This window comes from Prosthecobacter sp. (assembly GCF_029946185.1).
GTDB lineage: Bacteria > Verrucomicrobiota > Verrucomicrobiia > Verrucomicrobiales > Verrucomicrobiaceae > Prosthecobacter.
The window spans coordinates 1-57,671 of record NZ_JAQSEA010000042.1; the positions used below are offsets into that span (position 1 = coordinate 1).

General features: G+C 58.3%; 50 protein-coding genes, 1 tRNA gene and 1 pseudogene. 22 read left to right on the forward strand and 30 right to left on the reverse strand.

All coding sequences use genetic code 11. The features are described from left to right. Together PSV43_RS02160 and PSV43_RS02165 are read right to left on the reverse strand one after the other, a co-directional pair. Positions 1–1,077, reverse strand: a pseudogene (locus PSV43_RS02160) (hypothetical protein); the annotation flags it as partial. Positions 1,078–1,450: 373 nt separating this feature from the next. Next, positions 1,451–1,522, reverse strand: a tRNA-Arg gene (locus PSV43_RS02165). A 282-nt stretch (positions 1,523–1,804) separates the two neighbouring features. Between PSV43_RS02165 and PSV43_RS02170 the strand changes: the two genes are divergently transcribed. Further along, the gene (locus PSV43_RS02170; protein ID WP_300193226.1) at positions 1,805–2,080 is read left to right on the forward strand and encodes a hypothetical protein; all 276 of its coding nucleotides are present in this window, start codon (positions 1,805–1,807) and stop codon (positions 2,078–2,080) included. A 1,209-nt stretch (positions 2,081–3,289) separates the two neighbouring features. Here PSV43_RS02170 and PSV43_RS02175 read toward each other — a convergent pair. Further along, on the reverse strand, positions 3,290–3,745 hold the full coding sequence (locus tag PSV43_RS02175; RefSeq protein WP_300193228.1) for a hypothetical protein: 456 nt from the start codon (positions 3,743–3,745) through the stop codon (positions 3,290–3,292). A gap of 194 nt (positions 3,746–3,939) precedes the next feature. Between PSV43_RS02175 and PSV43_RS02180 the strand changes: the two genes are divergently transcribed. Further along, on the forward strand, positions 3,940–4,914 hold the full coding sequence (locus PSV43_RS02180) for an OmpA family protein (protein ID WP_300193231.1): 975 nt from the start codon (positions 3,940–3,942) through the stop codon (positions 4,912–4,914). Positions 4,915–5,047: 133 nt separating this feature from the next. On the opposite strand, the gene PSV43_RS02185 is transcribed toward PSV43_RS02180, so the two are convergent. The 6 genes from PSV43_RS02185 to hflX form a co-directional block, all read right to left on the reverse strand. After that, positions 5,048–5,344, reverse strand: a complete 297-nt coding sequence (locus PSV43_RS02185; protein ID WP_300193234.1) for a hypothetical protein — start codon at positions 5,342–5,344, stop codon at positions 5,048–5,050. Positions 5,345–5,763: 419 nt separating this feature from the next. Further along, positions 5,764–6,378, reverse strand: a complete 615-nt coding sequence (locus PSV43_RS02190) for a hypothetical protein (protein ID WP_300193237.1) — start codon at positions 6,376–6,378, stop codon at positions 5,764–5,766. A 279-nt stretch (positions 6,379–6,657) separates the two neighbouring features. Then, positions 6,658–6,879, reverse strand: coding sequence for a hypothetical protein (locus PSV43_RS02195; RefSeq protein WP_300193240.1), 222 nt, complete (start codon positions 6,877–6,879; stop codon positions 6,658–6,660). A gap of 2 nt (positions 6,880–6,881) precedes the next feature. Beyond that, a complete protein-coding gene (locus PSV43_RS02200; RefSeq protein WP_300193242.1) occupies positions 6,882–7,472 on the reverse strand; it encodes a hypothetical protein in 591 nt (196 codons plus the stop codon). 53 nt (positions 7,473–7,525) lie between these two features. Continuing rightward, the gene (locus PSV43_RS02205) at positions 7,526–8,299 is read right to left on the reverse strand and encodes a glucose 1-dehydrogenase (RefSeq protein WP_300193244.1); all 774 of its coding nucleotides are present in this window, start codon (positions 8,297–8,299) and stop codon (positions 7,526–7,528) included. 404 nt (positions 8,300–8,703) lie between these two features. Further along, positions 8,704–10,032 (reverse strand): GTPase HflX, encoded by a 1,329-nt coding sequence (gene hflX, locus PSV43_RS02210; protein ID WP_300193247.1) that lies wholly within the window; start codon positions 10,030–10,032, stop codon positions 8,704–8,706. A gap of 67 nt (positions 10,033–10,099) precedes the next feature. Here hflX and PSV43_RS02215 point away from each other — a divergent pair, with 67 nt between their 5' ends. After that, complete coding sequence (locus PSV43_RS02215) at positions 10,100–10,609, forward strand: hypothetical protein (RefSeq protein WP_300193249.1); 510 nt, start codon at positions 10,100–10,102, stop codon at positions 10,607–10,609. Here the strand turns inward: PSV43_RS02215 and PSV43_RS02220 are convergent. The 4 genes from PSV43_RS02220 to PSV43_RS02235 all read right to left on the reverse strand — a co-directional run bounded on the left by PSV43_RS02220 (position 10,602) and on the right by PSV43_RS02235 (position 14,223). Then, entirely contained in the window at positions 10,602–11,150 is a 549-nt protein-coding gene (locus tag PSV43_RS02220; RefSeq protein WP_300193252.1) for a PH domain-containing protein, read from the reverse strand. The two genes, PSV43_RS02215 and PSV43_RS02220, sit on opposite strands and share 8 nt — an antisense overlap. 41 nt (positions 11,151–11,191) lie before the next feature. After that, positions 11,192–12,157: a sugar phosphate isomerase/epimerase family protein gene (locus PSV43_RS02225; protein ID WP_300193254.1), complete on the reverse strand. Its 966-nt coding sequence runs from the start codon at positions 12,155–12,157 to the stop codon at positions 11,192–11,194. A 78-nt stretch (positions 12,158–12,235) separates the two neighbouring features. Then, on the reverse strand, positions 12,236–13,528 hold the full coding sequence (gene clpX, locus PSV43_RS02230; RefSeq protein WP_300193257.1) for an ATP-dependent Clp protease ATP-binding subunit ClpX: 1,293 nt from the start codon (positions 13,526–13,528) through the stop codon (positions 12,236–12,238). Positions 13,529–13,572: 44 nt separating this feature from the next. Beyond that, positions 13,573–14,223, reverse strand: a complete 651-nt coding sequence (locus tag PSV43_RS02235; protein ID WP_300193260.1) for a hypothetical protein — start codon at positions 14,221–14,223, stop codon at positions 13,573–13,575. Positions 14,224–14,308: 85 nt separating this feature from the next. Here PSV43_RS02235 and PSV43_RS02240 point away from each other — a divergent pair, with 85 nt between their 5' ends. Next, positions 14,309–14,737 carry a prepilin-type N-terminal cleavage/methylation domain-containing protein gene (locus PSV43_RS02240; RefSeq protein WP_300193262.1) on the forward strand — a complete coding sequence of 143 codons (429 nt, stop codon included), beginning with the start codon at positions 14,309–14,311 and terminating at the stop codon, positions 14,735–14,737. A gap of 7 nt (positions 14,738–14,744) precedes the next feature. Here PSV43_RS02240 and PSV43_RS02245 read toward each other — a convergent pair whose 3' ends face one another. Further along, positions 14,745–15,518: a hypothetical protein gene (locus PSV43_RS02245; protein ID WP_300193265.1), complete on the reverse strand. Its 774-nt coding sequence runs from the start codon at positions 15,516–15,518 to the stop codon at positions 14,745–14,747. 121 nt (positions 15,519–15,639) lie between these two features. Here PSV43_RS02245 and PSV43_RS02250 point away from each other — a divergent pair, with 121 nt between their 5' ends. Further along, positions 15,640–16,572 carry a DUF2167 domain-containing protein gene (locus PSV43_RS02250; protein WP_300193268.1) on the forward strand — a complete coding sequence of 311 codons (933 nt, stop codon included), beginning with the start codon at positions 15,640–15,642 and terminating at the stop codon, positions 16,570–16,572. A 3-nt stretch (positions 16,573–16,575) separates the two neighbouring features. Then, the gene (locus PSV43_RS02255; RefSeq protein ID WP_300193271.1) at positions 16,576–17,652 is read left to right on the forward strand and encodes a hypothetical protein; all 1,077 of its coding nucleotides are present in this window, start codon (positions 16,576–16,578) and stop codon (positions 17,650–17,652) included. A 7-nt stretch (positions 17,653–17,659) separates the two neighbouring features. Here the strand turns inward: PSV43_RS02255 and PSV43_RS02260 are convergent, their stop codons facing one another. Further along, positions 17,660–18,634 carry an alpha/beta fold hydrolase gene (locus tag PSV43_RS02260; protein WP_300193274.1) on the reverse strand — a complete coding sequence of 325 codons (975 nt, stop codon included), beginning with the start codon at positions 18,632–18,634 and terminating at the stop codon, positions 17,660–17,662. Positions 18,635–18,695: 61 nt separating this feature from the next. On the opposite strand from PSV43_RS02260, the gene PSV43_RS02265 reads away from it, so the two are divergent. The 4 genes from PSV43_RS02265 to PSV43_RS02280 all read left to right on the forward strand — a co-directional run bounded on the left by PSV43_RS02265 (position 18,696) and on the right by PSV43_RS02280 (position 24,099). Next, the gene (locus PSV43_RS02265) at positions 18,696–19,289 is read left to right on the forward strand and encodes a septal ring lytic transglycosylase RlpA family protein (RefSeq protein ID WP_300193276.1); all 594 of its coding nucleotides are present in this window, start codon (positions 18,696–18,698) and stop codon (positions 19,287–19,289) included. A 69-nt stretch (positions 19,290–19,358) separates the two neighbouring features. Beyond that, entirely contained in the window at positions 19,359–19,934 is a 576-nt protein-coding gene (locus PSV43_RS02270) for a sigma-70 family RNA polymerase sigma factor (RefSeq protein ID WP_300193279.1), read from the forward strand. After that, positions 19,931–22,792: a DUF1549 domain-containing protein gene (locus PSV43_RS02275; protein ID WP_300193282.1), complete on the forward strand. Its 2,862-nt coding sequence runs from the start codon at positions 19,931–19,933 to the stop codon at positions 22,790–22,792. The genes PSV43_RS02270 and PSV43_RS02275 overlap by 4 nt, the downstream gene beginning before the upstream one ends. A gap of 23 nt (positions 22,793–22,815) precedes the next feature. After that, positions 22,816–24,099: a DUF1501 domain-containing protein gene (locus tag PSV43_RS02280; RefSeq protein WP_300193285.1), complete on the forward strand. Its 1,284-nt coding sequence runs from the start codon at positions 22,816–22,818 to the stop codon at positions 24,097–24,099. On the opposite strand, the gene PSV43_RS02285 is transcribed toward PSV43_RS02280, so the two are convergent. The 4 genes from PSV43_RS02285 to mntR form a co-directional block, all read right to left on the reverse strand. Further along, entirely contained in the window at positions 24,100–27,231 is a 3,132-nt protein-coding gene (locus PSV43_RS02285) for a CusA/CzcA family heavy metal efflux RND transporter (RefSeq protein WP_300193288.1), read from the reverse strand. Positions 27,232–27,267: 36 nt separating this feature from the next. After that, positions 27,268–28,518: a TolC family protein gene (locus tag PSV43_RS02290; RefSeq protein ID WP_300193291.1), complete on the reverse strand. Its 1,251-nt coding sequence runs from the start codon at positions 28,516–28,518 to the stop codon at positions 27,268–27,270. 101 nt (positions 28,519–28,619) lie between these two features. Continuing rightward, positions 28,620–29,117, reverse strand: a complete 498-nt coding sequence (locus tag PSV43_RS02295) for a hypothetical protein (protein WP_300193294.1) — start codon at positions 29,115–29,117, stop codon at positions 28,620–28,622. Positions 29,118–29,305: 188 nt separating this feature from the next. Beyond that, a complete protein-coding gene (mntR, locus tag PSV43_RS02300; RefSeq protein ID WP_300193297.1) occupies positions 29,306–29,755 on the reverse strand; it encodes a transcriptional regulator MntR in 450 nt (149 codons plus the stop codon). 127 nt (positions 29,756–29,882) lie between these two features. Here mntR and PSV43_RS02305 point away from each other — a divergent pair, with 127 nt between their 5' ends. The 8 genes from PSV43_RS02305 to trpS all read left to right on the forward strand — a co-directional run bounded on the left by PSV43_RS02305 (position 29,883) and on the right by trpS (position 40,065). Continuing rightward, positions 29,883–30,671, forward strand: a complete 789-nt coding sequence (locus PSV43_RS02305; protein ID WP_300193300.1) for a transporter — start codon at positions 29,883–29,885, stop codon at positions 30,669–30,671. 6 nt (positions 30,672–30,677) lie between these two features. After that, a complete protein-coding gene (locus PSV43_RS02310; protein ID WP_300193302.1) occupies positions 30,678–31,577 on the forward strand; it encodes a metal ABC transporter substrate-binding protein in 900 nt (299 codons plus the stop codon). A 2-nt stretch (positions 31,578–31,579) separates the two neighbouring features. Further along, positions 31,580–32,488 carry a manganese/iron ABC transporter ATP-binding protein gene (locus PSV43_RS02315; RefSeq protein ID WP_300193305.1) on the forward strand — a complete coding sequence of 303 codons (909 nt, stop codon included), beginning with the start codon at positions 31,580–31,582 and terminating at the stop codon, positions 32,486–32,488. Beyond that, complete coding sequence (locus PSV43_RS02320; protein WP_300193307.1) at positions 32,485–33,336, forward strand: metal ABC transporter permease; 852 nt, start codon at positions 32,485–32,487, stop codon at positions 33,334–33,336. The genes PSV43_RS02315 and PSV43_RS02320 overlap by 4 nt, the downstream gene beginning before the upstream one ends. Continuing rightward, a complete protein-coding gene (locus PSV43_RS02325; RefSeq protein WP_300193309.1) occupies positions 33,333–34,199 on the forward strand; it encodes a metal ABC transporter permease in 867 nt (288 codons plus the stop codon). The genes PSV43_RS02320 and PSV43_RS02325 overlap by 4 nt, the downstream gene beginning before the upstream one ends. A gap of 531 nt (positions 34,200–34,730) precedes the next feature. Beyond that, the gene (locus PSV43_RS02330; protein WP_300193312.1) at positions 34,731–35,354 is read left to right on the forward strand and encodes a hypothetical protein; all 624 of its coding nucleotides are present in this window, start codon (positions 34,731–34,733) and stop codon (positions 35,352–35,354) included. A gap of 55 nt (positions 35,355–35,409) precedes the next feature. After that, on the forward strand, positions 35,410–38,961 hold the full coding sequence (locus PSV43_RS02335) for a DUF3857 domain-containing protein (protein ID WP_300193314.1): 3,552 nt from the start codon (positions 35,410–35,412) through the stop codon (positions 38,959–38,961). A gap of 138 nt (positions 38,962–39,099) precedes the next feature. Continuing rightward, on the forward strand, positions 39,100–40,065 hold the full coding sequence (gene trpS / locus PSV43_RS02340; protein WP_300193316.1) for a tryptophan--tRNA ligase: 966 nt from the start codon (positions 39,100–39,102) through the stop codon (positions 40,063–40,065). A 6-nt stretch (positions 40,066–40,071) separates the two neighbouring features. On the opposite strand, the gene rnr is transcribed toward trpS, so the two are convergent. The 7 genes from rnr to prfB all read right to left on the reverse strand — a co-directional run bounded on the left by rnr (position 40,072) and on the right by prfB (position 47,505). After that, a complete protein-coding gene (rnr, locus tag PSV43_RS02345) occupies positions 40,072–42,300 on the reverse strand; it encodes a ribonuclease R (RefSeq protein ID WP_300193318.1) in 2,229 nt (742 codons plus the stop codon). Between the two features lie 47 nt (positions 42,301–42,347). Next, a complete protein-coding gene (locus PSV43_RS02350; RefSeq protein WP_300193321.1) occupies positions 42,348–42,884 on the reverse strand; it encodes a YkgJ family cysteine cluster protein in 537 nt (178 codons plus the stop codon). A gap of 170 nt (positions 42,885–43,054) precedes the next feature. Beyond that, positions 43,055–44,140, reverse strand: a complete 1,086-nt coding sequence (locus PSV43_RS02355; RefSeq protein ID WP_300193323.1) for a glycosyltransferase family 4 protein — start codon at positions 44,138–44,140, stop codon at positions 43,055–43,057. A gap of 27 nt (positions 44,141–44,167) precedes the next feature. Beyond that, positions 44,168–44,965: an Hsp33 family molecular chaperone HslO gene (locus PSV43_RS02360; RefSeq protein WP_300193326.1), complete on the reverse strand. Its 798-nt coding sequence runs from the start codon at positions 44,963–44,965 to the stop codon at positions 44,168–44,170. Between the two features lie 47 nt (positions 44,966–45,012). After that, entirely contained in the window at positions 45,013–45,879 is an 867-nt protein-coding gene (locus PSV43_RS02365) for an AraC family transcriptional regulator (RefSeq protein ID WP_300193329.1), read from the reverse strand. A 48-nt stretch (positions 45,880–45,927) separates the two neighbouring features. Next, complete coding sequence (locus PSV43_RS02370; protein WP_345784644.1) at positions 45,928–46,341, reverse strand: four helix bundle protein; 414 nt, start codon at positions 46,339–46,341, stop codon at positions 45,928–45,930. 14 nt (positions 46,342–46,355) lie between these two features. Further along, positions 46,356–47,505 (reverse strand): peptide chain release factor 2 gene (gene prfB / locus PSV43_RS02375; RefSeq protein ID WP_300193396.1). Its coding sequence is split into 2 segments (ribosomal slippage): positions 46,356–47,417 and positions 47,419–47,505, totalling 1,149 coding nucleotides; the frame shifts between segments, so codons are not numbered across the junction. A gap of 49 nt (positions 47,506–47,554) precedes the next feature. Here prfB and recO point away from each other — a divergent pair. Then, a complete protein-coding gene (gene recO, locus PSV43_RS02380) occupies positions 47,555–48,100 on the forward strand; it encodes a DNA repair protein RecO (RefSeq protein ID WP_300193335.1) in 546 nt (181 codons plus the stop codon). Positions 48,101–48,103: 3 nt separating this feature from the next. Here the strand turns inward: recO and PSV43_RS02385 are convergent, their stop codons facing one another. The 3 genes from PSV43_RS02385 to PSV43_RS02395 are packed head-to-tail and all read right to left on the reverse strand — an operon-like array spanning position 48,104 to position 50,207. Continuing rightward, the gene (locus PSV43_RS02385) at positions 48,104–48,628 is read right to left on the reverse strand and encodes a glutathione peroxidase (protein ID WP_300193339.1); all 525 of its coding nucleotides are present in this window, start codon (positions 48,626–48,628) and stop codon (positions 48,104–48,106) included. Between the two features lie 40 nt (positions 48,629–48,668). Then, positions 48,669–49,388: an ABC transporter ATP-binding protein gene (locus tag PSV43_RS02390; protein WP_300193342.1), complete on the reverse strand. Its 720-nt coding sequence runs from the start codon at positions 49,386–49,388 to the stop codon at positions 48,669–48,671. Between the two features lie 18 nt (positions 49,389–49,406). Then, the gene (locus PSV43_RS02395) at positions 49,407–50,207 is read right to left on the reverse strand and encodes a hypothetical protein (protein ID WP_300193345.1); all 801 of its coding nucleotides are present in this window, start codon (positions 50,205–50,207) and stop codon (positions 49,407–49,409) included. Between the two features lie 100 nt (positions 50,208–50,307). Between PSV43_RS02395 and PSV43_RS02400 the strand changes: the two genes are divergently transcribed. Continuing rightward, positions 50,308–51,765 carry a sulfatase gene (locus PSV43_RS02400; protein ID WP_300193348.1) on the forward strand — a complete coding sequence of 486 codons (1,458 nt, stop codon included), beginning with the start codon at positions 50,308–50,310 and terminating at the stop codon, positions 51,763–51,765. A gap of 74 nt (positions 51,766–51,839) precedes the next feature. On the opposite strand, the gene PSV43_RS02405 is transcribed toward PSV43_RS02400, so the two are convergent. Then, positions 51,840–52,703 carry a M48 family metallopeptidase gene (locus tag PSV43_RS02405; protein WP_300193351.1) on the reverse strand — a complete coding sequence of 288 codons (864 nt, stop codon included), beginning with the start codon at positions 52,701–52,703 and terminating at the stop codon, positions 51,840–51,842. A gap of 62 nt (positions 52,704–52,765) precedes the next feature. On the opposite strand from PSV43_RS02405, the gene PSV43_RS02410 reads away from it, so the two are divergent. Together PSV43_RS02410 and clpB are read left to right on the forward strand one after the other, a co-directional pair. After that, on the forward strand, positions 52,766–53,956 hold the full coding sequence (locus tag PSV43_RS02410; RefSeq protein WP_300193355.1) for an AI-2E family transporter: 1,191 nt from the start codon (positions 52,766–52,768) through the stop codon (positions 53,954–53,956). Between the two features lie 781 nt (positions 53,957–54,737). After that, entirely contained in the window at positions 54,738–57,323 is a 2,586-nt protein-coding gene (gene clpB / locus PSV43_RS02415) for an ATP-dependent chaperone ClpB (RefSeq protein ID WP_300193358.1), read from the forward strand. Positions 57,324–57,671 lie beyond the last annotated feature (348 nt).

The following is a 57,671-nucleotide window of genomic DNA, read 5'->3' on the forward strand; positions in this document are numbered from 1 at the left end:
GGCGTTCGTCAAAACGATCGCGCCCGTGCCCGTCTTGGTCCAGTTCTGGTCCCCCGAGACCTGGCCACTCAAGGTCAGCCCTTGAACCACATTCGATCCGGTCAACGTACCGACGCTGATCGTGGTTGAAGCCTGATTGATATTCGTTAGTCCCGTAATCTCCAGCCCATACCCGTTGCTCGGGGCCACCGTCAGGGTCGTGCTGGCCGCCGTCCAAGACAGGGAGTTCATCTGGATCGTCTTGTTCAGTGCAGTCGATCCCGGGAAACCCGCCAAACCAGTGCGGTCAGGGGCGATGGTGCTGCTGCCCGCAATGCTCAGGTCGTCGCCAAAGGCGATGCTCTGCCGATCACCATAGCCGGAGCCGTTGTCGCGGAGGGCCAGGGTCGTACCACTGGCCAGCGTGAGGGTGTTCGCAGCCCCGCTGTTCAGAGATGCAGCACCCACGGCAACAAGGGTGCCGCTGTTAACACTGACGGTGCCAGTGAAACTATTCGTCCCAGCCAATACCGTCACACCGTTGCTGCTGCCAGCCGTGTTCCCTGCGATGACCAAGTTCTTGGGGACGAGTCCGCTCTCCGAGATGTTGCCAGCAAGGGTGAGCAGACTGCTCGTGTTGGCCACCGCATTCGTGATGTTAAAATCAGCATTGCCCGTGCTCCCAAGAAGGATGTTCGTTGAGATCAAATCATTCGCCGTGGCCGCCGCCGCCTTGGTCAGCACCGCAGCCAAGGCCCCGTTGTCAAAAGTCAGCGTGCTGCCGTTGAGCGACTGCAATGTGTAGCCAAAGAACGCAGTGGTTGGATCTCCAATATTCAGCGTGCCCAGCGTGGCGTTAATGTCGAGATTGATGGTTTGCGCCACACTAAGATTGGCAGTCAGATTGATCACGTCCTCTGCAGCATTCGCAGGCACACCTTCCGTCCAGTTGCCCGCAGTGTTCCATGTGAAGGGACCCGCACCAGTCGGAGTCCATGTGAATGTCGCCCCCTGTGCAGCCGGACCCGGGAGCCAAGTTGCCGTCAGGCAAATCATGAACCATCCAAGCAGTTGGCGGTAATGGCGTAATGTCTTCATAATGGATAAGGAAAAAGGAAAGCAAACCCCTGTCTCTGCGATCACAAATGCAGCGAAGCAGCAGCCCGCATTCTCTTGGAAAGAGTTGCGTCTGCTGCATTCTTTATATCAGTGCAGTCTGTGGTTAGTGACATCTAAAGGAATTCTTTGTATCAAAACACAAACAACCCTTAGCTTCTATCATTTTTTACTCTTTCGCAAAAAAAATGCAATTCACTGATATTCAGTAGAATAAATTCTAAATAAAGCATCCTAAATAAATAAGTCATCCACCTAAGAATTTAGCGAAGCCCAAATTCTCCCGCCAAATCTTGGTATTCAGGAGTGAGTCAACCGCCCAGCTTTGAGCCCCACCTCCACATTCTTTACCGCGTATCCCCGACAGGAATCGAACCTGTATTTAGAGTTTAGGAAACCCTCGTTCTATCCATTGAACTACGGAGACAACTGATTTTCAATGTGTTACCGATGGAAGCAAAGCTCAAAACGTCATTTTGAGAATGAGTTTGAGAATACGTCTGTCGATGTTACCCGAAATTCCACGATGTCTGGTAGCATGTGTTGGTCTCAACTTCCAAGAGAATTGAGGAATGAATTCGCGGTTTGACTCAGAGACGACTCACGGAATATTTTGATGCTCAGGGTGTCCGCAATACTATTCACTTGAACAGTCTTTAAGACATGCCAGAATCCGCCCATGAAAAGGAGCATCGAAGACCTAACAGCCATGGCTCGCGCTTTTGGAAGCAATCAGACAGCCGCAAAACAGTGGCTGGATGAGGGATTCTCACCAGGTGATGCGAAGGCTTATGTGTACGCCGGCTGCTTTGATATTCCCCGCACCTCTGAATTGCGTCATGCCGGTATTTCTCCCCTCGATATTGCGCGAACCGGTTTGGCTTGGGACTTTTGCAGCGGAACGATCTCAATGGCTGAAATGCAAAGGAGCATCATTCCAAAGGTAGCGGAACGAGAACCAGAACTGCTTTTGGTGGAAAGTTGAGTCGTTCAGTTCTTCAGGAGTTTCCTTACGGTGGCAGTTGTGGGGGGCAACTCACTTCTTCACGCTCGCTGTTCCTGTCATCCGGCCTGACGAATCCCTGAAGGTGATCGTGTTGCCGGAAACAGAGCTGGTGCCCGTGATCCTGCCTGTTGAATCTCGGTAGGTAGTGGTTCCAGACGATGTGGTGGTGGATGTGCCGGTAGATCTTCCACTGGCATCTCGACTGGTCACGGTAGATCTTGAGGTGCTTAATGTGGAGGTGAGTCTGCCTGCTGAATCCCTGAATGTGGTTGTGCCGGCGCTGGTTTGAGAGGTTCCAGTGAGACGGCCAGACGAATCCCGAAAAGTGGTCGTTGTGCGTGATGTGCTTGTGCTGGTCGTGGTTTTGCCTGTCCCATCTCTCAATGTCGCGTTTTTTCCTGCCAGTGAGGATGCAGGATCAGCGAAGGCGAGAACTGGGATGAGGAGGAACAGAATCAGCTTCATGGACGACTTTGAGGTGCCTTTTTGGAAAAGTCTTGGTGCGTACAAGCCATTGCAAAGAACAGAGGGCATGCTTTAATCACAATTCGGCTTGTCATAGATGTTTTCCCCGTTTATTCCATCGCCTTGTGAACAATCGAATAAGGATATTGATCGTTGGGGTTTCATTGTTTTTTACTCGCGCAGAAGCCCAGGACATCCAAATTTACGATGTGGAGCGTGGAACAAGCTGCAGTTCACCATCGAGTATTTCTCTTCGATATAAAAATGCTTCCAGCCAAACTCTGGACATGCGAGTATGGCTAGAGCGTCAGGATCTGACTTGGACCGCTTTTACAGAGCTTGGCGCGAAACCTGGTGAAAGCACAAGCTGTTACACGTGCAAAGGAACGGGGAGGTACAAAGCCTATTCTAGAATTGCTGGGAATAAGACCCCTTTCCCAAACCCGAATAAGGGAGAATAGAACAGGTTTAGCATATGAAGGAGGCCTGCACCTAAAACCTGGCTATGGGTATCGAGTCACCCTCTCAAGGGTTCGATTCGGTGTGGCTATTATCAAGGGGTTACCTTTCTGCTTTTCACTGAATGCGCTGAAGAGTGATCAAGTTTTACGCGGCTGAAATTTCTTTCGCCGTAAGAGACTCCTTTCCTTGGATACCCGAGATTTGCACCGAGTAACAGCAAAAACGCGCACGTCTTCACGGTCGCAGTTCCTGTAATCTGTCCTAGTGGCTCGTGTGAATGTCGGCATATATCTGGCCCTGACCGAAGTGACCAATCCAACCATAGACATTCGGTTCGTGGAGTTGCGCCAGAACCATAGGCATATTCTTACAGTGCATCCAGAGCCTAATGGTTCCACCGGCTTTGTTAAAATCTGGGCGGCGCACTTTGGCATTATCCTCGATGAAGGTAATGTAAATCCTCTTCAAGTTGGGATCGGAACTTGGCGAAGGATTTCCCCACAGCAGAATCACAGCCTGGGAATCTGTCTTCCCTGAGGAGGTGTTCAGCAAGAAATTCGAAGTGATCATTGAGTGGCCGGCCACGAGAAGGATCTGACGAGTGCCCTCAGGTAGATCCTCCTCTGCGGTATCATGGATCGAACTCACAAAAAGATTGCGGATCTCTTCCATGCATTCATCAGGAAAACCCATTTCAGAGGTTGGTGTGGTGCTCATACTAATCGTTGTTTAAGAGATCCATAACGTGGTATCAACGAATTTTTGCCTGCCAGTGAGGAAGCAGGATCAGCGAAGGCGAGATGGGCGGTGATCTTGAGTTCGAGATTTGAAGTTTGGAGCTTTTCACCATCTGAGCTTGTGCTAGTTTCCTCATTCGCATTTCTTAGCAACTTCCACCCCGCTCCTTTATTGTGAAACTACTGTCCATTCTCCCCATCGTCCTGGCACTAGCCTCGTCCTCGCTCCTCCGTGCGCAGGACATTCCGGATTCAAAGGATCCACTGGGTCTGAAGCGCTACGAGGGCACGCGCATTACATTCTTTGAAGAGAAGACCTTTGATTCTTACAATCTGCCGCTGGGTAAATTTTCCGCACGCAACATCCCAACCGCTAAAGGAACCTTCACGAAGAGCGAGAAGCTAGAGGGCAAGGTGACGCGTGTCACGTATGCGGGAAGTGATGGCAAACGCACAAGTCTGGAAGTGTTTAGGAACTACCAATCCACTCTGGCAGAGCAAGGCTGGGAAGTGCTCTGGACGGGGAGCGATGCAGAAATGGGTGATATGCGACGGCTGTTTGCTGATCGCCCAGGTCAGACGTTTTCCCTCGGTTCTGGTGGTCATTTCATGGCGGCGAAAAAGGGATCGAATCACTTGGCTCTGTTTATTGCCAACTTCAAAAATGGAGTCGTGGTGCCCATCTCCTCCAAGCCGACTGCTGGCGCACCTGTCATTGCCTTGGATGTCATCGAGTCTGCGGCCATGGATGAAAAAATGGTTGTGATCAAAGCTGACGCGATGGCTTCCGCGCTGCTCGATCAAGGCGGTGTCAATCTGTATGGCTTCTACTTTGATACGGGCTCCGCGAAACTAAAAAGTGAATCCAGTCCCACACTGGATGAGGTTGAGAAACTGCTCAAAGCAGATGGCAGCCTGCGGCTACTGGTCGTCGGTCACACCGACGGAGTCGGTGGTTTTGAGGACAACATGGACCTGTCAAAGCGGCGCGCATCTGCCGTCACCGCAGCCCTCAGCGAACGTGTGCCCAACGCAGCATCGAGGCTCACTCCATGTGGCGTCGGACTCCAATGTCCCATCGCTACCAACAGCAACGAAGAAGGCCGTGCGAAGAATCGTCGCGTCGCCCTTGTGAAGGTGGAGAAGTAGGGAGGCGAGTTATCCGCCATTCCACTTGTTCGCCCCAGGAGAAGGAGAACGGCATTCATCATTAACGACAGTCGCTGCGGCCTTCCGCTTTAAAAAGAAGGTCAGGAGTGAAAGACATCCGTTGCTCATGGTTTCATCGTCCCCAAGGTTGTCCCCTTGTGGACAGGGCGCTTTGATCCGGGTTCACATAAAGTTCATCAAAGACGTCGCCAGACATCCATGTTTCATATTGCCGGGACGTGCCAAGTTTACGGACGACCAGATAGCCCATCATGATATGGATGGCGCTACCGGGAGGAGGTTTCATGGACTGCTTCTCAGCCAGTTTGTCGAAACGCTGCCGGTATTCTCGATTCGTGATCTCCAGAGCCTTCACCGTCTTTCCATACCTCTGCGCCGTTTCCTGGTCGCGTGCCCGGTAGGATACCATGAAAAGATGCCTGAAAAGATGCCAGTCATTATGTAAGTCATCTCGGCGTAACTATTTGATGATCAATGGTTCATCGACGCAATGGCACCAGCCCACGAGGCGCGCGCATCGTCCGTAAATCCCACCCCTGAAAACAGCCCGGCTGACTGCCAGCCCTCGCTGGTCACGCCAGGCACAACAATCCGCCCTTGGCATGTCTCCCCCAAGAAAACCCCATCCTCCCACTTCAATCTCTGCCCCTCCCGAATAACTGCGGGACAAATCTCCGGCCATTCCCCTTCCGTGTATTCTGTGTATTCCGTGGTTCAAATCTCCGGCCATTCCTTTGCCAAAAAACAAACGCCCCCTTTCGCCCACCCTTCCCTCAAAACCCCACCCCACTTCTGATCCACATCCGTGTACTCCGTGCAATCCGTGGTTCAACTCCGGTCCTCCCCGCGAATCCGCTCCCTCACCATCGCCGCAATCTCCTCCGGCGTCGCACACACCGCCGTACCAACCTCTGCCACCCGTCCGGCACGCTTGCCCCGCCTCACACGGCCAACACCATAAAGCTCTCCCATCTGTTCCAGCGCCTTAAGCCGCACCGAGACCCTGGGCATCGACGGCGGCTCAGGCGCAGCCCCATCACCACCCTCGCGCTCCCCCGCCACCTCAGCAAACGTCGCCCCCACCGTCTCCCACAGCATCAAGCCCACACGTTCCCGCAGCGCCGCCACATCCTCCTCCAACTGCGGAGCCAGCGGCGGTAAAATCCTGGGCGGCTTGGCAGCCTTCCCCACGCCCGCAAGCTCCGCACAGTGCTTCCGCCAGTGCCTTCGCACCACCTCCGGCCTCACTCTAAGCACCCGCGCCACCTTCGCCAGCGACATCCCCCGGCGCACATGCAGTTCAAACACCAGCCCCGGCCCCCTCATTCCCTTCGCCCGCGCCCGTCTCAACCACCGCCGCACACTCGCCGCCTTCACCACCCGCCGCCGAACCTTCGCCCGGCTCTTGCGGCCCTTTTTCGTTGCAGAAGAGGTGGAAGTCATGATCTCAAAGAAAAGAAGATGGTATAAACGGGTATCCGTGGCCGCAGCCATACCACCACGTCATACCACAAACCTTGGGTCCGCTTTTTCAAATTCAACCCCTTTGTTCAAAGATCCTAATTCTACATTGTTAGACTTGATCGTCAGGCAGGCTGCTTTCGGCTGACGTCTCAGCGCAGCAAAGTAGCCTTGTTCCTGTGGAACAAGGAACGCTCCGCCTCGCCCCAGACGCTTAACAATGTAGAACTAAGCCCAAACCAAACATGGGCGGCCCTGTGGCTATTTCTCTTTTGAGTTCCAAACTCCCGCCTTCGTGTCTTTCGTCGAATGCGAAACAAAAAGATGCTTGTAGGGCTTCCGTGGCTTGCCTCCGGCGGTGATGATGCCAGCATCAACCAAAGTTTCTGCACGCTTTTTATCGCTCATGGCTTCCAAGCGGCTGACGGCTCGCTTCCAGGCAGAGCGCAGATCGCTTTTGGAAAGTTGTTGGGTGTCAGGCATGGCTATCTTTGCGAAGGCGATTGGAAGTATCCCAAAATACAGGCAGGATCACGAACAGCAATCTGAATATGGGAGCGGCGGCGGATGCCAGATTCTGGAAAAACAGAGTCTCCCTCCTGAAACACACCCCGCACGGAATGAAAGTGTGCCTTCCCGTCTTTTTCAAGCTGCTCGATGGTCCAGTTCACCACGGCGCAATCCAACTTTCGCAGCAGTTGATCTTTGTCAGTCTTGTTCAGTGGCTTGTTGCTCGGGCGCGGCGTTTTGTTGGCCTTGATGGATTCCTCAAACAGCGGATATGCCTCGGTGAGCACGTCGGTATATTCGGCGTCCAGCAGATCAAAACAACTGCCCAGATGAAGGACCGCCCCAAGCACCGCCGGAGTCTTTAGCTTGCCTCTTTTTTTCTGCGCTCTGGCCCACTCTAGGGCACGCGCCGGACCATGCTCCCAGAAGTAAATGCCATGTCCCAGCCAGTCGTAACTCTTCGGAAAGGCTTGTAGCTGGCCGCCCTTCTGAATCACTTTATCACGAACGGAGGCATCACAACCGTGATAGCCGATGACCAGTCGTTGATAATCGAATTCTCTCATGCTCCGGCCCAGTTTTTGACACAGTCCCCCAACAATTTAAATTTTCTACTTCCCTATCTCAGATTCACCGCGCCCCCATCAATCGGGTAAGAACTCCCCGTGACAAACCCGGCCTCATCACTGCAGAGGTAGAGGGCGAGGGCGGCGATTTCTTCGGGCTTGGCCATGCGGCCGATGGGCTGGGCTTCGCTGAGCTTCTGGAACATTTCGGCTTCCTGGCCGGGATAGGTCTTGGCGAGGTAGCCGTCCACAAACGGAGTGTGAACGCGGGCGGGGGCGATGCAGTTGCAGCGGATGCCTTGCTTGATGAAGTCCTTGGCGATGGAGTAGGTCATCATGAGGACGGCACCTTTGGTCATGGAGTAGGCGAAGCGGTCGGCGAGGCCCATCTGGGCGGCGATGGAGCACATGTTCAGGATCACGCCGTTATTCTTGGTGGTCATGTGGGCGAGCGCGGCCTGGGCGCAGGCGTGCACACCTTTGATATTGACGCGGTGGAGGCGGTCCATGTCTTCCTCAGAGGTGGTCAAAGCGGTGCCGATGTGGGCGATGCCAGCGTTGTTCACCAGCACGTCGATCTTGCCGTGGGTCGTGGCGACGTCATCAAACAGTGCCTTCACCTCCGCATAGCTGCCCACATCACAGGCCGAGCCGCGTGCGCTGCCACCGGCAGCCGTGATTTGATCCACCGTGACCTGCGCGGCTTCCTGCTTGAGGTCGAGCACTTCGACATGCGCCCCCTGCTTGGCGAAAAGAACGGCGATGGCCTGGCCGATGCCTGATCCGGCTCCGGTGATGATGACTGTTTTGTTGGCGAGTGAGAACATGAGCGGAAGTAAACTGTGATTGGCAGCCCCTTTTTACCCCATTCCCCACTTTCGCCAAACAATTCTCAGCGGAAAGCAAAACGTAACCGGGGCATTCCTGCCCGTCTCATAGCATGCTCAATTTAAAACAAATCTGTTCGCTGAGAGGGCATGCGCCTTTCTGGAACGTAGGTCGGCCGTGTTTGGCGTCGAGGGCTGCCCATGCTCCATCGCCACTTCCGCCAAACCGCCCGACTGCGAGGACGTTCCTACGCCACAGTGCTTGCAGTACGCTCATGGACGGACGGGCTGTCGCCACGTCCATCCTACCTCCCAGCATGAAGCGCCCTGCCTGATCCTCTGCTTGGAAAACAGGCCTGTTCCTTCAAACTCATTTTCAACTGTCCAAGGTATTAATCCGCTCCCTACTTCTTCCCCTTCTTCTTCCCAGCCTCGGGATCCACTGGCAAAAATTCCGCGAACCGGCTCTCAAACCGCTTGGAAATCACACACTGAATCTCAGCGCGCCCGGTATCGTAGTCCTCACTGAGCATCTTGCCCTCCTGATGGATGAGAGCGACGAGATCCATGCGATCCAGCGGCAGGCTCATCGTCAGCCGCACCACGCGGTCGATCAAGAAGTCATGCAGACGGTGCAGCAGATCGTCCATCCCCTGCCCCGTTTTGACCGAAATGACCACCGCCTCCGGAAACTCACGGCGCAGTTCCATCAGGCGCGGATCATCAACAAGATCCACCTTGTTCAGCACCAGCAGCACCTTCTTGTCCCCCGCACCGAGTTCAGAGAGCACCTTCGACGTCGTCTGGTAAAACTCCACCGCCTGCAGCGAACTGGCATCGATCACATGAATCAAAAAGTCCGCCTGAATGGCTTCTTCCAAGGTCGCGCGGAATGACTGCACCAGATCATGCGGCAGATTGCGAATGAACCCCACCGTATCCGTCACCAGCAGCGGCTGACCGTCCGGCAGCTCCATGCGCCGCGTCGTCGTGTCCAGCGTCGCAAACAGCTTGTCCTCCACATAAGCGTCCGCCGCCGTCAGCTTGTTCAGCAAGGATGACTTCCCGGCATTCGTGTAGCCCACGATGGCCGCATGCGGCACCGGCGTACGCAGACGGTCCTTGCGCATCGTCTCGCGCTGTTTCTTCACTTCTTCCAAGTCGGCGCGCAGTTTGTCCAGCCGCTTGCTGGCGAGGCGGCGGTCCACTTCGAGCTGGGTTTCACCTTCACCACGTGCCGCACCTGCTCCGCCCACGCCACCACCCGCACCACCGCCTTGGCGGTCAAGATGCGCCCACATGCGGGTGAGTCGTGGAATGGAATACTCCATTTTCGCCAGCTCCACCTGCAGCCGCGCCTCACGCGTCTTGGCCCGCATGTTGAAAATATCCAAAATCACCTCATGCCGGTCGATCACGCAAATGTCTCCCTCGCTTTCCCAAGCGCGCTGCTGCCCCGGGCTCAGTTCGTTGTCCCACACGATGACATCCGCCCCGACCTCCTTGGCCTGCTTCATGAGCTCCGCCGACTTCCCGCTGCCGATCAGGTAGCGCGCCGTGTGCTCGCGCGCAAAAACCAGCTCCTTGCCGATGATGTTGATCCCCAGCGTCCCCACCAGCTCCGCCAGTTCCTCCAGCAAATCAGTCGCCTCCTGCTTCTGCCGCCGGTCAAAGTAGGCACCGACCAGAAACGCGCTCTCAACTGCATTGGGTTTTTCTCGAATGTCAAACATAGTCAGGAAAGTATGGAGCGCGGCGGCGCATTGCCAAGCTGCGTATTCCATGCCATGAACAGGATACATGACACGCCGCCTCCTCCTGCTCAGCCTCTGCCTCAGTCTCGCCGCCTGCGATTCCTCAGACACCGCCCCCCTGCCGCTGAACCTCTATGAGTGCGATGCCGGCGAAGCCGCCCTCCGCCACCTCATCACCACCCTGCCCGATCTCAACCCCGGCATCCCCAAAAGCTACTCCATCGTGCTCGGCGAAATCAACCGCGACGGCATGACCCCCGCAACCGACGCCTTCACCAGCCGCTTTGCCGATTTAAAACTCAAGTTCATCAACGCTCAGCATCTGAAGGACATCGCTCCCGACCACACCATTGCGGATGCCGACACACGCCTCGCCGCGTTTGTCCTCCAGCTCCGCAAACTCCAGCCCACCAGCGCCACCACCTGGGACGTGGAAGCCGGCTGGAGCTACAAAAAGGAATTCGCGCGCATGAAAATGCAGCTCGAAGTCAAAGACGGCAAAACCACCGTGGTAAACGCCGAAAAGCTCGAAAGCTCCTCATCCGCAATCAACTGAGTCCGCCGTGGTCATCCACACTGTCCACGTCCATCTGACGCACCCGCTTGCGATCACGCTCATTTTGCACCGCGTTGCGCAGTTTTTCACGCACTGACTCAACCCCAGGAATGGCGCGCATGGCCACAGTGGGTGTCGTGGCGTCGGAGGTGACCAATGTTATATTGCCAAGCCCAACCATACGCAGCAGAAATGGCTGCTCCATCGAGTAGTCACGCACCCGGAAAAGCTCCATTTCATCGACCTTTTTGTTGAGAATCCCCGCACGAATTCGCAAGCGCTGGCTGGTCAGTTCATACGTCGTGCATTTCGTGACCCACCAGCGCATGAGCCACATCACCAGCGGGATGATGAGCGCCAGATAGCCAAGCATTCCGATGCCCGCAGTGGCCAGCCCAAACACGGTGGCAGCGAAGGCGATGCCGCCAGCGAGCAGGAGGCAGAAGAAGTAGTACCAGAAGTGCACCCACTGGGAGGTGTGACCGGACCAGAGGGTGGTTTCCGCTACGGCGGAGGGCATGGGGGAGTCTTCGGTGGTCATGAGGGTGCGAGGGTGTGTGAGTTTTGGCTGCGGTTGGAAATTCAGAGCATCGCCTTGATCTCATCGAGCGCCTGCTTGGTACGCTTGATGCCTTCGATTTCAGTGTGCTTGTCGCCTTCGTATTCGATGCCGATGTAGCCATTGTAGCCAGCCTTGACGACGATGTTGATCAGACGCTCAAAGTCGAGAGTGATCTCGCGCCCTTCGCGGCGGTCTTCGGTGTAGAACTTGCCAGCGCCGGTGTCCCAGTCATAGGCCTTGGCGCTCATGCCTTTCTTCACCCATGGCATGAATTCACGCAGGCCCTTGTAGGGATTGTAGAGCTCGCCTTTGATGCGGTCGGTGTAGAAGTTGCCGAAATCGGGCAAAATTCCGACGCGGGCGTGGTCTGCGGCTTTCATCACCCCGGTGAGCCAGAGGCCATTGCTGGAAAGTCCGCCATGGTTTTCCACCACCACGAAGAGTCCGCGCTTGTCGCCTTCCACGCAGAGGCGATGCAGGCCATCCGCCGCGAGTTTCATCTGCTCTTCCGGGCTCAATTTGTGATCGCTGGCAGCGTTCACGCGGATGCTGTGGCAGCCGAGGGTCTTCGCGGCGTCGAGCCACTTGAGATGGTTTTCGACGGTCTTTGCGCGCTTCGCTTCATCGGGGTCGCCGAGATTGCCTTCACGGTCGCACATGATGAGAAGGCCCTCCACGCCTTCGCCTTCCTGGCGCTTCTTCATTTCGCCGAGGTAGGCGGCGTCTGTGGCCTTGTCGAAAAACATCTGGTTCACATACTCGACGCCCCCGATGTCCAGACTGCGGGCGATCTTGCAGAAGTCGAGATGCTCGTGGCGCTCCGCTCCGCCTTTTCCGAAGATGCCTTTGTTCAGCGACCACTCAGCCAGCGAGATTTTGAAGGGTTCCTTCTTGTCGGCGGCCATGGCCGAGCGGGAACCCGCAGCGGCAACAGCGGCGGTGACGAGTTGCAAAAAATGGCGGCGGGAGGAGGTGCTGGAAGTCATGAGCGGATACTCCGCACTATGACGTGCAGTGCCGCTAAAGCTCCAGAAGAATTTTCGCCCCGGCTTTGTAACAAAAGCCTAGGCCGCCTTGCGTTCGACACGCTTGCGCAGCATGGCCGCGCGCTCGCCTTTGACGACACCTTCGTTGATGGTGACGCCGCGGACGTCCATCCGGCTGGGAACATCGTACATGACGTCCAGCATGATGCGCTCGAAGATGCTGCGCAGTCCGCGTGCACCTGTGCCGCGCGTCACCGCTTCCTTCGACATGGCCAGCATGGCGTCCCGCGTGATGGAAAGCTCCACGCCGTCCATGTTCATCAGTTTCGCATACTGTTTGATCAAAGCGTTTTTAGGCTCGGTAAGCACCCGGACGAGTTCTTGCTCGGTCAGTGGCTCCAGCGAACAAACCACAGGGAGACGACCGATGAACTCTGGGATCAGCCCAAAGGACAGCAGATCCTCAGGCTCGACCTCCGCCCTGGATTTGCCAGTCTCCGGCTTCGCGGTCTGTGATTTTCCAAAACCCATGGTCTTGCCGCCACGACGCCGCTCCATCAGTTTGTCGAGGCCCACAAAAGCCCCGCCGCAGATGAACAGAATGTTTTCCGTGTTCACCTGAATGTATTCCTGCTGCGGATGCTTGCGTCCGCCCTGAGGCGGCACATTGCACACGGTGCCTTCGATGATTTTCAGCAGCGCCTGCTGCACGCCTTCGCCTGAGACATCCCGCGTGATGCTCACGTTTTCGGTTTTGCGGCCGATCTTGTCGATCTCGTCAATGTAAACGATGCCCATCTCGGCGCGCGCGACATCGTAGTCCGCCGCCTGCAGCAGTCGCAGGACGATGTTTTCCACATCTTCGCCGACGTAGCCGGCTTCCGTCAGCGTCGTGGCATCCGCGATGCTGAACGGCACGTTGAGAATGCGAGCGAGCGTCTTGGCGAGCAGCGTCTTGCCACAACCGGTGGGGCCCATGAGCAGCACATTGCTCTTTTCGATCTCGACATCATTAGGGTCGGGCAGAGCGGTCGTCACCTTGCGGGGAGCACCGCTGCCAGCGCGCGTGGCCTGCTGCTGCGTGTGAAGGATGCGCTTGTAATGATTGTGCACCGCGACACTGAGCACCTTCTTGGCCTGCGACTGGCCGATCACATGCTGATCCAGCAGTGCGGCAATGTCAGCCGGGCGTGGCACCAACAGAGCCGGACCACCCTCCGAATCTACCGAGGTTTCTTTGTCGAGGATGTTTTTACAGACGTGAATGCAGTTGTCGCAAATGTACACTCCCGGACCGGCAATGAGTTTTTTGACCTCTGCATGGCTTTTGCCGCAGAAGGAGCAGAGAGTAACGTTGGAGCTGCGTGCCATGAATTTTTGGGGATGCTTAATGTCGCACGTAAGCAGGAGGCACGTCAAGGTGCCGCTTCTTCAATCGTACGTAAGACAACCTGTCCTGCGTCATTCCGCGCGTAACCTGCATTGAGTACTACGTTTGAAGGCCGGCGTGAGATCAAAATGCTGTCCCGCGCAGCCAGACCCAGGGGTAAATCCGCACTTACCAGTCCCTTTGAGTCGTGAACTTCCCACTCCATCCCCCTCATTTGCGGCATTCGCTCCCAAGATACCGTGCCCAGCCCCTGAATCACTGCTCCGGGTGGAACCTGAGCCGAGTCCAGCAGCCATGCCTGAGGGACCAGAGTTCGCAAAGCCACAAAGTGCTGCTGGCGCAATTCCTGGCTCCAAAAGGGGCGCAAGGCAGGCAAATGCAGCAGGGCCTGCTCCAGCGGTGATTTGGCAAGCGTTACACTGCCCCCCGCGAGTCTCAGTTCCACTGGGTCCAATGCATAATCGAATGAAAGCCAGAGCTCTGAGTCAGCCTCATTGGCAGGAGCCAGCGACAGCCAGTGTGCCAAAAAATTGCCCAGAGGCTCCGATATACGGCCTTTGGTGACGCGCGACTGCAAGACTTCACGCGCCGCAACCCAGCGCATGATACGATAACCGGCAGACTCGACAGCTTCGCGCTGTGAGCGGGGTAGTTGTTCCATCAAGTCCGGTTTCATGTGTGCTGCTCTGTCTAAATGCAGACAGTCACCCGTCAAAACGAGAGATTGCGGGGAAAAGATGATTATGATAATTATAAATATCGTGTCCCTCATTTCCGCCGCCGCCCTCCTCCCAAAAACCCAGCCGAAAAAGGGGGTAGCTGCTGGCTTTTCATTGTTCGAGCTACTCGCCGCCATTTGCCTGGTCGGCATTTTCAGCAGTATCGCGTTCGGCTGGTATGGCGGAAACAACCGTAACGTGATTGAGCAGGTGATCAACCAGCGCAACGCTCAGGAAATCGTTTCTCTCGGGGTCTATGCCACGATGGGCGGAGCGGATTTTGTCGTGCCTGGCGACAAGCAGGCCACCGTCGTCAAGCTGACCGGCGGAGTCACTGGCCAGCAAGGAATGTGGAAAGACAAACTTTTCAGTCTTGCCAACCTGAGAGCCGAAGATCTGCCCGGTGCGCTGACTTTTGTGAACTTCGAATCCGGCCTGCTGCTCTATGATCCTGCCGGTCAGCAGCTTTGAGTCCGGCTTAATCAGCTCTCACTTCCAGATTTAATGTGGCAGGCAGCTTCGATGCTTCGACGGCATTGGCCGCCGCTGGTTCGTCAGGAAAGATCACCACGATCTCGCGGATGCCAGCCTCTTGCTCTTTTTGTTCCTTGAGAACCCAGTGCTGTACAAACTTGGCCACCGACAGCCGGCTGGCTTCGCGCACATGCTTGATTTTTCCTGGCACCCCCGCACGGTTCTCCAAAATGGAAGTCAGCCCTTTTTCCAATGCGGCCATGTTCTCCGCCGCATTGAATCGCAGCCAGCCCGCCTCGGATTTTTTCTCCACCGTTTCCGTGCGAATCGCCGGCGGCAGCGAAGGCCGGATGGCGGGAGCGATCACCACACAGCGTCCGTTTTCGACCGAGAGTTTCCATTCGTCGGACAGCTTCAAATGATAGCGATAGACCACCATCGCGCGGATTTCCGCCACGGTGGTGCCGAGGTAAACGGCATCGTTGAACCACGTCTTGGTGTCATACTTGGTCACCGTCTCCTCGGTCTCCATCGTGGCCAGTTCCAGGACATCTCCATGAGTCGAGGCAATGCGCTTCACATTTTCGCGGAAGCTCTCGGTGATGGTCTGCTTCTGGAAATGCTCTGCCAGCCACTTCAGGCCAAAACCCGCATCCACCACCTTCCATGCCAGGAGGCCGCCAATGACAACCACCGCCAGAAAGGTCAGGGCCAGCAGGGTAAAGCATCCCGGCCCGCGGCGTGGCGCGGATGCTGGAGCAGGATCGGGTTCAGCCATGGAATGAAAAGAGAGTTCAACGACGCTTGAACATGCCGCCTAAGGCTGGCACTGCCAATTACGAATCTGGTAAAAACCTCGCCTTGACGATCTCCCTCAGCCCCTGCGAGACTGGAGACGCATGAAGTCTTCATTCATCCCACGCGCCGTACTGCTGGCCTGTCTGGCAGTTTTTTCCACCTCTCAGGCTCAGCAGCCAGAGGCCGCAGCCCCTAAAGAGCCCACGGAGGAGGAAATGAAGCAGCTCGTCCAAAAGCGCATCGACGAAATCGAAAAACTCGGCTGGAGCCGGCAAGGCAAGGGCAACCTTGGTGGCAAAGCCGAGGTCGCCATTCCCCAGGGCTACCGCTTCACCCCCGCCGACGGTACGCGCAAACTGATGCAAATGTATGGCAACCCGCCGACCCAACGCGAAGTCGGCATGCTGGCGACCGAAGGCCTTGGCCCATGGATCATTTTTGAGTTCGATGAATCCGGCTATGTGAAAGACGACGATAAGGACAAGATCGACGCGGATGACATGCTGGCGAAGCTACGTGAGGGCCAGCAGGAGGGGAACAAATACCGCCGTGAGCATGGCATGACCGAACTTGAAATCCTCGGCTGGGTCATACCACCCCGTTACAACGAGAAAACCAACAACCTGGAATGGGGCACACGATTGAAGTCACTCGGCAGTGACGGCATCTCCATCAACTACAACACGCGACTTCTTGGCCGCACCGGAGTGATGGAAGTCACGCTGGTCTGTGAACCGGAGGAAATGGAAAAAATGATTGCCGAGCAGGAGAAAATTCTCGCTGGCTTCAACTATATCGAAGGCGAACGTTACGCCGAATTCCGCGAAGGAGACAAGGTCGCTAAATACGGTCTCACAGCCCTCATAGCCGGTGCCGGTTCGGTTGCTGCAGTCAAGATGGGTTTGTTTGGCAAGCTCGGCCTGCTGATCGCCAAAATGGGAAAAGGCATCATCTTGGTGGTTGTAGCAGGTCTTGCCGGTTTGAAAACACTCTTCGGCAAAATCTTCGGCTCGCGGCAGCCGCCAAGCGAATAGAGCATGACCGACGGCCAGACTCTTCTCGCAGTCTTTGTGCTGCTCTATCTCATCGAGTGCCTGCGCCTCGTGCACGCCTCTGCTTGGATGGCTTCGGGCGCTGGGAAATCGGGCTGGAGTTTGCTGCGGCCCTGGATGCGGCTGCAAATCGGCAGCGGCTCGCCGCTGCTGCTCTCGCCACTGCCGCCCATGCAGGCGCATGCTCTGGCGCTGCCATGGGTGTTTGTGCCTCATCATGATTCGCTGCGTGTGCAATTGACTGACCGCATGAACGTCCACATCGCATGGGGCAAGCTGGCTCCACGTGCCGAGGAAGCCACGCTGCATCTCGATGTCACCACGCGTGTGAGCCTGCCGTCCAAAACGCTGGCTGAACTTTGGCAGCAACGGCTTACCGAATGGCAAGGTCTGACGCCTGACCAGCGCCAAAGCACTTTCCTCAAATACGCCCGCACGACACTCGATACGAAGTCCGCTGCCAAGGCCGCCACGGAAGCGGCGCAGCGCACCCGTTCGCTGCGCGTTCTCGCCACGATCCACTGCCTGTGGTGCTTCGGCGTCATCAGCGTTTTGTACTACCGCTTGGGCGACAGTGTGGCTGTTCTCGCCGCTGCTGGCGTGCTGGTGCTGCTGCAATTCATCCAGTCCTGGTTGTTTCTGCGCAGCACTCAAAAAAATCACATCGCCATTCCGCATCGTCGTTGGCGTGCGCTCGGGATCGCTTTCCTGCCGCAACTGGCAATGCGTGCGTTTGATGTCGTTAATTTGACCACCGATGCCGAACCGCCACATCCACTCGCCTGGCGTGGCCTGCTGGATGAAAAGTGCTGGCTGAAGAATGCACGACAGTTTTGGAGAGAGGCGCGCTACGTTCCCGGCTGGGCGCAAAACGACTCGCTCCCACTCGAAGCCGAAGCCCTGCAAAAATTCTTCCGCCACGAAGACATTGCAGAAGAGGATTATGATCCGCCCGCAGCGGCCAAACTGCCCACCTGCCCGCGTTGCGGTGCCGAGTATCAGAGCAGCATCACCGTCTGCTCCGACTGTGGCGGTGTGGAATTGCGACAACCGGCCGCCTGATCTGCCCTCACGGGTGCACGTGGCGCAGCATCCATTCCGCCATCTCCGCGTAGATCGGAAAATCGGTGATCAGCACATTGTCGTGATCCGCCCCCGGGATTTCGACCCAGCGTTTTTCGATGCCGGGTGGCATCGCGTCGTAGAGACGCCGTCCACACTCCATGGGGATCACTCGATCTGAAGTGCCATGTGCGACCAACACCGGACATTTGAGTCCGGGAACCAGTGCGAGGGAGTTTGCCTCACTGATTTCCATCTGGGTCTGCTGATGATAGCACCACCCCGTGAGGTGGCTCCAGACTGCGCCAATCCAGTTCCCCGCCCAGCGAGAGGTCTGGTGACGCAGCACGTGATCCAATGAATCGAAGGTGGAAACCAGCACAGCGGCACGCCACGGCGCATCTTTGTCCGCCAGAGCACGGATGCTCACCGCGCCCCCCATGGACAGGCCCATGATTCCGGCGGGTTGCGGATTGAACCCAAACTTCGCCGCTGCCTCACGCAGCACCTGCGCCGGCAGATGCGCTTCCTTCACACCGTAGTAAGCAATTGTCCCTGGATGATCTCCATGCCCAGGCAGGTCAGGCAGAATGCAGCGAAAGCCCACGGCGCAGAAACGCTCTGCGACTAGCAGGTAGTCCTCCTTTCGACCACGGCGGCCATGCACCAGCACCAGATTGCCCGCCACGCTTCCAGGTGCTGGCAAAGTGAGGCCTTTCTGCGTCAGTTGCTCACGGATCACCTGCCCGCGTTTTCCCAGCAGGCCACTCGGATCTGGCTCGCAGACGAGACAGGGGGTGCCATCGGCACACGTGAAGGGTTTTAACACCACGCCATGGGCCGCCGGAGCGGACAGAAACTCCTGATGATAGTCCTGCAACGGCCTGCGTGACGGATGCGCCAGCTGATCCGCAGCCAGCCACCCGGCCAGTGGCGGCACCAGCAGGAGCACGACCCCAAGCACGATTCGTATTCTTTTCACGTGCGGATGATGAGCAAGATTGTGCCCTGTGCCAATCTTGTTATGTTCGCAAAAGCAGATCATGAACTTTTCCACAATTCTTCGATTCCTTGCCATTGCGCTGCCCGCTCTGCTGGCCAGTTGCGCCAAGCCCGCTTATGAGGAGCGTGGTTATGCCTCCTACATCGCAGAACAGTATGCGGGGCGCTACACCACTTCGGGAGCCATCTATCAGCCGTTAGGCTGGACCGCCGCGCACAACACCCTGCCCTTCGGCACCGTGGTCAAGGTGAAGAACAACGGCAACGGACGCACAGTGAACGTGACGGTGAACGACCGCTTCCCCTACTACCCAAACCGCGTCATCAATCTCTCCCGGGCCGCAGCTCAGGAAATTCAGATTCCCTATCATCGGCTGGGCGATGTCACGGTGACTGCCGACACCGTGGCCAGCGGCGCTGCGCCTGTGTCAAACTACGGCGCTCCTCCGGTCAACCGCAGCGCTCCGCCACGCACTGCTTACAAGGCACCCAAACCGTATCACGCGCCTGCAGCACCCAGCAGCTACCGCAAGCCCACCACGGTGCCTCCTGCTGGGTATGGCACCTCTCCACCTCCCCCAGGGTTTGGCACAATGCCTGCAGGCATTCCGCCGCCGCCGCCGGGCTATCGCTGAAGAGGCAGCTGCAACAGCAGCGACATTTTTCTGCCACACTTTGGCCGCGAGCGTCCATATCCACGGTGCATGGATTCTCTCACGCCACCTACCATTCCGCAGGATGCCGCCCTCGCCAGACAGGTCGAGGCAGGTGATGACGCTGCGTTTCGCCTGCTGATGCAGCGGCATTTGCAGCCGCTGCGCGGCTATCTGGCACTGCGGGCACCCGTGCCCGATTTGATCGATGAAGTGGCGCATGACGCCTTTGTATTCGCTTATCAGAACATGCGCGATTTCACCGAAGGCTCCATGCAGCCGTGGCTGCGAACCATCGCCTACAATCTGCTGCGCGACCGGCTTAAGGCCTATGCGCGTGACTTCACCAAACATGAGCGCTACTCCGAACAGGTGCGCTGGGAAATGGCGCTGGAGGCTTCTGACAAACCCGTGAGTGATGAGTCAGACCACCTCGCCACCTGCCTTGAAAAGCTGCGCCACCATCAGCGCACCATCCTGGATCTGCGTTACGAGATGCAGCTCAGTTGCGAGGAAATCGCCCAGCGCACCGGCCGCAGCACGCTTGCGGTGCGCACCGTGCTGATGCGTGTGCGCCAGCAACTGCGCAAGTGCATCGAACTTCACCTGGAGCAAAAAGCGGCATGAACTCCGACGAAGCGATCGATAAAGCTTTGGAGGGAGTGCTCTCCAATCATGAATGGCAGGTACTGATGAGCGACCCTGACACGCTCGCAGAGCTGGAGCAGCAGCTCGGCATGGACGCGCTGCTCCGTGTTGCCCTGGAAAAAAATGACACTGCCGCAGCGCTTGCAGATGCCATCGTGGCCAGCGCCCATCTGCCGCCGGTCGATGATCTCATGCGCAGCATCGAAGCGGCAACGACTCGCCGTCGCCAGCGGCGCTGGTTCACCAGTCTGCCCCGCTGGACCACGGCGGCTGCGGCTGTGTTGATCGGCTTCATCGGCGGCACCCTCGCGTGGCCAGATTTGTTTCAGCGGCTCGACCTTGCGCCTGTCGTGGCCCAGCGCACCGGAAAGCATGTCATCATGTACGGCCGCATTGTCGCAAACCCACCTGTGACTCGTGAGGCGGTGACGCCTGAACCGTTTCTGATTCAACCACCCCCTGCTGCGCCTATTGCTCCAAGTACGCCGACGCTCGAGGTGATGGTCGTCGAGAAAAAATCGGAACCTGCTCCTCAGCCAGCGCCTGTGGCACCACCCGCCATCAGCATGGCGAACGTCGCTGCTGCGGTGCCAGAGAAGATGGAGACCGCCACGATTCCACCGATCAATCTCGCTTCGAAACCGAGGCCCGACATGCCCTTGGAGACTCCCGATGTTTCCGCCAAGATTGATTTCGAACAGCATATTCTGCCGATTTTTGAGCGCTCCTGCTTTGAATGCCACAGCAGCAAACTGAAGAAGCCGAAAGGCGGCATCCGTCTGGATGATCTCGAAGCCATTCGCGAGAAGAGCCAGACGGACAATCTCATCCTGCCGCACAAGGCCTCCAAGAGCGCGCTGGTGAAATCCATCTCGCACAAACCCGGCCACGATGACCTCATGCCACCGCCCACCGAGGGCAAGCCGCTAAGCGCCGATGAAATTGCGCTCATTCGGCGCTGGGTCGAAGAAGGGGCCAGCTTCGGCTCGTGGACTTCCATGCATGCGAAAGAGGTTTCGATCTCGACGCTGAACGAGACCGTCGATGTCACCCAACTCCAGGCCGTGGCAGCACGCATTGATCAGCTCATCGAACGTGACCTCAGCAAACACGCGGAAGAGGCCCGCCCCTTGGCCAGTGAATTCGTCTGGCTGCGCCGCGTGTATCTGGACTTGGTCGGCCGCATTCCCACCAGCGAAGAAACCCAACGTTTTATCACCCTCAAGGACACTGACAAACGCAACCGCCTGATCAATGCACTGCTGGCCTCCAACGGCCACGTCAGTCACATGTTCAACTACTGGTGCGATCTGCTGCGTGCCAAGGATGATCTGGCTGAAGGTGTGCAGGGAGACTTTTATCTCGCCTGGATCAAGCAGAGCGTGCGTGACAACAAACCCTTCGATGAATGGACGCGAGAACTGCTGAGCCCCGAAGGCTACGGCTGGCGCGCCCCTGCGGCAGGCTATTACCTGCGCGATGGTGAAAACCGTGCGGCGAACATCGAGAGCACGGCCACGCTTTTTCTTGGCACCCAGATTTCCTGCGCGCAGTGCCATGACCATCCTTACAGCCGCTGGACGCGGAAAGATTACCATCAGTTCCTTGCTTGGACCTCGGGCATCACGACGGCTTCGAAGGCAGATGCCGTCGGCGAAGTCACGGGCAAAGCGATCCGTGAAGCGGCAGAACACTACGACCGGATGGCGATGGACAAGCTGGACTATGAGCGGCGGCAAAAAAACCAGCGCATCAGAGATGCCCTGCTGGCGCTCCAGCGTGCCGCAGGTGGTGCAGGCGTGGTCAACGGTGAGGGCCATCTGGCAAAGCTGCCCGACGATTATCAATACGCGGATGGCAAGCCCGGCGATGTGATCCCCGCCGCTGTGCTCTACGGCGAATCACCAACAGCAGGCGCACGCCCCGCAGAAACGCTTGCCGCATGGGTCACCGCTCCAGATAACACACGCTTTGCTCTCACGCTGGCCAACCGTTTGTGGGCCAAACTATTCGGTCTGCCGTTCGCTGGCAGAGTGGATCAAGTGCGCGAAGTGGCCGACTGCGCCAATCCTGATCTGGCCCAGTATCTCGTCAACGTCGTGCGTGATTCGAAATACGATGTGCGGAAGATCCTGCACATCTTCAGCCTCACCCGGACCTATCAGCGAGAAGCCGGGCCGCCACCGCAGGATCCCTCCGTGGTGTATCGTTTCCCCGGCCCGGTGCTGCGCCGTCTGACGGCTGAGCAGGTATGGGATTCCATGATGTCGCTGGCGGTGAAGGATCTCGATTTGAAACTGAATTTCGATCCTCCAGGTGTCGCGGAACTCGAAGCCGCCGTCGCTGCTAAAAAGACCCGTGAAGTCACGGCGGTGGCTCGTAAAATGGCGAACAAAGAAGAACGCGCCAAGCAGGTGGAGGAACGCCGCGCACGCCTGCGCAAGGACATGGCGCGGGAGTTTGCCGGAGGTGGCCTGGAGCGCGCCTCGGAACTGCCACAGCCCACGCCTGACGGCCATTTCCTGCGCATGTTCGGCCAGGGCAACCGTGACTTCATCGGCGATGCGTGGAGTTCCTCCACGGTGCCGCAGGCGCTGCTCATGCTGAACAGCGATTTCTTTGACCATGTCGCTCGTTCCGGCAGTCCGCTGTCGGACAGTCTGCGAGGGCTCAACAATGTCACTGAAGTCGCGCGCGGTGCCTTCCTGGCCGTGCTGACTCGTGAGCCGACGCAGGCTGAACTCGACGCCTGCAAGGAAGCCCTGGGAGACACCCGCAATGCCAAGGCGCTTGCCCGCACCTTGCTCTCCACCGCTGAATTCATGTTCCAAAAATAACCGCCTCTTTTATGCAGCACTCCTTGAACCGTCTCGATGACATCTCCCGCCGGGAACTCATCACGCGCATGGCCCGCACCTGCCTCGGCGTCAGCTTGGTGCCGCCCTTGGGGCTCGCACGCGCTTTGGAATCGAGTGCGCCGAAGTCTGCCAGTCACGTCATCTACCTCAACATGCGCGGCGGCATGAGCCACATCGATACCTTCGATACCAAGCCCGATGCGCCAACCGGGCATCAAGGCCCGGTGAAAACCATCAAGACCAAATCCGACGACCTGCTCATCTCCGGCTACTTTCCCAAACTGGCGGAGCACGGCAAAAAGATCGCGGTGGTTCGCTCCATGCATCACACCCAGGGCGCGCATGAACAGGGCATGTACAAAGTGCTCACGGGTTATGAAGTATCCGCCACCATGCGCCATCCTGCACTCGGATCTTGGGTGGCGCGGCAGGTCACGCAGGGACATTCCACCTTGCCGCCGTACATCCGCCTCGCAGGTCTCGCGGGGCATCCGGGCAGCGGGTTTATGGATGCACGCTATGCCCCCGTCCCGGTGCTGGATGCCAGCAAAGGCCTGGAACACACCCTGCTGCAAAACGGCGACTCCATGACCAATCTGCGCAAACGCAGCGGCCTCGCTGAAACACTCAACAGCGGCTTCCTCTCGCGCTATCCCATGGCCGATGTCAAAGCACATGCCGATGTCTATGCGGACGCCATCAAGCTCATGACGAGCAAGGACCTCGACGCCTTCGACATCACGCAGGAAAAAAGCACCTTGGCGGCAGACTACGGCAACGATGACTTTGGCCAGGGGGTCCTGCTGGCACGCAGACTCGTCGAGCGCGGCACCAAGTTCGTGGAGATCGAACTCGGTGGCTGGGACACGCATTCAGACAACTTTGCTCAGGTGGAATACCTCGCCAGCCGTGTGGACAATGCGGTCTCCACGCTGCTGGAAGATCTGGAGACACTCGGTCTGCTGGAAAGCACGCTGGTGGTGCTCACGACCGAGTTTGGCCGCGGCCCGAAGATCGACGGCACAGGGCGCGGGCACCATCCCATCGCGTTTTCATCGTTCATCGCAGGCGGCGGCGTCAAAGGCGGTCAGGCTTATGGCAAGACCGATGCAACCGGCACCCAAGTGATTGAAAATCCCGTCACGGTTCTCGACTTCCACGCCACCATCGGTGCGCTGCTTGGTGTCCCGCCACAGGAAACCATCGCCGCAGGCAACGGCGGTAGTTTCAGCATCTATGGTGGTACAGGTGCCAAGCGCGGCGTGCCGATTGCGGCGCTGATCTGATCACTCTTTTTTAGGCTGACGCTCGATCCAGTCATACAGCATGGGCAGCAGCAGGAGCGTGAGCAATGTGGAGCTGATGATGCCGCCGATGACGACGGTGGCCAGTGGTCGCTGAACCTCGGCTCCCGCCCCATGCGCCAAGGCCATGGGCACAAATCCGAGCGCGGCCACGAGCGCAGTCATCATGACGGGGCGCAATCGTGTGGCCACGCCGTTGAGCACCGCATCACGCACGCTCATGCCCTCCTCGCGCAGCTCGTTGAAGTAGTTTACCAGCACGAGTCCGTTCAAGACAGCCACGCCGCTAAGAGCAATGAACCCGACGGCGGCGGTGATGCTGAAGGGCATGCCACGCAGCTCAAGAGCGATGATGCCGCCCGTCAACGCCAGCGGGATGCCCGTGGCGACGAGGAGGGTCTGACGGATGCTGCCGAAGGCGAAGAAGATGAGCATCAAGATCAACGCGAGGGCAGTGGGAACGACGATGAGGAGCCGGGCGCGTGCCTCCTGCAGGTTTTCAAAGGTGCCGCCGAACTCGAAGCTGTAGCCTTCGGGCAGCTTCACTTCCTGCTTGATGCGCGCACTGGCTTCGTTGACGAAGCTTTCCATATCGCGCCCTTTGACGCCGACGAGCAAGGCAGCACGACGCTGGGTGCGATTATGGCGGATGGGTTCGACTGTTTTTTCGGTGCGAATGTCCACCGCGTCGCCAAGCGTGAGCATGCCGAAGTCGCCGACACGCAGCGGCAGGCCTTTGATCATGTCCTCCTTGGAACGTTGCGCCTCCGGCAGACGAACGACGATGTCGCGCTTGCGAATGCCCTCGACCACCTGACCGACAACCTCACCGCCGAGGCCGGCGGAGACAGCGCGGTTCACCTCGGCGAGCGGGATGTCGTATTTGGTGAGAACGTCGCGCTTCACCTGAAGAATGACGGTACTGGGGCGGCCATCGGTTTCGAGTTCGGCATCGCCGCCGGGCGTGGAATTGAGGATATCCTTAATCTGCGTGGCGAGCTTTTCCAGCACATCGAAGTCGATGCCATAAATGCGCAGGGTGAGCTCCGCCTTGGAGCCTTCCATCATCTCGTTGAAGCGGGTTTCGATGGGCTGGCCGAACTCGAAGTTCTGATCGGGGAAGACTTTGTTCACCTCGACATCGATGGCTTGAATGAGCTCCTCCTTGGTGCGGGGCAGGCCCGGGCCTTGGGGCCATTCGGCGACGGGTGTGTAGAAGACGTACATGTCCGTCTCGTTGGGCGGCATGGGATCGGTGGCGACTTCGCTGGTGCCGATGCGGGAGTAGAACCGGGTGATCTGGGGGTACTTTTCGCGCAGGAATTTGCCGATGGCGAGATCCTCCTTCAGCGATTCATTGAGGTTCATGCCGACCTCGCGGTAGGCCATCATGGCGATGGTGCCTTCATCGAGCTTGGGCACAAATTCCGCGCCGAGGGTGGTGAAGCGCCAGCCGCAAAAGGCAAAGAAGCCGACGGCGGCGAGGACGACGAGCAAGCGCAACCGGATGACGGCACGGAGCATGGGCTGAAACACGCGATTGAGGCCGGCGATGATCCAGTTTTCCTTTTCAGCGACATTGCCACCGAGGAAGAAGGAGCACATGGCGGGCATGAGGGTGAGCGCGAGCAGCAAGGCGCCGGTGAGGGCGAAGATGACGGTCACGGCCATGGGGCGGAACATTTTCCCCTCGACGCCGGTGAGGGTGAGGATGGGCAGGTAAACGATGGTGATGATGAGCACGCCAAAGAACATGGGGCTGGCCATCTGCTTGCTGCCGGCGAGGACTTCGCGCGAGCGCTCCTCTCTGGTGAGGATACGTCCAAGGTGGTGCTGCTTGAGGCCGATGCGGCGGACGATGTTTTCAACCATGACGACGGCACCGTCGATGATCAGGCCGAAGTCAACGGCACCGAGGCTCATCAAATTGCCGGACCAGCCACCCTGGACCATGCCGCAGATGGCGAAGAGAAAGGAGAGCGGAATGGCGAGCGTCACGATGAGCGCTGCACGCCAGTTGCCGAGCAGGACAAGCAGGACGATGATGACGAGCACGGCCCCTTCGACGAGATTTTTTTCCACCGTGCCGACCGTGGCTTCGACGAGATCGGAACGCTCATAGACGATGGTCAAGTCCATGCCGGGGGGGAGTTTTTCGCGCAATTCTTCGAGACGTGGCGCGACGCGGTGGCAGACGACGCGGGCGTTCTGCCCCATGAGCATCATGACGGTGCCGAGCACGACTTCCTCGCCGTCCATGGTGGCGGCACCCCCGCGAAAGCCGGAGCCCCATTGGACATGGGCGACGTCTTCTACGCGCATGGGTGCAATGGCAGCGCCGAATTTGATGGGAAGCTTGGCGATCTCCTCCGCCGTGCTGACGCGGCCGACACTGCGGACGGTGAGCTGTGCGCCGTCGCGGCTGATGACGCCGCCACCGGAGTTTTCAACGTTGCCACGGATGATGTCTGCCAGCTCGCCGAAGGTCATGTTGGCGGCTTTTAATTTGTCGAGCATGGGTTCAACGGTGACCTGGCGCTGGTGGCCGCCGCTGCTATTGATCTCGGCGACGCCCTGCACGACGCGGAGGTGGGGTTTCACAATGTACTCATGCGTTTCCCAGAGGCGCATGAGGCCTTCGCTTTCGTCGGCGGGCTTCTCTTTGGCACCCTTTTTCCAGTGCAGGGTGTAGTAGAAGATTTCGCCGAGGCCGGTGCTGATGGGGGCAAGACTCAGGGCGCTGCCCGGCGGCAGCTCACGCATGACGGCGGTGAGGCGTTCGGTGACGAGCTGACGGGCGCGGAAGATGTCCGTGTCGTCTTCGAATTGGATGGTGACCTGGCTGAGGCCAAATTTGGTGAGGGACCGGGATTCGAGGACGCCGGGCATGCCGGAGAGCGCCATTTCGATGGGCCGCGTGACAGCGCGTTCGGATTCCTCGGGGGCGAGGGAGGGGACGGCGACGTTGACCTGCACCTGCGGGCCGGTGAGATCCGGCACGGCATCAATGGGCAGGACCATGAGAGAAAGCAGGCCTGCAGCGAGCAGGCAGAAGGCCCCCAGCAGCACGAGGGCACGCTGACGGACTGAGAAGTCGAGAATGAAATTGAGCATGGCCGCAAAAGCGAAGTGTTCTAAAGACGACGCGGCCTAGTTCGCGAGTGAGGTGCCGGTGAGCTGCTCAAGCTGCAGGCGTGATTCCACGGCTCCGAGCTGCGAGGTGAGCACCGCCTTGACGGAGGCGATGTACTGACGTTGCAGCTCTGTATAAGTTGCCAGTGGCAGCGCTCCCAGACGATAATGCTCATCGGCTTCTGCAGCCGCCTTGCGGAAACTTTCCAGTGTGTCCGTCGGCCATTTGGCAAGCTCCTCGGTGTGGATGCGGTAATGAGCGGCCTGAGCGGCGACGTCACGCTCAAGCTGGCGCATCTGCGCGGTGAGCATGACCTCCGCCTGCACCTCCTTGGCTTTCGCAGCATCGATGGACCCCTTGTTGCGGTTCCACAACGGCAGCGGAATGGAAACACCGATGCCGATTTGGGTTTCTCGCGTGAACGACGTCTGCCTCTGAATGTAAGGCTGCACGGTGATGGAGGGCCAGCGCTCGTTTTTGGCGAGATCCACCTGGTAACCCTGCTGCTCCACATCAATGAAGCGGGCGCGCAATGCGAAATTCTTGCGGCGTGCCTCTGCCAGCAGAGACTCAAGCGGTGGCGGCGGATTGAGCACGAGATTTTCCATGCGCAGCTCCAACGGGTGCTCGGCTTTTTCACCCAGCAGCTGGTTCAGTTCAAAACGGGCGGCGGCCAGTTCGTTGCGCGCGAGTGTGGCATCTGCGCCAAGAGTGAGCGCACTGGCTTGAATGATACGGGCCTCCAGACGTGGAGCGGCACCGGCGGGATCGCGCTGAAGCAGTACGGATGCGAGGGATTGGAAGCGTTTCGCCACCTCTTCGGCTGCCTGTGTCTGTTCCTGAGCGGCAAGCAGTTTCCATGAGATGGTCCGCACCCGTCCGGCGAGCGCCGCACGAAACTGGGCGACTCCGAGCTGGGCGAGTTCGATGTCTTTTTGCGCGATGGCCTTGCGCAGTGAAAGGCGTCCGGGCCAGTCGAAGGTTTGCGTGAGCTGGACGGCCCAGGTGGGGCCATCGCCCACGGCACCCGTGGCGAGATCGCGTATATGCCAGTTGCCGACCCCGACCATCATGTCGGGATTTTTGATCTCACCCGCCTTGGTTTTACCCCCTTGGGCGACATCGATTTGAGCCTCGTAATAGCGCAGCTCCGGGTGGGTGGCGAGAGCCTTGAGAACGAGAGAGTTGACTGAGACGGGCTCCGTTGCGCCAATGACGGGCAACTGGAGGCAAACTAACAAACAGAGAAATAGAGAGGAAAGTTTCATGTGCGTAAAAAAGAGAATGGGTGGTGAATCAAGAGCAATGCGGAAACATCCGCAGCCCGCAGTGTCCGCATCTGCGGACCTGCATATTCAATCCATCGCTCTCAACAACGCATGACGGTCCTGCCAGACTTCAGCGCAAGACCTCGCGACCACGAACTCCTCTGCATACGCCCGACCAGAGCGGCAGTCACGGACGGCTTGCTGAGTGTGCAGTCCATGACCAGCAAAGGTGCCGCCGTATTGGCGAGGTCTTGGATGGCCGACTGCTGCTGGGTGCGTGAATCATCGACCTGTTGGAATGCCAGAACATGGTCCGAAGCTGAGGATTCAGGCGCTACTGCAAAAGCGATCAGCACACTGCAAAGGGCGTCATGCTCATGGTGGCTGAGCTCGGCGGTGGATTTGCCCGCATGGGAAAGAACCACGGTCACTGCCCCCTCATTGGAAACCCCCACTTTGACCGCATGGTCACCATCAGCCAATGCCGCCGCCATGCAGATGGCCGGCGCGATCCCGTGGGAGGAAAGCAGCCAGCCAAACAGCAGCAGCAGATGTACCAGCCTGCTTGAAGGCGTGGAGTGATGGCGATGTGCGAACATGTCGGATCTTAATTGTACAAGGTAACATACCCTGAGAGGACAATCTAGCATGAAAAAGTGCGCCTAACTCAGCCCTCTCCTGACTCGGGATTGTCCGAGTCCTCTAGATTTTTCTGCTTATGCAAAGGAACGAACGGCTGGTAGTCCGGACATTCTCCTGGGCCTGCGACGTGGCGATCCCGGCCTCTCTAGCCCAAACGCTCAAGTTTGCTTCTTAGCTTGCGCATCAGGACCGCATTTCCTTCCAGCTCTTCCATCAACAGGGTCAGTACATCCAGAGTCCGACGGCTGATGTGATGCTCCATGCCTTCCACATCTTCGTGGACTGTCTTCGGATCGAGCCCGAAACCTGCCAGCAGACGCGTCAGAACCTCATGCCGCCGAGCGATCTCCACGCCAACCTTGCGGCCCTCATCGGTCAAGACCACCCCGCGATACCGCTCGTACACCACAAAGCCTTCCGCATCGAGCTTCTGGATCATGTTCGTGACGCTAGCCTGGGAAATGCCCAAGTTTTTGGCGATGTCCACCACGCGTGCATACCCCTTACCTTCGATCAGATTGTGAATCTGTTCCAAATAATCTTCGATGGCCGGTGAGTGGACATGCGCGGTGGTTTCTTTGCGCTTGGCAGGCATTTCTGACAAGTAGCCGGGGCGTCCGTGGAGGCAAAGTGAATCATTTCACGGAGAAATGTTAGCCCAGCCTAATTTTAACACTTGTGCCTTTGCCAGCCTCATGTTCTTAGTCCGGTCTAATTTTCTCATGCGCGCCAATCTATCCCAATTCTTTGCTCTAGCCCTTGCCTGCAACATCTCATCTGGAGCAGATGCGGTGCGCCCGATGAGAACCGACCGGCCGGACGTCACCGAGTCCGCCTATTCCGTCGCCCCAGGCTTCTTCCAGGTCGAAATGAGCTTCTTCGACTACGAGCGTGATCGCGCAGGCCCTGACCGGCTGGATTCCTGGATCTATGGCCAGATCAATTTCAAATACGGCCTCACCACCAACAACGACCTCCAGATCGTCTTTGATACCCACGCAGTCTCCCGTGCCCTCAGCGCCGACGATGAGCGCGAGATCACCTCCGGCTTTGGAGATGTCACCCTCCGGCTCAAACATAACCTCTGGGGCAACGACAGCGGACGCACCGCCCTGTCGGTGATGCCTTTCATCACCATCCCCACTGGCAGCGCATTCAGCGCAGATGCCTGGGCCGGTGGTGTGACCATGCCCTTTGCCATGACGCTGACCGACCGCCTCAGCCTCGGTGCCATGGGCCAGGTGGACCTCGTGCCCGATGGGGAGACCCATGGCTACGACCTCGAATTTCTCGCGACCGTTTGCCTTGGCGTCACCCTCACTGAACGATGGGGCACTTATAGCGAACTCATCATCAGCGCAGGCGAGGACACCGATGCACGGCTCCGCTCAGCCACCGGTGTCACCTTTGCCATCACGGACGATTTCGTACTCGATGCCGGTGTCCGCATCGGCCTAAATCGTGCTGCGCCAGATCTTGGTGTATTTAGCGGTGTCAGCTTTCGTTTTTAATCCATCATGATCAGACCACACTTCCTCGCCCTCTTCTGCCTCGCATTAATTGCCTGCAAACCGCCTTCATCCGGCCCCAAAACCGGGCCGAAGCGGATTCTGACCACCTTCACCATCATCCAGGACATCGCCCAGAATGTTGCGGGCACGGCGGCCATTGTGGAGTCCATCACCAAGCCAGGAGCGGAGATTCACGACTACGATCCAACGCCGCTGGATCTGGTGAAAGCTCAGGATGCCGATCTCGTGCTTTGGAATGGCCTGGGTCTGGAGCGCTGGTTTGAAAAATTCTTGCAGCAGGTGAGGGACGTGCCAAACGTGGTGCTCACTGAGGGCATCGAACCGATGGGCATCGGTGAGGGGCCTTACACTGGCAAACCGAACCCACATTCCTGGATGTCGCCCGCGAACGCCATCATCTACGTCGAAAACATCCGCAGAGCGCTGGTGAAGCTCGACCCCGCCAACGAGGCCACCTACACGAAGAACGCCGCCGCCTACACCGCCGAACTCCGCGCCGTGGACGAACCCGTGCGCAAAGCGCTGGAGGCCATTCCGAGCGATCAACGCTGGCTGGTGAGCTGCGAGGGCGCATTCTCCTATCTGACGCGCAACTACACCATGAAGGAACTTTATCTCTGGCCCATCAACGCCGATCAGGAAGGCACGCCGCAGCAGGTGCAAAAGGTCGTGGACACGGTTCGAGCCAACAAAATACCAGTCGTCTTTTCGGAAAGCACCATCAGCGACAAAGCCATGCTGCAAGTAGCGAAGGAAACCGGCGCACGTTACGGTGGAGTGTTGTATGTTGACTCACTCACCAGTGACGACGGCCCTGCGCCGACTTATTTAAAACTTTTGCAATACAACGCCGACACCATCTTGAAAGCGTTTGCCCATCCCTGACAATGCCGGACACCACCCCGCCGCCCTCCATTGAAGTCACTGATGTCACCGTGGCTTACACCAACGGTCACATTGCGCTGCGCGATGCCACCTTCACGCTCGGAGCGGGCACCATCTGCGCGCTTGTGGGCGTCAATGGCAGCGGCAAGAGCACGCTGTTCAAGGCCATCATGGGCTTTCTCCGCCCGGCGAAAGGCCATGTGCGAATCGCGGGTGCCACGGTGGAAGCATCGAGAAAGCGTAAACTCGTGGCCTATGTGCCGCAGAGCGAGGAAGTGGACTGGACCTTTCCCGTCAGCGTCTGGGACGTGGTGATGATGGGCCGCTACGGCCACATGAACTTCATGCGCATCCCTGGTGCCGATGACAAGCGCATCGTGCAGGAATGCCTGGAACGCGTAGGCATGGGCGACTTCAAAGACCGCCAGATTGGCGAACTCTCCGGCGGGCAGAAGAAGCGCGTCTTTCTCGCCCGAGCCCTGGCACAGCGCGGTCGCATCATGCTGCTCGACGAACCTTTCACCGGCGTGGACGTGCAAACCGAGTCCGCCATCATCGAACTGCTGCGCGCCCTGCGCGGGGAAGGCCACATCATCCTCGTTTCCACGCATAACCTCGGCAGCGTGCCGGAGTTTTGCGACCAAGTCGTGCTCGTGAACCGCACCGTGCTCGCCTTTGGCCCCACGGATCAAGTTTTCACTGAAGACAATCTCTCCCGCGCCTTCGGCGGTGTCCTGCGGCAGTTCCACTTCGAAAGTTCCACCATTCAGGAAAACGATGGCCGCACGGTGAAACTGCTGACCGATGACGAGCGCCCGCTCGTCTTTGGCAGGGGCGGCCACCTGGAATACACCAACCGTCAGGGGCGCGAAGATCTCGTCAACGAGCGGGCCAAGGAGGCGGGAGAATGAACGATCTCTTCACGCCCTTCCACTACGACTACATGGTGAAGGCCATCATGGTGAGCGGCCTCATCGGCGGCGTGTGTGCGTTTTTGTCCTGCTTCATCACCCTGAAAGGCTGGTCGCTGATGGGCGATGCACTGTCTCATGCTGTCGTCCCTGGCGTTTCACTGGCCTGGCTGCTGGGGCTGCCATTCTCCGTCGGGGCCTTCGTCGCAGGCATTTTGGCCGCATTGAGCATGGGCTGGGTGAAGAATCACTCGCGCCTGCGCGAGGACGCGGTCATCGGCGTGGTCTTCACCAGCTTCTTCGCGCTTGGTCTGCTGCTGCTTTCGCTCTATCCGAGCAATCTTAATCTACGCACGATCATCTTTGGCAACATCCTCGCCATCTCCGATCCCGATATCCTCCAGGTGCTGATCATCTCCGCACTTTCCATTCTGGTGCTGGGTGTGAAGTGGCGCGACCTGCTGCTCTACTGCTTTGATGAAAACCACGCACGCAGCATCGGCCTGAACACTCGCTTCCTGCACTTCCTGCTGCTCGCGCTGCTTTCCGCCACAGCAGTCGCAGCTTTGCAAACCGTGGGCGCCTGCCTTGTCGTGGCCATGCTTGTCACACCGGGCGCCACGGCCTATCTGCTGACGGATCGATTTGGCAAAATGCTCGTCATCGCCACCATCACCGGCACGACTTGCGGCGTGGTGGGTGCCTATGCCAGCTACTTTTTCAACGGCTCCACCGGCGGCTGCATCGTGGTGTTGCAGACACTCGTTTTTCTCGTCGTACTCGTGCTCGCACCGAAGCACGGGGTCCTCGCCGCACGCACCCAGCGCCGTGCCGCCGCTGCCTCATGAACTTCCTCGCCCCCTTTCAATACGGCTTCATGCAGGAGGCGCTGCTCGTCGGTGCACTCGTGGGAGCTACGTGTGCGGTACTGTCCTGCTACCTCGTGCTGAAAGGCTGGTCGCTGATGGGAGATGCGATCTCGCATGCCGTGCTTCCTGGCGTGGTCGGAGCCTACATGCTCGGCCTGCCACTGGCCGTGGGCGCGTTCGCCACAGGTTTGTTCTGCGCTGCAGCCACGGGCTGGATTAAATCCAACACCCGCATCAAGGAAGACACCGTCATGGGCATCGTCTTCACCGGTCTGTTCGCCTTTGGACTCGTGCTCTTTACCAAAGTCGAGACCGAGGCACATCTGAACCACATCCTGTTCGGCAACATCCTCGGCATCGAGCGCGCGGACATGATCCAGACCATCGTGGCTTCCGTGCTGACGCTGGCCATCATCCTGATTTTGCGCAAAGACCTGCTGCTCTTCTGCTTCGATGCGGCGCACGCCCGCGCCATCGGCCTGAACACCACGCTGCTCCACTATCTGCTGCTGGCCCTGCTCGCCGCCACCATCGTCGCCTCGCTTCAAGCCGTCGGCATCATCCTCGTCGTCGCCATGCTCGTCACCCCCGGCTGCACCGCACGACTTTTGACAGACCGCTTCGATCACATGCTCATGATCGCCGCTGGCTCCTCCGTGTTGGCCAGTTGCCTCGGCGTCTATGTCAGCTTCTTCATCAACGGCGCCACCGGTGCCTGCATCGTGCTCGTGCAGTCCACATTATTTGTGTTGGCCTTTGTCTTTGGCCCCAAGCACGGCCTGCTCGCCCGCGCAGCTTTGAATAAGGGCGCTGACAGCAGTCCGCCTTCGACGGTGGTTTGACTTGTCTCTTCACTCCTGATGTGCAACTCGACATCGGTTTAAACTGGCGCTTCAATAATCAGCAAGCGCTTAATCCCTTTGTGGGCGCCTTTTCGTTTGATCGGCGACATCATCCACGGCAGCACCCTCGACGCCCTTCGCCAAAAGGCCACCGTCCCGCTCTTCATCGTGCCCCCCGAAGCGAGTTAAGCCAAGTAATTGAGAGTTTCTACGAAAATACCTTCCATCGAATCCAAACTTCGGTTAAACCGAATTCAAATGGAAGAATGGTATTATAAGCGGTCAGACTCGGAGATTGGTCCCATCAGCGACGCAGAACTTCGTGCCCTGCTGGAGCAGGAGAAGAATGCTGCAGAAATACAAATCCGGCGGAATGCCTCTGAGGAGTGGGTTTCTGCTGCAGCACGGCCAGTCACTCAGGGTCCGCCGTCTGCTCCACCGCCGCTGCCTCCGACCATTCCCAAACAGTCACGTCCACTGGCTTCTGACAGAATCATCGCAGGTCCCACCGGCTGGCTGTGGTTTTCGGCAATGCTGCTGGTGATTGACCTGGTGGTTCTCGGCTTCATGCGGTTTGTATTCGCCATCTACGCCCTGTTCCTGCTCGCCGGCATCACCGGGCTGCCCGACTGGTTCAATCAATGCGTCAATGCCTTCGACAGCCGGATAGGCTGGCCAGTAGCAGCCATGTTTGTGCTGCTCATCCTGTGGCAGGGCTGCGCATTCGGCTCGCTCCTCAGGCTTTACAGTACGAATCTGATTCAGCATGGGCGCGGGTCAGGGTTCTGGTGGATCACGCCCGTGGCGAACCTGTTCATGCCTTTTCAATGTCTTCGCGAAATGCGCTGGGCGTCACAAAAAAAGCGCTCCGCCCCAGAGTCTGACATTTCGGCTGGGGTCGTGGCGTGGCTGATCCAAGCCATGATCATTTTTAACGTTTTAATCGCTATCGCCGACAAACTCGTGGAGCTCGCCAATACGGCAACGCCCGGAGGCGAGGAAGCCACAACATCGACACTCTCCACCACGCTCAACCTCGCCAGCAATTTAGGCGGCCTCACCCAGGCCTGCCTTATAACGGTGTTCGTTGTTCGCAATCTCATTCATCAAATCCGCCTCTTTCGCGGGTGGAACACTCCGGAAGCAGTGCTCTGAAGCCGCCGTCTTTCCATCCGGCCCAAAGCACATTCACCGGCAATCACTGCACCTTATGTCGATTCTTATCGCCACCACAGATTTAGAGGCCTATCCCATCGGGTACACCCTTGGCACATTCATTCCAGCCTTGCTGGTTCTACTCGGATTGATCAAGTGCATGACGCTGCTGCGTCGGCCGACAGTGAATAAAATTGGCGTCGCGTCACTGGCGGCCTGCTTGCTGGCGCTCTTGATCGTGACATTGCTTACGGCGGCTGGAGCCCTCCACCCGGAATTCAAAGCGACGGCCTTGGTTTTGGCACCTTTCTCTGCACTCTTTCTCAGCCTGCTTGCCATCCTGCTGGCCATCATCGGACTGGCGACCCATGAGCGAAGCGTCCACCGGCAGGGGCTGGCGCAGGCCGTTTCGAGCATGATTCTGTCGTTCTTCTTCATGTGCATCAGCATGGTAGGCGTGATCAAGACTTTGATCACCAAGGGGGCCACCCAAGCAGCGCAGCTGGTGAATGTGAACCGGCCGGCATGGGGCTACCGCACCGCGCTGTCCACGACCGAATGGGGCGCCTGGGAGAAGTCTGGAAATGCGCTCTCCGACTTCGCCGCCCTGCGTGACAAGGAAGGGGTGATGATCATTCCCGTCGATGTGGAGCAACCCGTTCCCGACGCCGAAACAGCCGCCGCTGCGTTGCTGAAGCGTCTGGGTATTACGTACCCATCTGACGATGGCTGGCTCGCCAAGCCCTGGCCCTGTGCGTGGGGAGAAGGGCTGGAGATCACCGGCATGCGCAACAGCGAAGGCACCGAATATGAATACATCCTGCGTGTGGCGGTGAAAGGTCACTTGGCCCAGTTGCATTCGGGCTGGTCTGTGAAGCAGACAGGAGACATCAAACTTGTGCGGACCGCGTTGGATTCCATCACCCTTCTGCCGCCCGAATCTCCGCCGCCTGCTCTGCCACCTGCCAAGCTGAACGATTACGGCCTGATCTTGAACGACATCGGCATTGCACTCTACAACCGCGAACAGTACAAGGAAGCTGTGCCATGGTTCAAACGCTCGTTTGATCAAACCTCAAAAGACCCGGCCATCCTCTCCAACGTGGCTGATGCCCTGCGGCAGGCAGGAGAGTCCAAGGCTGCCCTGGACTACCTCAGTCCACGGATCGGGGCATTTCAAAAAAACGCCTCGCTGCATGTGGATCATGCCTGGCTCCTTTCTGACGCCGGTGACTACTCCGCCGCCAACCAGGCCTTTATCAAAGCCGTTGAAACCGGCTACAAAGACGAGGACAAAGCCCTCGAATGGTTCAGGCACCTCAATGAAAAAGATCAGCACCCGCTGGCCACCCAGGCTGCTGAAAAATGGATGACCAAATTTCCCGGGGTCAACTCACGCCGCTGGCATGCACAGACGATCACCAACGGCGGTGACTCCAAACGCGGACTGCAATTGCTGGAAGAACTCTCCGCCGCCTATCCGGATGACCGCCGCGTGCTGTTCGATCTCGGCGAGGCACTCAACGAATTGGACGAGCATGCACGCGCGGCAGACATCGCTGAAAAAATTCTCGCAGACGGCAAGGAAGCCCCGCGTGCACTCATGATCTTGGGCTGGAGTCAGATGGGACGGAAATGGTACCGCGAGGCCAAGGAGACCTTCGAAAGAACCGATAAAAAACAACCGGACAACGACACCGTGCAGGACGCACTGCGCCGTGCCTCCGCCATGCTCGGCCAGGGCAACAACTCCGACATCAAAACCCCCGTCGAAATAGTCGCACTGCCAGAAACCCTGCGGCATGCGCTCGACACCCATCCCATGGAAAAAGACTATGGGGCCAGCCAGCCCACCGTCCTTCTGCTTGCCGCCAAAGGCTATGCCTTCGAGAGCGGCAAACCCTTGCGCCGCACCTTTCACCGCCGCATCCGCATCAACACCACTGAGGGGGCCAATGATCTCAGCAGCATTGAGTTCACTTTCGACCCGCTCAGCGAGCGCATTTTCATCAACCGCGTGGTGGTCCGGGACGGGAACGGCAAAGCCATCGCCACGGCAGCTGGAGACGCTTATGTGATGGACAGCACCACCGGCGGGGCAAGTCATCGCAAGAAACTCCACTTTCAGCTTCCCGGTCTCCGCCCCGGATGCACGGTTGAGTATGAGGTCTCCATCCAAGATTTCGGCAAGACAGAGACTTTTCCATTTGAACGTCACCTCTTTGGAGACTGCGCCGCCGAGATCATCTTCATCACCGGTGACATCGACAAGGTCAAAACCTCCCTCGATCATGCAGACAGCTTGCAGACGGTGAAGGAGAAAAACCTCATCGCGTGGATGGGTTTCAACCAGCCCTACGACCGTGAAGAGCCAATGAATGGATTTTACGAGGATCGTGTCCCCGGTGTGTTTCTGAGTGGTGATAATGGAACGTGGGCAAAGATCGGTGAGGATTACCTCAAGGACATCGCAGACCGCCTCAAACCCGATGCCCAGACCGGGGAGCTGGCAGCCAAACTCACGGCCGGCATGAAAACCGACCAGGAAAAAATAGCCGCCCTCGCAGGTCATGTGCAGAAGCATGTCAGCTATACGGCCATTGAGTTTGGCACTCGCGCACGCCGGCCAAATCCTGCCGCACAGACCCTCCAGCAGCAGTACGGAGACTGCAAAGACCAGGCTTTGCTCATGCACCAGCTGCTCCAGGCAGCCGGCATTGAAAGCCACCTGGCACTCGTCAACAGCAACTGGCGCATTCAGCCATCGCTGCCCAGCATGGATCAGTTCAACCACATGGTCGTGCATGTCCCCGCCCTCGGCTCAGACTGGCTCATTGACACCACGGATAAAAATCTCCCGCCGGCCCTCTGGCATGCCGACAGCCTCTGGCACACGCATGCACTCATCTTGCAGGCCGGGCATGTGCGCCTCAATGCCCCCCATGCCGAACCTGCAACGGACAGCTCGCGAGTTGACAGCCGCCGCATCGTCAGACCTGAGGACGATGGCTGGCATGTGGAAGAAACCCTTACCTTGGATGGCTACTACGCTGCATGGATGCGCAACGCTTTTGCCGGCTTGGATGCCACTGCGCAGTTGCGCAAGGTGCAGGGCATGCTGGCGACCACAGCCCGCGTCCGTGTTCATGAATTCTCCTTTGCCAATCTCGGAGACATCGCACAACCCGCCTTGGTGACCGTGAGCTACGACGTGCTCGGCCGTCTTTATTCCGAGGGTGACCTTCAGCGTGCCGCGCTGCCCGCATTGTGGGAAAACGAATACCTCTCCACCTCCTTTGTGAAAAACCGTCACAATCCTTTCCTGGTGCGCTACCCCTTTCACTTTCGTTCAGAGGTCGTGATTCAACATGTTCCGCAGATCTCTTCCACCTCACTTCAGGGATTGAACCAGTCCCGCGCAGGCACCTTCAGCCACTGGAACCTCGCCACGACCCAGGACCAGACCGATACGGTCGCCCGCTTCGAATTCACCTCTAACACCGGGATGCATCCCGCAGCCAGTTACGCCCAGTGGCACGAGGAATGGAACGCCGCGCTCAAAGCCTGGGATCATTCTTTGGTATGGAAAGCGGTGAGTCCGAAGTGACTCGTTGACGCTGACGCAAGCCCCGCAGTAATCCGCCCTGCAGCCGCCCCCGGTACTGCGGAGTGACTGCATTCGGTATTCGACATTCGTCATTCGTCATTCAAAATCCTCCCTTTCCCCAGCCCCTTTTATCCTTCCATGCGCATCCTTTCCGGCCTTCAACCCAGCGGCAGACTCCACATCGGCAATTTCTTTGGCATGATGGAGCCTGCACTCAAGCTGCAGCATGAAGGCGACGCCTACTACTTCATCGCCGACTACCACTCCCTCACCTCCGTTCAGGACGGCAAGACGCTGCGTGGCTTCGTCCGCGAACTCGCCATCGACTTCCTCGCCTGCGGTCTTGATCCGGACAAATGCGTCTTCTTCCGTCAAAGCGACGTCCCAGAGCACTGCGAGCTCTCCTGGATCCTCAGCACCGTGACCCCCATGGGCCTGCTGGAGCGCTGTCACAGCTACAAAGACAAAATCGCCAACGGCATCAGTCCTTCCCACGGCCTCTTTGCCTATCCTGTGCTCATGGCGGCGGACATTCTGATCTATGAGAGCGATATCGTACCCGTCGGCAGAGATCAGAAGCAGCATGTCGAAGTCACCCGCGACATCGCCATCAAGATGAATGAAACTTTTGGCGCAGGCCTCTTCAAGCTGCCGCAGCCGCGCATCCAGGAAACGACGGCGGTCGTCCTCGGTCTCGATGGTCGGAAGATGAGCAAGAGCTACAACAACACCATCCCGTTGTTTGAAGAACCCGGGCCGCTCAAAAAGAAGATCATGAGCATCCAGACCGACTCCACGCCGGTCGAAGCTCCCAAATCAATCGAAGGCAGCAGCATCCTGGCCCTCTACAAGCTCGTGGCCTCACAGGCAGACTACGACGCCATGGTGGCAGACCACCTCAACGGAGGCGTCGGTTACGGCGACTTCAAAAAGCGCCTTCTGCAAGGCGTGACCGACTACTTCGCCCCCTTCCGCGCCCGTCGTAACGAAATCGTCGCCGACCAAGGCTACGTGGACAAAGTCCTCGCTGAAGGGGCTGAGAAAGCCCGCGCCGTCGCGCGCAAGACACTCAGCCGTGTGCGCGATGCGGTGGGCCTGGGTTGATCCCTCCTATCGTCTCTTCTTCGGCTGCTGCGACGCACGCTTGTGGCCGTGTCCCGGCTTGCGCGGCGGTGCGGCTGGCCGTTTGGGATCGCGACTCTGTGGCCCACGCCGATTCGGTCGTTCCGAATCTTCCGAACGCGTTGGCTTGCCTCGCTGCGGCACAGGCATGAAATCCACCTGCTTCTTGATGCTGTCCACCTTGTAGATCTGCACGACGACATTGTCCCCGATGCTGATGACTTTGCGTGTATGACGCCCCGTGATCTGACGCGTGGAGGGATCAAAGATATAGAAGTCATCCTGGATCGCGGAAAGCGGCACGCCACCGCTGAGGCCGAGATCCGGCACATCAACGAAGAAGCCGAAGTTCCGCACATCAGTGACGAGCGCGACATAAGGCTGCGGCTTTTTCGAAACAAGCTGCGCTCTCAGGTAGGCGTAGAGTTTGACCTCCTTGCTGTCGCGTTCGGCATCAGACGAGTTCTTTTCAGTCGTGCTGATGTGATCCGCGATCTGCTTGGCGGTGCCCACCTGCAGCTCGACCTTGTCAAACAAGGAGCGATGCACCACGAGATCAGCGTAACGACGGATCGGTGACGTGAAATGCGTGTACTTCGTCTTGGCAAGGCCGTAATGGCCGAGTGGCTCCACGGCATAACGCGCCCGCATCATCGAGCGCAGGAAGCCGATCTTCAACGCCGGGCCAATCGGCAGCGTGCCAAGCAGGCTGAGCAACTTCTGCACCTCAGGGCGATGCGTGAGATTGCCACAGGCCACGCGATGGCTCAGCACGTCTTCACGGTAATCATTGAGCCGCTTTTCCTTCGGTGATTCGTGGACGCGGTACACGGAAGGCCGGTCCAGGCCCATGAGGCGGCCTGCGACGGCCTCATTGGCCAGCAGCATGTATTCCTCGATCAACTGATGCGAGACATCATTCTCAATGCGCTCGATTCGCAGCACCTTGCCGTGTTCATCGAGGCGGATTTTGTTCTCCGGGAAATCCAGATCGAGCGAGCCATTCTTGAAGCGCAGGCGGCGGACCTTCTGCGCCATCGCATGCGCATCGTGCAGCATCTGCTCGGTTTCATTGTTCGGCGGCACCTGGATGGCAGCAAACGCCTCCTTATAGGTGAAGCGCCGCTTCGAGCGGATCACAGAAGGATAGAACTTCGAGCTGACCACATGCCCATCCTTGGACAGCACAAACTCCACACACTTCGTCAGACGATCCACGTTCGGCTTGAGCGAGCAAAGCTCATTGCTCAGCGCCTCCGGCAGCATCGGAATCACGCGATCCACGAGGTAAGTCGAGTTGCCGCGCTTCCTGGCTTCGATATCCAGCGCACTGCCCGGCAGCACATAGTGTGACACATCGGCAATGTGAACCCACAGCAGCCACTGGTCACCCTGCTTCTGCAGGCAGATGGCATCATCAAAGTCCTTGGCATCATCCGGATCAATCGTGATGACGTTGTGCGCACGGCAGTCAACTCGTCCGGCACACTCCTTCGCGCTCGGCTGGTTGTCGGGCCGTGATTTGGCAATCGTTTGGGCCTCATGCAGCACGTTCTTCGGAAAGTGCAGCGGCAGATCGTAATGACGCAGCACGGAGAGCATGTCCACACCCTCCTCATCCGGCGGCCCCAGCACCTCGATGATCTCGCCCTCGGGCGCCGTCTGCTTGGAGTCCCACTGCGTGATTTCCACCACCACTTTGTCGCCCACGTTGGGCTTGCGGCCCACGTCACGCGGTTCCGAAACATAGATCGCCCCCGGCAGACGCGGATCATCCGGCGTCACATGCAGAAACTGCTTCGAACGCTGCAAGGTGCCCACAAACTGCGTGCGCTTGCGTTCCAGCACGCGCACCACGCTGCCGATCTTGTCCTGCTGCCCCGGCCTGACATCGAGGCGTACCAACACGCGGTCGCCATGCATTGCCGTGCCCGTGTTGCTCTCCGAGATGCCGATTTCAGGGATGCCCGCTTCATCGGGCTGCACAAAGCCACGGCCACCGCGCGTGATCTGAATCACTCCAGGGACCAGATCGGCCTCCTTCGCCACGATGTAGCGATTGCCCTTGGTGCGTACGATTTTCCCCTGTTTCTCCAGGATTTTGAGCTGGCTTTGCAGCACCTGCTGTTGATTGGGCTTCATGCCCAGTTGTGAAAGCAGCTCTGGCACGTTTGAGGGGATGTATTCCTCACTGCCAAGCAGCTTCAATATTTTCATTTCCATCCGCCATCATGGCACTAAAGATGCAAATGACGAGCAATTCGTCATGGAGAGCCCGGTGGCAGCCTAAATTCGCGATTCAATTGCACCTTCAGGTGCCGCATCACCGCTTCCAAATCCTCCCGCACGGCGACCAGCTCCGGTTCCAGCGCTTGATTGACCGGAGTGGAAGCAACCCGCTCATAGCGTTCCACCAGCGCCTGACCGTCCTCACGCAGTCCGCATTGCTCGATCAATCCGCGCACCTTTTCCACCAGTTCACGAGTCTCGATGATCGTCGCCATCGCCTCAGCCTCAGCGGTATCGCCACTTTCCAGCCGCCCCAGCTGCTGACAGTTGAACAGGCGGCACCGCACCGGCCGCTTCTCATACACCGTGCAGCGTTTCTCCCGCAGCCCGGTGCATGGTTGTTCCATGTAATACTCACCGTCCCGGCAGCGGATTTTCAACCCCAGCTTACCCAGTTCCGCCGGCACATCCCCCGACTGCATCCGCACGATCTGAAACATCGTCCCGTCACAGCACATTCCACACGCCGTGCACAGGCGCGTTGCTGCTGAGGAAAATTCTTCCGAGGTCATTCCTAAGTGTTAAATGCTTTTCACTCATCAAATCAACCCTCGCTATAGCCAAACAACCGCAGCCCGGCACGCTCTTTGAGCGCTTCTACACCGCGTGATACGAATCGCTGCGTGGTGGCCCCTTGTCGAAATGCCGATCTGCCCGGATTCTCGAAGAAACCCGACGCTGCTCACACTGCTTTCGCCGCCTGCTCCAGCACCTGCAAAGTGCCCCTCACATTCAGTTCCAGATCGAGCGGCAGCCGTGTGGTGAAGGGCCCGGCGCTTCCTCGCGCTCTCCAGTGATTGACGCACCTGCCCAGCGACGCCAGATCAGCGGGATCCTTCAGAACATGGCCGTTGATGCCGGGCTCGATCAATTCGCTGGCACCATTGAATCTCGTCGTCACCACCGGAATGCCGCTGGCCAGCGCCTCGCTCACCACATTGGAGCAGGGTTCATAAATGGGCAGGAATGTGAGCACATCAGCAGCGGCGTAGGCAGCCTCCACATCGCTCAGCGGCCCCGTCAGAATGACGTTCGGCGGAATCTTGCCGCGCATGCGATCCCGTGTGACTACAAGCAGTTTGAGGCGCGGATCATCACTGCGCCCTGCCATGAACTTCAGCAGCCAGGGCAGCCCCTTGCGCTCCCAGCCGGAGCCGACGAAGACCAGCACGAAATCGTTGTCTTCCAGTCCAAAGCGTTGGCGCGCTGCCACTCTCGATACGTTCTTGAAACGCTGCACATCCACCCCGTTGCGAATCGTATGCACGCGCTCCTGCGGAAAGGCGGGGAAATGCTGCAAGATCTCGCCTCGCACCATTTCAGAGTTCACAATGATGCGCTGCGTGTTTGCCGGATCAAACGTGCGCGCCTCCAGCGCCAGCATGTTGCGATGAAACGCCCCCAGTCCCACCAGCGGCCGCTTCCACCAGGGCGCAAACTGCCTGCGCCTCTGCAGCCACACCCGGTGCAGGCCATCGCCCGCGCGATAGACATCCTGCTTCAGCGTGCGCTCCAGGCTGAAAACGCAATCAAATCTCTCATGCTGCAAAGCAGCGTTCACACCCTCCGCAAAACGCAGCGGACGCTCCGCGCGCGATCCTGCTACATCGACACTGTGAAACTGCACGCCAGCGGCCTGCCCCTGCCATTTTTCCGCAAACAGATGCGTCTCATGCCCCGCCGCGGTCAATGCCCCCAGCAGCCGCTGCACATACAGTTCCGCGCCACCCGTGGCGGAAAACTGACGGCGGATGAGGGCAAGTTTCATGCAATTATCGCAAGCGGGACGCTTGCACTACGACTGCTTGGACCGCCACTGCTCAAAGCTCTCCTTCGGCGTGCGAAAGACCGCACCACAACGCGGGCACGTGATCTGCGCCACGCCATCGGCAAAGATGTGGTCCAGATCATCCTGCGGCAGGCGCATGATGATGGGCAGCAGGCGCTCGATGGAGCAGCCGCATTCAAACACATAGCCTCGTGTTTCCAGCAGGGTCAGATGCTCCGCCGTTTCGAGTGCAAGCACCTGCTCCAGCGTGAGTTCGGACAGCCATGCCTCATCGCAATCCGGCTCTGCCGAGATTTGCACAAACTCTTCATCCTCCAGGCGGAAGAAGCGCGTGAGCCGCTGCTCGCTGGTGGTGTAAAACGTTTCCACCGCCTTCAACATATCGTCGCCGAAAAACTCGATCATGCTCTGCCGCGGCGCCTGATCCGGACGCGTCGTTTGCGCGATGAACATCGCCTCGCCCTCCTCGCGCACATCTTCGGTAAAAACCCGGCCCGCCACCCGCCCAGGGCGCGAGCTCCCAGTGACAAACACATTTGCCCGCTGCGGCTCCTTGACGTGGATCGTCCACGCGCAGCTTTCATCCTGCGGTCGTGAGCCGAGATGCAGCGCCAGCGCGGCCAGCGCATCCTTGAGCATCTGGTCCAGCGGCTCTGCATTCTGCAGGCCATGCTGCATCAGGTGCAGGTAGTAATCGAGATAGAGTGGACTGAAGCGCCCGCGCACCAGCAGCGCATTGCGCTTCCGCACGAAGTAGGAGCGGAGGTCCACCACGGAAAGATCCGGTTCAAGCATCTGACTCATGTACTGCTTATCTCACCGGATGAATGGCCGCGCAAGTGGCGCAGGCGTCACCTCCCCGCCATGCCGCGAAATTTTTGCCGGTAGGCGCTCGGGGTGGTCTCCATCACCTCGCGGAAGCGCCGGTTGAAGTTCGCCAGATTGCGATAACCGCAGTCCATCGCGATGTCCGTGATGTTTGACACATCCTCCGCCAGCATGCCGCAGGCACGGCCAATGCGCACCTCGTTCACATACTGCGGCACGGTCTTGCCTGTGCGTGAATGGAAGAAGCGGCTGAACGCACCCAGACTGAGGTGCGCCAGCTTTGCCAGACGCTCACGATCAATTTCCTCGGTCAGATGCGTGTGAATGAAGTCGATCACCCGCTCCATCCGCCCTTGGTCGGCAGACTCCAGCTTGGGCTCGAAGTTGGAGCTGGCCAGCGCCTTCAGATCATCTGCCCCGGCCAGCGCATTGAGCACCGCCAGCAGTTCAATCACCCGTGCCAGACCTTCGCTGCCAGCGAGACGCTTCATGTGCTCCGTCACCACCGCACGGGCGGCACCGCGCACCTCCAGCCCACGCGCCGCACGCTGCAGCAGCCGCCTCACCAGCTCCATCTCCGGCAGCGCCATGAAATCACGCCCCAGGAAATCCTCATCAAAACGCACGATGATGGCATTCACCCGCCGCGACTTCGCGCTCGTGTCCTGATGCCAGACATGCGGCAGATTGGCTCCAATCAGCACGATGTCTCCATCTGTAAGCGCACTGATATTATCCCCCACCACCCGGTGCCCGCGACTCTCTATCGCCAGCGTCAGCTGGAATTCCGGATGAAAATGCCACCGCGTCCCATAGTCCAACGCACGTACCGTCTCACAGTGGAAGGACTCCCACTGACGCTTGGGGACTTTCTCGAAAACGGGCTTCATAGGGGCTAGTTGCTGGATTCTCGATGTTGGATGCTGGATCCAGAATGTCTATTTTGAGGATCGGTGGCCTTGTCGGACAGCTTGGATGAAGAGATTTAGCTTTTTGCCGAGGTGTGTGAGGTTTTCGTGGAGACTGGCATAGAGTGTTTCATCCGTGAGGGTGCCAGTTTCGCGCAGAGTGTCCAGATGATCAATGGTTTCGTCATTTGATGCCAGGGCGTAGGTCAAGCGTAGCACAAAATCCTGTTTGTACTCACGCCTACCATAGCCTTCCACGATGGTGGAGCGAACCGACTTCGATGAACGACGAATCTGCGAACCTTGTTCATACAACTCAAACTTTGGGAGCGTATTCAAAGTCATGGTGTGGATTTCAATCGAGGATTGCTTAGCTAACTGCCAGATGTCGAGATTTTGATAGCTCATATAACCACCCATTTTCAGACATCCAGCATCCAACATCGAGAATCCAGCAACTAGACGTCGTCGTCCTTGTCGTTGTCGCCGGCTTTCCGGCCGCGCAGCTTGGCTTCCATGAAGGCATCTAGGTCACCGTCCATGACGGCCTGCACACTGCTGGTCTTTTCGCCCGTGCGGTGATCTTTGACCATCTGGTAGGGCTGGAAAACGTAGCTGCGAATCTGGCTGCCCCAGCCGATGTCGCTCTTCTCGCCATACTGGCGGTCGATCTCAGCCTGACGCTTGTCTTCTTCGATCTGGTAGAGCTTCGCCTTGAGCATCGCCATCGCTTTGGCACGGTTTTTCGGCTGGCTGCGTTCGATCTGGCAGGCCACAATCACGCCACTGGGAAGATGCGTAAGTCGCACGGCCGTTTCCACCTTGTTCACGTTCTGCCCGCCTTTGCCGCCCGCACGGTAGGTGTCCACGCGCAGATCTTCATCGCGCACGATAATGTCGATCTCCTCTTCGGAGTCAGGCGTCACGTCAATCGAGGCAAAACTCGTATGGCGCTTCTTCGCCGCATCAAACGGCGAGATGCGTACGAGGCGGTGCACGCCGCGCTCAGTTTGCAGGAAACCAAAAGCGTTTTCTCCGATGATTTCGAGCGTCGCGGAGCGCGTGCCCACGTCATCACCCGCTTCATGGTCGATAAGCTCGACCTTGTACCCACGGCGCTGGCACCAGCGCTGATACATGCGCATCAGCATGTCCGCCCAGTCACAGGCCTCCGTGCCACCGGCTCCGGAATGGATGGTGATAAAAGCATTGCCACTGTCAAACGGCCCGCTGAGAAGCTGGCTCAGCTCAAAGGTGGAGACATCCTTTTCGAGCGTCCTGTGCTCCTGCTCAACCTCACGCCACGTATCCGTGTCGCCCGCTTCTTTGGCCAGCTCGATGAGCCCGTCAAAGTCGCCAGCACGACCTTCCAGATCCTGCAAAGGTCCTATTTTCTTTTTGATGACATTCGTGCGGTCGATCGTCTTGCGCGCCGCATTCGCGTCATCCCAGAAGCCAGGGGCCGCCAGGCGGTCCTCCAGCATGGCCAGTTCGTCTTTTAGTTTCGGGACGTCAAAGATACCTCCGGAGCTCACTCAACCTTGCCTTGAGGGCAGTAGTGTCGAGAGATTGGAGGTCGGTAAGGATGGTCTTGCTGGTCTTTTCCATGCAGCGTAGATAAAGGCTTGGCGTGCCGAGTTCAACGCCTTTTGTCATCATGGAAAAAACCGAGGCCATCCTCATCGGACGCACGCGCTACGCGGAGAGCAGCCTCATTGTACAATGGTGCTCGCCGGAGGTCGGCCTGTTCAAAACGATGGCCAAGGGATCACTGCGGCCCAAATCACCGCACTACGGCGTGCTGGACCTGTTCGTTTCCGCCGAGTTGAGCTTCGTCCGCAGCAAATCAAGCGACCTGCACACCCTCGCCGAGGCCCGCTGGACCAATCCGCGCCTCGGCCTGCGTGAAAGCTACGGCCGCGTGCTCGCCGCCACCTACCTCGTCAAGCTCATTACCCTCGTCGCCGAAACCGACTCTCCCATCCCCGAGATTCACGAACTCCTCGTCAAAGCCCTCGACTACCTCGCCGCGAAAGATCCCGTCCCCGCTCTGATCACCCGCTTCGAGCAGCGCCTCGCCGAAATGCTCGGCATCATCCCCGAAGGCGAAACCGGCATGGCCGCCGCGGCCATCGAAGACAGCTTCCACCGCAAACTCCCCGTGCAGCGACGACAACTGGCGGACTGGATGTCCAAAAAGTAGCGACTACTTCAGCGCAGCCTCAATCGCAGTCATCAGCTCCGGCGAATCCGGCCCCACATCCGAGCCGAAGTGCTTCAGTACCTTGCCATCCTTGCCGATGAGGAATTTTTCAAAGTTCCAGCCCACTTCGCCACCCGCAGCAGATTGCAGCGCAGCGTACAGCGGGTGCTTGGCATCCCCCTTGATCGCCACCTTGGCAAACATGGGAAAAGTCACCTTGTAGTTGAGCGAGCAGAAAGTCTTGATCTCCGCCTCGCTGCCTGGCTCCTGTCCGCCAAAATCGTTGCAGGGAAAACCAAGCACCATCAGCCCCTTCCCACTCATCTTTTCATGCAGCGCCTGCAAGCCGGCATACTGAGGTGTGTACCCGCACTCGGAGGCCACATTCACAATCAGCAGCACCTTGCCCGCATAGGCCTTGAGCGTGGTTTCTTTCCCGTCGATGTCCTTGACCGCAATATCTTGAACGTGGGTGTCAGCAGCGAAAGCCATGGAGGTCATGAGGAGGGAAAGGAGCAGGGTTTTCATGTGGAAAAATGAACGCGGCAACTGCCGTCTTGGTTTCACCTCATTCCACCATGCTCAGAAAGATGTCCTCAAGCCGCCGCCCACGCTTTTCGTGATCCCGACGCAGTTCCTCCAGCGTGCCCAGTGCAATGAGCTTGCCGTGATGAATGATGCCAATACGATCAGCGAGCTCTTCAGCGATGTTCAGCAAGTGCGTGCTCATCAGCACCGTGGTCCCCGCCTGGCTGCGTTCCTTGATCTCCCGCTTCACCGTGCGGGCATGGATGGGGTCCAGCCCCACCATCGGCTCGTCAATGACAAAAACCTTCGGGTCATGCAGCAGCGCACTGGCGATGGCGAGGCGCTGCCGCGTGCCGTGGCTGAGGTTTTCAATGCGCTGCCGTGAGTACTCGTGCAGGGCAAATTTAGTAAACAGTGCGTTGGTCTGCGCCGTCGCATGATCCAGATCCATCTCAAACAGCTCGGCAATGAATTCCATGAACTCCACCGGCGTAAGCTTCTCATAAAACACCGCCACATCCGGCACATACCCGAGCAATGACTTGGCCTGCATGGATTCCAGTTGCACGTCGTGCCCGCACAGCCTCACACGTCCGGCATCCGGCTTCATCAGACCCGTGAGCAGCTTCATCGCAGTGGTCTTACCGGCACCATTCGGCCCCAGGAAGGCAAACAGTTCGCCCGGTTGGATGGTGAGATTCAAGCCATCCAGCGCCCGCAGTTCGCCATAGTTCATCGTGAGGTCTTCAATCTCGATCATGCTTCAAAAGGGTTCAAATCAATGCGCCGCGTCCTGCAGTCCGTGGATGGTGGGCTCCAGCAGCACGTAGTCGTCTGGAAGGTCAATGCGCGCAAGCTCACCCGCTTCAGTGAAGATCATTTTGACCTCGTACATTCCCATGATCGGCAGCGTGAGCACAAAGCACTTCCGCTGCCTGCCCGCGAGCATCATCATGCCCTCCCGCGCCTGCAGCTTCATCGCATCCTTGTTCTCCGGCTGTGTGCTTGTTTTTGGGAAGCTTGCACCCATCAGCGAGAGCATGGCCAGCGCACTGTTCTGACCGCCCCCCATGCCCATGAGCAGCTTCACATCCTCGGAATTCATCACCACACGCTCCCCCTCCTTCACCAGGACTTCAGGCGCTGATTGCGTTTCGTTCCATGACAGGCGCATGCTCGCATCACGCTGTGGAAAACTGGCTTTGATGGCTAGGTTTTGCCAGCGCTCACCATCGGCCAGTGTGCAGCCGAGCCTCCAACTGGCCACAATGCTTCGCGCTTCGTCGTCCGGAGCCACCTCCTCCACTGCCCCATGGCCGATCAATTCATACACCGTCTGATGATCCTGCTTGATGCGACGATTGACCTGAAGGTTCGCGTGACCGATTTTTTCGCTCTGATGGTAGAGATGCAGCGTGCAGCCGAAGGTTTCCGACTGCCGCAAAAACAAATCCATCACCATGCGCGGCGGCACAATGGCAAATCGTGAAGCTTCGGGGAAATAGATGTCACGAACCAGCAGTCCGGACATCACCGCCCAGAAAATCACCGCCAACATTGCCGCCACACGCCAGATCATGGTTAAATAGTAGTCAGGAAACGACAGTGGTGGCAAGCACCTCGACACGGCACTGCAAAAAAACTCGCCAGCACAGCCTGCATTTGCCACGATGCGCAGCATGCGCCTGCTGCTTGCCCTCCTCCTCACCTCCCTCACTCTTTCCGCCGCTGATCAGCGCCCGCCCAATGTGGTGCTCATTTTGGTCGATGATCTTGGCTACGCCGACCTCGGCTGCTTCGGCGCGGAGAAGATCAAGACGCCCCACATGGACCGCATGGCGGCAGAGGGAATGAAGTTCACGAATTTCTACGTAGCGCAGGCAGTCTGCAGCGCCTCACGCGCGGCCCTGCTGACCGGATGCTACGCCAACCGCGTCGGCATGCAGGGTGCCTTAAACCACACCAGCAAAGAGGGCCTCCATCCCGATGAATGGCTGCTACCGGAAATGTGCAAGGCGCAGGGCTATGCAACCGCCGCCTTCGGCAAATGGCACCTCGGCACCGATCTGCTGTTCAATCCCCTGCGCAATGGCTTCGATGAATTTCTTGGCATTCCCTATTCAAACGACAACAGCAAATACCACCCCTCCCTGGCGCAGGAGATGCCACCCCTGCCCTTTTACGACGGCTTGAAAGTCATCGAAACCGATCCCGATCAAAGCCAGTTCACCCACCGCTTCACGGAAAGAGCGACCACCTTCATCGAGATGCACAAGGATCAGCCCTTCTTCATCTACGTCCCCCATGTGATGCCCCATGTGCCCATCTTTGCCTCCCACGCCTTTCGCGGCCAGTCCAGCGCCGGACTCTATGGCGATGTCGTGCAGGAGATCGACTGGTCCGTGGGCCAGATCCTCGACACGATCAAGCGCTGCGGTATTGATCAAAACACACTTGTCATCCTCTTCTCCGACAACGGCCCCTTCCTCAGCTACGGCAATCACGCCGGCAGCGCCAAACCCCTGCGCGAGGGCAAACTGACCACCTTCGATGGCGGCGTCCGCAGCCCCTTCATCGCCCGCTGGCCCGGCCATGTGCCCGCCACCCAGGTCTGCGATGAACCCGTGATGGAAATCGACCTCCTTCCAACCATTGCCCGCTTGATCGGCGGAAAACTCTCCGAGCGCAAAATCGACGGCAAAGACATCCTCGATCTTCTGGAAGGAAAGCCGGGCGCCAAATCACCGCATAAGTCCCTGGTGTTCTACGGCGGCGATGAACTTCAGGCCATCCGCAGCGGCCCATGGAAGCTGCACTTCCCCCATCCCTACATCACCGTGGACGGTGAACCCGGCCGCGATGGCAAACCGTCACGCTTTGGCCAGATGAAACCCAAGGCCATCACCCAGAGCGGCATCGCAGGCATCGCCTCACGCCATGGCTACCGTGTGGAAAACATCGGCCTGTCATTGTTCAATCTCAATGACGACCCCGGTGAAACACACAATCTCGCCAAAGAACATCCCGAGATCGTCGAGCAGCTCCAAAAGCTCGCCGAACCCACCCGCAAAGAACTCGGCGACACCCTCCTAAAAATCAAAGGCACGGAAAACCGCCCCCTGGGAATGGCCCCCTGAATATTCGCGCCAGCGTCCCCGGACAGCGGCGCTTCAGCGCCGCTTTCGAGCGTCCCTCGCTCCCCGCAAGCACCTCAGCGCCCCGCCCGCTCCTTCGCAATCACCTCGCGAATACGTTCCATCCGATTCGCAGGATTAGGATGCGAACTCATGAAGTCAGATCCGCTCCCCCCACCGCTCGCCTCGGCCAAAATCTCCATCACACCGATGAGAGCCTCGGGATTGTAGCCCGCCTGCATCATGAACCGCACGCCCAGCGCGTCAGATTCCGATTCGTCATCACGGCTGAACTTCATCACCCGCCATTGCGCCACCATGTTGCCAATCTGCGCACCCGAGTTGTTGTTCCCGTCGGAAAACAGCACGCCAATCCCCTGCGCCAGACCACCCCATAGCTTGGAATTCGCCATCTGCTCATTCGAGTGGCGGCCCACCACGTGCCCCATCTCATGGCCCAGCACACCCGCCAGTTGATCTTCAGATTTCAGGCGGCGAAACAGCGCCTCGGTGATAAAAATCTGCCCACCGGGTAGCGCAAAGGCGTTCACAGTTTCGCTGTCAGCCAGCAGATGAAATTTAAACTGATACGAGGTCTCCTTGGCTGCTGTGGATGCGATCAAACGCGCCCCGACCCGCTCAACCATCGCCCGCCCCTTGGCATCACGCGAGAGCCCACCGCTCTCCCGGATCATCTGCGGCGCGGATTGCAGCCCCAGCGCAATCTCCTCCTCCGGTGTTGCCAGCGCCAGTGTCTGTTCCCGACCCGTGAAGTCGTTGTGGTAGGGCGTGGTGGATATCCAGTGGTAAAGCAATGAACCCCCGATGATCAGCAGCCCCATGATGATGCGTGGGTTGATGCCCGAGCCGCTGCGCCCGCGATCATTCCCAAAAACGGATTTGCGACTGGAATTCAAGAGCCGGTGAAGCGTGGAGATCATGGGTCGTTTTATACTGCATGGAAAAATCTTGAGCCAGCAGGTATTTTGCGGCATTGCAGATCATGTCGTTGTTTCAGGAGAATGATCAGTCCGTGGATTGGGGCCGCAAAGGCTCGCAGGCAGTCGTAACGCTGGCATGTCTGTTTGTCGTACTGACCGGCATGAAGGTCGCCGCCAATGTGCTGGTGCCTATCGTGTACGCATTCTTCCTCGCAGTGCTCAGCTACCCGATGGTGCGCTGGATGCGCCGTCACAAGGTTCCTGCCGGCCTGGCACTGGGCATCACCATGCTGATCAATTTGGGCGTCCTTGCAGGCATGATCACCGTCGGCGTGCGTTTGCTCATCAGCTTCTGGAGAGATCTGCCGCATTACTTGCGCGGCCTCGAAAGGTATTCAAACGACCTCGGAGCCTGGCTCGAACTCAAGGGCGTGGCTGACGCCAAATCCATGCTGGGCGGTGTCTTCGACTGGAATACCCTCATTGGCTACGCCACCAAGCAGGATGTGGTGAGTAACCTCCCGGGATTGCTGGGCACCACCTTCGGCACTCTGGCCACTTTTCTCGCCAGCCTGATCATGATCATCATCGTCATGATGTTCATCCTCATGGAAGCCCATGGCACCCAGAGCCGGCTGCATGCCGTGCATCTCTCCGGTGGCCCGGATCTCACCGGCCTCATGCGCAGCGCGGACGACATCCAGAAATACCTCGGCGTCAAAACCCTCATCAGCGCCCTTACCGGCCTGCTCGCAGGCTTCTGGTGCTGGTTCTTCGACCTCCACTACCCGCTGCTGTGGGCGCTCCTGGCGTTCTTGTTCAACTACATCCCCGCCGTGGGCAGCACCGCCGCCTGCGTGCCTGCCATTGTGGAAGCTCTCGTGCAGCACGGTCCCGGCACCGCCATCTTTGTCGCCATCGGCTACGGCGGCATCAATTTCTTCCTCGATAACTTCGTGCAGCCCACCATGCTCGGCAATCGCTTCGGCATCTCACCACTCGTCGTGATTCTCTCCGTCATCTTCTGGGGCTGGCTCTGGGGCCCCCTGGGCATGTTCCTCGCCGTACCGCTCACCATGGTCCTCAAAGTGCTGCTCGACAACAACGCCGAATTCAAGTGGATCTCCGTCGCCATGTCCAAAAAGAAAGTGCGCCACGGTGAAGTGGAAGTCGCAGGCTATGACCTGCACCTAAACGATGACGTCACGATCGGCAGCGGCGCGAGCACAGAAACACCGGGGCGCGAGAAGTAAACGCAATGAGAGAAAGCATCTCAAAAAGGATGCCTCTTGACCGCCGACTCGTTACGGATAGCCTCCTTTTATGCCCGCCGCTAAACAGTCTCTGAGTTTTCGTGCTTTGAAATTGCCAGCCAAGAAGCGCATGCATTTGGCCACGTTATTGTTAGAAAGCATGGACCATGAACAGGGAGCCGACCCGTCTCTGCTAGCGGAATTAAAGAAGCGTTCAGCGGACTTGCACAGCGGCAAAGTGAAGGGACTCTCCACCGAGCAAGCATATAGCTTCTCGCTATGAGTTGATCCACCACCCTTCCGCAGCGACGGACTTTGATGCTGCACGCGAGTATTTTGAAAGCATTGATCCCGACCTCGCCAGAATCTTTCAGGCAGACTTCCGTTCAGCGCTGCAAGGGATCGCATCGGGCCATCTCACAAGCCACCTCTATGCCAGCGGTCATTCCGTGCGATGGGTGAAGCTGCGACGCTTCTCGCATAAGGTGTTCTTTGAAGCCGCAGGAGAAAACGTGCGATTCGTCTTGGCGGTAATGAGTGGAAAACGCCATCCCACTCGCATCCGTATGCTGCTCTCCAGACGCCAGAAGAACCCCTGATTTGCGACGGCACACCTGTGCCAGTTCGGCCTTCTCGCTGCGACAGGTATGCACTCGAAACTCACCCTCAAAACGTATCAAAAGAGCCCCAACCTCGACAAATGAGGCATAGCAGCCCATGCCAAGGCTGTGGCATGCTTCCAGCAAGAGAGTCAGAGAAACAACCCTTCTCCCAACCAACCATGTCCCCCGAAAAATTCACCGTCAAACTGCAGGAAGCCTTCAATGCCTCACAGTCCATCGCCACCCGACATGAACATCAGGAGCTGAAGCCCGCCCACCTTCTCCTCGCCCTGCTTGAGCAGGAAGGCGGCATCGCCACACCGCTGTTTGAAAAGTCAGCAGTCAATCCTGCCGCAGCCCAAGGCCTCAAAGCCAGCGTCGAAGCCCTCCTCGCCCGCCAGCCCAAGGTCAGCGGCGGCACCAGCGGCCTGCATCTCTCCAACGAGATGCGCGAACTCATGACCAAGGCCGAGGACGAGCAGAAAAAGCTCAAGGACGAATACCTCAGCGTCGAGCACGTCATCCTCGCCCTCTTCAAAACCAAGACCGAACTGTCCGACTCACTGAAACAGGCCGGTCTCACCTACGACACCGTTTCCAAAGCCCTCACCGCCGTGCGCGGCAGCCAGCGCGTGGTCGATCAAGACCCCGAAGGCAAATACCAGACCCTCGAAAAATACGGCACCGATCTCACCGCCCGCGCGAAGCAGGGCAAGATCGATCCCGTCATCGGCCGCGATGAAGAAATCCGCCGCGTCATGCAGGTGCTCAGCCGCCGCACCAAGAACAACCCCGTCCTCATCGGCGAACCCGGCGTCGGCAAGACCGCCATCGCCGAAGGCCTCGCACGCCGCATCGTCGCGGGGGACGTGCCCGATTCCCTCAAGGGCAAGAAGCTCATCAGCATGGATCTCGGCGGCATGATGGCCGGGGCCAAATTCCGTGGCGAATTCGAGGAGCGTCTCAAGGCCTTCCTCAAAGAAGTCACCTCCAGCGATGGCGAGATCATTCTCTTCATCGACGAACTCCACACCATCGTCGGCGCTGGCAAAGGCGAAGGCGCAATGGACGCAGGCAATTTGCTCAAACCCCAGCTCGCCCGTGGCGAACTGCGCTGCATCGGCGCAACCACCCTCGACGAATATCGCAAATACATCGAGAAAGACCCCGCGCTAGAGCGCCGCTTCCAGCCCGTGAAAGTCGGCGAACCGAGCGTGGAGGACACCATCGCCATCCTGCGCGGTTTGAAGGAGCGTTATGAAGTCCACCACGGCGTGCGCATTCAAGACGGTGCCATCATCGCCGCTGCAACCCTGAGCAATCGCTACATCACCGACCGCTTCCTGCCAGACAAGGCCATCGACCTCGTGGACGAAGCCGCCAGCCGCATCAAGATCGAACTCGACTCCATGCCCACGGAAATCGACGTCCTCGAGCGCCAGGTCATGCAGGGCGAGATGGAACGCCAGGCGCTGAAAAAGGAAAAAGACGCCGCCTCCAAAGCCCGCCTCGTCAAACTCGACAAGGAGATTGCCGATCTCAAAGAAAACTCCTCCGCCCTCAAAGCCCAGTGGATGAAGGAAAAAGAATCCGTCGATGCCGGCCGCAAGGTGAAAGAGGAAATCGACCGCCTGCGCACCGAGCAGGAGCAAGCCCAGCGCCGTGGCGACTTCGGTCGCGCCGGTGAAATCCAATACGGCCTCATCCCCGACCTCGAAAAGAAGCTCAGCGCCGCACCCGTCGAAGCCTCCCAGCCGCGTGAGGCTCATTCCTTGCTACGTGAAGAAGTCACCGAGGACGACATCGCCCGCGTCGTTGCCAATTGGACCGGCATCCCCGTCTCACGCCTCCAGGAAGGCGAGCGCTCAAAGCTCGTGAAAATGGAGGAACGCCTCAGCCAGCGCGTCATCGGCCAGAAGGATGCCATTCACGCCGTCAGTAATGCCGTGCGCCGTGCGCGTGCCGGCATTCAGGATGAGAACCGCCCCATCGGCAGCTTCCTCTTCCTCGGCCCCACCGGCGTCGGCAAGACCGAGCTCTGCAAAGCCCTCGCCGAATTTCTCTTCGACGACGACAGCGCCATGACCCGCATCGACATGAGCGAATACATGGAGAAGCACAGCGTCAGCCGTCTCATCGGTGCGCCTCCCGGCTACGTCGGTTACGAAGAAGGCGGCCAGCTCAGCGAAACCGTACGCCGCAAACCTTACAGCGTCGTGCTCTTCGATGAAGTGGAAAAAGCCCACCCCGATGTCTTCAATGTCCTGCTCCAGGTTCTCGACGACGGCCGCATCACCGACGGCCAGGGCCGCACGGTCGATTTCAAAAACACGGTCCTCATCATGACCAGCAACATCGGCAGCAACGCCATCCAGGACGTCAGCAATCCTGAGCAGCGCGATGCCCTCGTGCGCGACAGCCTCAAGCAGTTCTTCCGCCCCGAGTTCCTCAACCGCATCGACGAAATCGTCATCTTCGACCGCCTCGATGCCGGACAGCTCGATCAGATCGTCAAGATCCAGCTCCAGCGCGTCATCGACCGCCTCGCCAAACAAAACATCCACCTCACCGTCACCGACGAAACCACCCGCTATCTAGCCGACGCCGGCTTCGATCCCGTCTACGGTGCCCGCCCCCTCAAACGCGCCATCCAAAAACACCTCCTCGACCCGCTGTCACTGGCGGTGCTCGAAGGCGGTTTCAAAGACGGAGACTACATCACGGCGGAGATGAAGGCCGGAAAAGTGGAGTTTGTGAAGGCGTAGGCAAGACAGCTATTCATACCCGCAGAATAGACTGACTTCCTCGTCTTGAAGGCCAACGGCCTTCCGTATCACAGCGAAGGGTTGCCGAGCCTTGGCGAGGCAACCCTGGTACGGGTCGCATCCTTCCGGAAAGCAAAACCAAAACTTTCATCACACGCCGCATTCAGCAGCAGCGTTTCCCCGCCATCCCACAGCGATGAGGCAGTGTTCCCGCTCGCTCTAAAATTCACCCCGAACCCTGTCGGCGGCTGTTCATGTCAGTCATGAATGGCACTTGATTAAGGCGGGGTATCGCGGGGCATCCTTCGCATTGCCTCCTAGTTTTGAGCACCAAAGGTGCGACCTATC

Bases quoted from the DNA above. Each gene is read 5' to 3' on its own strand.
- PSV43_RS02170 (WP_300193226.1), top strand. From the start codon at position 1,805: ATGGCTCGCGCTTTTGGAAGCAATCAGACAGCCGCAAAACAGTGGCTG.
- PSV43_RS02175 (WP_300193228.1), bottom strand. From the start codon at position 3,745: ATGAGCACCACACCAACCTCTGAAATGGGTTTTCCTGATGAATGCATG.
- PSV43_RS02185 (WP_300193234.1), bottom strand. From the start codon at position 5,344: ATGGTATCCTACCGGGCACGCGACCAGGAAACGGCGCAGAGGTATGGA.
- PSV43_RS02190 (WP_300193237.1), bottom strand. From the start codon at position 6,378: ATGACTTCCACCTCTTCTGCAACGAAAAAGGGCCGCAAGAGCCGGGCG.
- PSV43_RS02195 (WP_300193240.1), bottom strand. From the start codon at position 6,879: ATGCCTGACACCCAACAACTTTCCAAAAGCGATCTGCGCTCTGCCTGG.
- PSV43_RS02200 (WP_300193242.1), bottom strand. From the start codon at position 7,472: ATGAGAGAATTCGATTATCAACGACTGGTCATCGGCTATCACGGTTGT.
- PSV43_RS02205 (WP_300193244.1), bottom strand. From the start codon at position 8,299: ATGTTCTCACTCGCCAACAAAACAGTCATCATCACCGGAGCCGGATCA.
- hflX (WP_300193247.1), bottom strand. From the start codon at position 10,032: ATGTTTGACATTCGAGAAAAACCCAATGCAGTTGAGAGCGCGTTTCTG.
- PSV43_RS02215 (WP_300193249.1), top strand. From the start codon at position 10,100: ATGACACGCCGCCTCCTCCTGCTCAGCCTCTGCCTCAGTCTCGCCGCC.
- PSV43_RS02220 (WP_300193252.1), bottom strand. From the start codon at position 11,150: ATGACCACCGAAGACTCCCCCATGCCCTCCGCCGTAGCGGAAACCACC.
- PSV43_RS02225 (WP_300193254.1), bottom strand. From the start codon at position 12,157: ATGACTTCCAGCACCTCCTCCCGCCGCCATTTTTTGCAACTCGTCACC.
- clpX (WP_300193257.1), bottom strand. From the start codon at position 13,528: ATGGCACGCAGCTCCAACGTTACTCTCTGCTCCTTCTGCGGCAAAAGC.
- PSV43_RS02235 (WP_300193260.1), bottom strand. From the start codon at position 14,223: ATGAAACCGGACTTGATGGAACAACTACCCCGCTCACAGCGCGAAGCT.
- PSV43_RS02245 (WP_300193265.1), bottom strand. From the start codon at position 15,518: ATGGCTGAACCCGATCCTGCTCCAGCATCCGCGCCACGCCGCGGGCCG.
- PSV43_RS02250 (WP_300193268.1), top strand. From the start codon at position 15,640: ATGAAGTCTTCATTCATCCCACGCGCCGTACTGCTGGCCTGTCTGGCA.
- PSV43_RS02255 (WP_300193271.1), top strand. From the start codon at position 16,576: ATGACCGACGGCCAGACTCTTCTCGCAGTCTTTGTGCTGCTCTATCTC.
- PSV43_RS02265 (WP_300193276.1), top strand. From the start codon at position 18,696: ATGAACTTTTCCACAATTCTTCGATTCCTTGCCATTGCGCTGCCCGCT.
- PSV43_RS02270 (WP_300193279.1), top strand. From the start codon at position 19,359: ATGGATTCTCTCACGCCACCTACCATTCCGCAGGATGCCGCCCTCGCC.
- PSV43_RS02275 (WP_300193282.1), top strand. From the start codon at position 19,931: ATGAACTCCGACGAAGCGATCGATAAAGCTTTGGAGGGAGTGCTCTCC.
- PSV43_RS02285 (WP_300193288.1), bottom strand. From the start codon at position 27,231: ATGCTCAATTTCATTCTCGACTTCTCAGTCCGTCAGCGTGCCCTCGTG.
- PSV43_RS02290 (WP_300193291.1), bottom strand. From the start codon at position 28,518: ATGAAACTTTCCTCTCTATTTCTCTGTTTGTTAGTTTGCCTCCAGTTG.
- PSV43_RS02295 (WP_300193294.1), bottom strand. From the start codon at position 29,117: ATGTTCGCACATCGCCATCACTCCACGCCTTCAAGCAGGCTGGTACAT.
- mntR (WP_300193297.1), bottom strand. From the start codon at position 29,755: ATGCCTGCCAAGCGCAAAGAAACCACCGCGCATGTCCACTCACCGGCC.
- PSV43_RS02305 (WP_300193300.1), top strand. From the start codon at position 29,883: ATGCGCGCCAATCTATCCCAATTCTTTGCTCTAGCCCTTGCCTGCAAC.
- PSV43_RS02310 (WP_300193302.1), top strand. From the start codon at position 30,678: ATGATCAGACCACACTTCCTCGCCCTCTTCTGCCTCGCATTAATTGCC.
- PSV43_RS02315 (WP_300193305.1), top strand. From the start codon at position 31,580: ATGCCGGACACCACCCCGCCGCCCTCCATTGAAGTCACTGATGTCACC.
- PSV43_RS02320 (WP_300193307.1), top strand. From the start codon at position 32,485: ATGAACGATCTCTTCACGCCCTTCCACTACGACTACATGGTGAAGGCC.
- PSV43_RS02325 (WP_300193309.1), top strand. From the start codon at position 33,333: ATGAACTTCCTCGCCCCCTTTCAATACGGCTTCATGCAGGAGGCGCTG.
- PSV43_RS02330 (WP_300193312.1), top strand. From the start codon at position 34,731: ATGCTGCTGGTGATTGACCTGGTGGTTCTCGGCTTCATGCGGTTTGTA.
- PSV43_RS02335 (WP_300193314.1), top strand. From the start codon at position 35,410: ATGTCGATTCTTATCGCCACCACAGATTTAGAGGCCTATCCCATCGGG.
- trpS (WP_300193316.1), top strand. From the start codon at position 39,100: ATGCGCATCCTTTCCGGCCTTCAACCCAGCGGCAGACTCCACATCGGC.
- rnr (WP_300193318.1), bottom strand. From the start codon at position 42,300: ATGAAAATATTGAAGCTGCTTGGCAGTGAGGAATACATCCCCTCAAAC.
- PSV43_RS02350 (WP_300193321.1), bottom strand. From the start codon at position 42,884: ATGACCTCGGAAGAATTTTCCTCAGCAGCAACGCGCCTGTGCACGGCG.
- PSV43_RS02355 (WP_300193323.1), bottom strand. From the start codon at position 44,140: ATGAAACTTGCCCTCATCCGCCGTCAGTTTTCCGCCACGGGTGGCGCG.
- PSV43_RS02360 (WP_300193326.1), bottom strand. From the start codon at position 44,965: ATGAGTCAGATGCTTGAACCGGATCTTTCCGTGGTGGACCTCCGCTCC.
- PSV43_RS02365 (WP_300193329.1), bottom strand. From the start codon at position 45,879: ATGAAGCCCGTTTTCGAGAAAGTCCCCAAGCGTCAGTGGGAGTCCTTC.
- PSV43_RS02370 (WP_345784644.1), bottom strand. From the start codon at position 46,341: ATGTTGGATGCTGGATGTCTGAAAATGGGTGGTTATATGAGCTATCAA.
- recO (WP_300193335.1), top strand. From the start codon at position 47,555: ATGGAAAAAACCGAGGCCATCCTCATCGGACGCACGCGCTACGCGGAG.
- PSV43_RS02385 (WP_300193339.1), bottom strand. From the start codon at position 48,628: ATGAAAACCCTGCTCCTTTCCCTCCTCATGACCTCCATGGCTTTCGCT.
- PSV43_RS02390 (WP_300193342.1), bottom strand. From the start codon at position 49,388: ATGATCGAGATTGAAGACCTCACGATGAACTATGGCGAACTGCGGGCG.
- PSV43_RS02395 (WP_300193345.1), bottom strand. From the start codon at position 50,207: ATGATCTGGCGTGTGGCGGCAATGTTGGCGGTGATTTTCTGGGCGGTG.
- PSV43_RS02400 (WP_300193348.1), top strand. From the start codon at position 50,308: ATGCGCCTGCTGCTTGCCCTCCTCCTCACCTCCCTCACTCTTTCCGCC.
- PSV43_RS02405 (WP_300193351.1), bottom strand. From the start codon at position 52,703: ATGATCTCCACGCTTCACCGGCTCTTGAATTCCAGTCGCAAATCCGTT.
- PSV43_RS02410 (WP_300193355.1), top strand. From the start codon at position 52,766: ATGTCGTTGTTTCAGGAGAATGATCAGTCCGTGGATTGGGGCCGCAAA.
- clpB (WP_300193358.1), top strand. From the start codon at position 54,738: ATGTCCCCCGAAAAATTCACCGTCAAACTGCAGGAAGCCTTCAATGCC.